This window comes from Methylobacterium sp. Leaf89, assembly GCF_001422215.1.
Lineage (GTDB): Bacteria > Pseudomonadota > Alphaproteobacteria > Rhizobiales > Beijerinckiaceae > Methylobacterium.
Genome location: NZ_LMML01000004.1, coordinates 245,540 through 301,509, shown reverse-complemented (window position 1 = coordinate 301,509; position 55,970 = coordinate 245,540). Strand labels below are relative to the sequence as shown.

Below are 55,970 nucleotides of genomic sequence, written 5' to 3'. Positions count from 1 at the left end.
GAGGTTGGTTCAGAGCACCATCATGCCGCTTCCACCGCGCGACGCACCCCGAATACCCCATCTAGCCCCCGAGCGACGCCGGCAGGCGGTCGACGGCATCCGGGAGAAGTACGGCCTCTCGGAGCGTCACGCCTGCCGGATCGTCGGCCAGCATCGGGGTACGCAGCGCTACGTGCCCACCGTGCCGGCCGACGAGGATGAGCTGACCCGCGCCATCATCGCCCTGGCGTCCGAGTACGGGCGCTACGGCTACCGCCGCGTCACCGCGCTGCTGCAGGCAGCCGGCTGGCAAGTGGGCAAGGACCGGGTTCAGCGCAACTGGCGTCGCGAGGGGCTCAAAGTCCCTAGCCGACAGAGACCCCGCAGCCGCCTATGGCTGAACGACGGCTCATGCGTGCGGCTACGGCCGCTCCACCGCAACCATGTGTGGAGCTTCGACTTCGTGCAGGCTCAGACCCACGACGGCCGAAGCCTACGCATCCTGACGCTGATCGACGAGCATAGCCGGGCGTGCCTGGCGCTGAAGGTGGCACGGCGCATCAACAGCATCGGCGTGATCGAGGCGCTGGCCGATGCCATGTGCCTGCACGGCATCCCCGAGCACATCCGCTGCGATAATGGCCCTGAGATGATCTCGAAGGCACTGCGCAAGTGGGTCGCCAAGACGGGGCCACAGATCCAGTACATCGCGCCAGGATCGCCGTGGGAGAACGGGTACTGTGAGAGCTTCAACGGCAAGCTGCGCGACGAGTTCCTACGCCAGGAGATCTTCTACTCGCTGAAGGAGGCGCAGATCGTCATCGGTCTGTGGCAAACCAAGTACAACTGCGTCCGACCGCATTCGTCGCTGGGCTATCGGCCGCCCGCGCCTGTCAGCTACCCGGGTCTGGCCTTCCGGCTACCCATGGCCGCGACCATGCAGTAGCCTCTCAATCGGCTCGGTCCAAAATACCGGTCAGGTCAATCCCGCTTGAAGTTCACTCCTTCCCGGAGCCGTCACTGACCTCCGCTCGAACGAGCTTGTCTTCTTGTGGATCGCTGCCTTCGCGGCAAAGGTTCGCGGACGCTGACGTTGGCACCTTGAGCGCTCCTTCGATGAACGCACCGTGCTTTCGATCCACCCGATGACTGCCCGGTCCAGGACGGCTTCGGGGCCTCAATCGTCGGTGACCTGAAACAGGACGCGGCGCCGACCGGATAACAGTGTCAGGGCCCTGCCGCGGATCCGCAGCATTCAACTCGCGTCGACCGTAAACCGCGCAACGAAACGTCCCCCCAATCCCCGTTCGAGAGGCCCGCCGCGTGGGTCCGTGACCGCCGATGGCGAGGGGCTCGGAGCCGCCGTTGCCACCGTACCGGTGGCTCCCGCCCGTGGCTGGCGCGACGAAGCCGGTGAGGTTGTGCGACACGGGCAGAGCGGCGACGGCGGGGCCGAGGAGACCATCGGACGATCGCGGCGGCAGGGGGTTGCGAGCGTCCCATGGGAGATGCCCATCTCTGAAGGATGCTCCTCGCTGCCCGGAACGATCCGGCTTCCGAGGGGGAATTCGTCCAGGCCTTCAGGTCTGCGGCGCGGCGTGCAGGGTGGTGCCATAGGTCACGCCCTTCTCCTTGAGCCAGCGCCGGTAGGCCACTGAGGAGGCGTCAGCCCGCGTCGGGATCTCGGCGCGCGGTTCGAGGGGCAGCAGGACCGGGCGCTGGTTCTCCAGGATGATGCGGTCCTGCAGGAAGATGACCTGCTGGAAGGCAACGAGGTCGGTCAGCCGGGACGATTCGTCGATCAGGAACATCACCGGATGCGCCCTGCAGCGGTCCGGGCCGAGGGGCTGGACGAACAGGCAGATCACGTCCCAGCGGTCGGCCGCGCTGGGGCAGGTCTTGTACAGCATCGTCACGTGGGGTGTGGCGACACGGTATTGGTATTGCGTCACGAGCCCTCCCGTTGCCGAGAAGGCAGCCTGGGGCTGGAAGAATCGGCAGTTGGTGGCCCAGACCTCGTCGACGTCGCGCCGGATTTCGGTGGTGTAGTGCATCACCTCGGTGTGCGGTTCGGCCCCGAGGATGTCCGTATGCACGAAGGGGAAATGCGCCATGTCGAGAAAGTTCTCGACGATCCTGAGCCCGGAGGCCCGCAGCCCGACCGCTCCGCAGGGCACGTGGCGCCGATCGGCCTCGTCGGCCTCCGGGATCGCGGGCGGCTCGCCCGCCGGTTCGCCGAGGCTGACCCAGAGGCAGCCATAGCGCGTCCGTGACAGGAGATTCCGCCCGCAGACGGTTCGGACCCGGACTGGGTCGGTGCCCGAAACGATGAGATCGATGCCGAGGAGCCGGGTCCGGGCCGGCCCCGGACGGGGTCTGTGGGCGGGCCCGATCACGTACCAGGCGTCGCGGATCGCCGACTCGAGCTCGGGACCGGGCCGGGGAGTGGATGGGGCGAGAGCGTCCAGAAAGGTTTCCATTGCGAACTCCTGGGCGACCGCAGCCGGTCCGGCTCCTCTCGTCATTGCCAGATTCGCGCCATCGTGGCGGCGTGCTCGGCGAGGAGGGCCGCGAGGTCGAGGTCGCAGAAGGCCCCGTCAGCCATGACCGCGCGCCCGTGGATGACGCTGTGAGAGACCCGGAAGGGGCCGCACATCACCATGGCGGCGAGCGGGTCGCGCTGGGTGCCCGAGAGGCCGAGCTGATCGAGTTTCACGGCGATGAAGTCCGCGCTCATACCGGGGGCCAATGCGCCGATATCGTCCCGGCCGAGAAGTCGGGCGCCGCCGCGGGTGGCCATGCCGAGGGCCTCGCGGGCCGAGAGAGCGCCGGGCGTACCGCCGAAGCCGCCGCGCCCGCCGGGCGCCTCGGATCCGTAGCGGTGGGGAGCGACCCGCTGGAGGAGCTGCGCCAGCCGCGCTTCGAGGAAGAGGTTCGACGTGTCGTTGGAGGCGGAGCCGTCGACGCCGAGCCCGCAGGTCATGCCAGCATCCAGCATCTCGCGGATCTTCGCGATTCCCTGCCCGCAGCGCATGTTGGCGGAGGGACAATGCGCCATGCCGGTGCCCGTCTCGGCGAAGCGCCGGATCTCGTCCGAATCAAGGAAGATCGCGTGGGCGAACCAGACGTCGGGGCCGACCCAGCCCACGGATTCCGCGAAGGCGGCGGGACGCATGCCGTAGGCCCCCTGGCACCAGACCTCCTCGTCGAGGTCCTCGGCAAGGTGCGCGTGCAGGTGGACGCCGTGCGCGCGGGCAAGGGCGGCCGCCTCCCGCATCAGACCGGGCGTCACCGAGAAGGGCGAGCAGGGCGCGATCACGATGCGGATCATCGCGTGGCGGTCCGGATCATGGTGGGCGTGGATCAGCCGCTCAGCGTCCTTCAGGATGTCCGCCTCGCGCTCCACGCAGGCATCCGGCGGCAGGCCGCCCTGGCTCTGCCCACGCGACATGGCACCCCGCGCCGCGTGAAAGCGCAAACCGATGCGCTGCGCGGCCGCGATGGTGGAATCCAGGGTGACGTCGTTGGGACGGATGTAGAGGTGGTCGGAACTCGTGGTGCAGCCCGATGCGATCAGCTCGGCCATTGCCACCTCGGCCGAGACTCGGATGGCGTCGTCGTCGAGACGCGCCCAGATCGGGTAGAGGGTGGTGAGCCAGGTGAAGAGCGGCTCGTCCTGCACCATCACCCGCGTCAGGTTCTGGTACATGTGGTGGTGGGTGTTGATCATGCCCGGCATGACGAGGTGACCGGACAGGTCGAGCACCCGGTCGGCGACGCGCGATCCGAGTTCGGCATCGGTTCCGACCGCCTCGATGACGTGGTCGCGCAGATAGAGGGCGCCATCCCGGATCTCGCGGGCGCCCTCGTCGAAGGTGGCGAGGTGGCTGATGTGACGCACGAGAAGTGTCGGCATCGGGCAACGCTCCTCAGCGAACGTCGCGGTGATAGGGCAGGCCGAGGGCCGCGGGCGCGGCGAACCAGCCCCGCGCCCGACGCCAGGCCACCACCGGCAGGATGATGAACGCGACGGTGCCGAGATAGGGCAGCATCGACAGGATCGCGGGCGCCACCGGCCATCCCCGCGCCTGCCCGACGAAGCCCAGTGCGGTGATCGCGCCGAACAGCAGGGCGGCCGCCACGGCGGCGAGGGGGCGGAACCCGGCGAAGATCACCAGGGCGACGGCGATCCAGCCGCGTCCGGCCACCACGCCCTCCGACCAGGACGACACGAAGGCAAGGGTGAGATAGGCGCCCGCACCGCAGGCGAGGCTCGCGCCGAGGGCGACGTAGAGGAAGCGGATCGCCGCCACCGGGATGCCCGCCGCATCCGCAGCGGCCGGGTTCTCTCCGACGGCGCGCAGGTTCAGGCCGTGGCGCGTCCTGAAGAGCAGCAGGTGCAGCCCGACCGGCAGGACGAGGTAGATTAGGTAGAGCAGCAGGTTCTGCGAGAACAGGGCCGGGCCGAGGACGGGAATTTCGCTGAGCCCCGGAACCGCAACCCGGGGGAAGGCGGCCGCGGCCGGAGCCCCCGCATAGGACCGACCGAGCGTCGCCGCGAGGCCGGAGCCGAGGAGTGTCAGGGCGAGTCCGCACAGAACCTGGTTGGCCCGCAGCAGCACGGTCGCGGCGGCGAACACGCAGCCGAAGCCGAAGCCCACGCCCAGCGCCGCGAGGAAGCCGAGGGTGGGACTCGGGACCGCCGCCACGGTGGCGATCCCCGTGAGGGCCCCCAGGGACATCAGCCCCTCCACCCCGAGATTGACCACGCCGACGCGCTCGGCGAGCACCTCCCCCAGGGCTGCCAGGGCAAGGACGCCGCCAGCCAGCAGCGCCGTCGACAGGATGCCGGTGATCACGTCCAAGCGACGCCTCCCTCAATCCATGGCCCGCGCCCGCCGCGCGGGCCGGTAATGCGCGAGTTCGTCGCCGATCGCCGTGAAGAGCAGAATCAATCCCGTGATGGCGAGCACCGTACTGGTGTTCACCCCCTGGGTCTGCAGGGTGATGCCGGCATTGAGAAGGGCCGCCATCAGCACCGCGCCCACGATCACGCCGAGGCACGAGCCCCGCGCGAGGACCGCCACCATGATGCCGAGATAGCCGTAGTTGTTGGAGATGCCGCCCTGCAGCCGGTGCACCGTGCCGGCGAGCTCGATCATTCCGGCAAGCCCTGCCACAGCGCCGGAGAGCAGCATCACGGCGATGATCCGCGTGCGGACCGGGATGCCGGCGTAGAGGGCTGCGCCCGGATTGGCGCCCGCGATGCGGACCTCGTAGCCGAAGCGCGTGAAGGCGAGGAGGCCGGCCGCCAGCACCGCCACCGCCAGGGCGATCGGCAAGCCCCAGTGCAGCCCCTCGCCCAGCGGCGGAAGCTCGGCGGGAATGCGTGCCGTGGTGGCGAGCGCCAGCCCGGAGGGATCGCGCCAGGGGCCGGTGCAGAGCCATGCCACGAGAAGCGCGGCCACGAAGTTCAGGAGCAGCGTGGTGATGAGTTCGCTGACGCCTGCCAAGGCGCGAGCCAGGGTCGGGACCAGGATCCAGGCTGCGCCGCCGGCCGCTCCGGCCAAAGCCATGAGCGGCAGAACCACGAGGTCGTCGCCCCGGAGCCCGAGACCCACCGCCGTCGCAGCTAGGGCGCCGGCGTTGAACTGGCCCTCGCCGCCGATATTCCAGAGACCGATGCGCTGGGTCAGAGCGACCGCGACGCCGGTCAGGATGAGGGGCGTGACGAGGAGACCGAGATCCTCGAGCCCCTGGACGGACCCGAAGGCGGCGCCGATCACCTCGGCGCCGAGGCGCACGGGCGCCCGGCCAGCGAGAGCCAGGATCAGGGCGACGCAGGCGAGGGCCAGCACGATCGCCGCGAGGCGTCCGAGCAGGGCGATTCCGGCCGGAACGGTCGGCATCCTCTGGAAACGCCAGGTCACGCATGCGCCTCCCGTCCGCCCATCATCAACCCGAGCGTCTCGATGTCCGCTTCGGCTGCGGGCATCACGCCCATGATCCGCCCTGCGAACAGCACAGCGATCCGGTCGGCGAGTTCGAGGATCTCCTCCAGCTCCTCCGAGAAGAGCAGCACCGCCCGGCCCCGGTCGCGCAGCTCCGCGAGGTAGGACAGCAGCGTGTCGATCGCCCCGACATCGAGGCCCCGGCTCGGATAGGCGGCGACCAATACCCGGTCGGCGATGCGGATTTCGCGGCCGGCCACGAGCCGCTGCTGGTTGCCGCCCGAAAGATTTCGCACCGGCATGGCGAAATCCGGCACCATCACCGCTGCGTCGGCGGCGATCGTCCGGGCGAGTTCCGCCGCCGCCCGGGGTCTGAAGAGCCCCCCGGCGCCGATCCGCGCCCCCCCATATTCGCGCAGCACCGCGTTGTCGGACACGCTGAGATCTGGGGCGAGGCCGCTGCGCAGGCGATCCTCCGGGATGTGGCCGATGCCGGCCGCCGCGAAGGCGGCCGCGCCGGACCGTGCCGCCAGGCGCCCGTCGATCCGCACCGTCCCCTGCGCAGGACGGCGCATGCCCGTCACGACCTGGCTCAGTTCGCGCTGACCGTTGCCCGCGACTCCGGCGATGCCCAGGATCTCGCCCACGTGTAGGGAGAGGGAAACGTCCCGCAGCGCGGGCAGACCCCGGTCGTCGTGAACCGAGACGCCTTCGAGTTCGAGGACGGGCGCCCGTGAGACCGACGTCCCGGCTGCGCGGGGACGCTTGCGGCGCAGGGCGATGTCGTGGCCGACCATGAGCGTCGCGAGGCCGCGCTCGTCGGCGCCCGCGGCGGAACGCGTGGCGACCTTGCGGCCGCAGCGCAGCACACTGATCCGGTCAGCGATGGCCACCACCTCGTCGAGCTTGTGGCTGATGAAGATCACGGCATTGCCGCCGGAGCGGAAGCTCCGCAGGGCGGAGAACAGCTCTCGCGCCTCGGCGGGGGTGAGCACGGCGGTGGGCTCGTCGAGGATCAGGATGCGCGCCTCGCGCGCCAGGACCCGCAGGATCTCGACACGCTGCTGCTCGCCGGCCGAGAGGTCGCCGACGATCGCCTCGGGCCGCACCGCGAGGTTGAAGCGTGCGGCGAGGGCCCGGGTGCGTGCCTCCAGCGCCGCAGCGGAGGCGCGCCACGGCGTCCGCGACCAGCCGAGATGGATATTCTCGGCCGCCGTAAAGGCGGGCACGAGCTTGAAGTGCTGATGCACCATGCCGATCCCGGCCGCGATCGCCGTCTGGGGCGAGGGCAGGCCACGGGCGTAGCCGTCCAGGATGATCGTGCCGGCATCGGGCTGGTAAATGCCGGTGAGGATATTCATCAGGGTCGACTTGCCGGCCCCGTTCTCGCCCAGCAGCGCGTGGATCTCGCCCGGCATCACAGTGAGGTCGATGGCGTCGTTCGCGAGCACGCCCGGGAACGCCTTGGTGATACCCTGCAGCTCCACCAGAGCCGGCGTGCCGGGCGGGTAGCCAAGCGCGTCCTCGGCCGGGTCGCGGGACGTCGCGGCCGGCACGCCCATCAGGCGCCGAGGCCAGCCACACCCTCAATCGACCAGTCCCAATTGTAGAGTTCGGCGTCCGTCATGGTCTTGCTGGCGGGGACGCGGACCTGGCCTTTGTTGTCCCGGATCTCGCCCATGAACGGCGACGTGCCGCCGAGGATCCTGTCGCGGGCGGCGTCGGCCTGCCGCGCCACTGTCTCCGGGACGGATTGGCCCCAAACGTCGCGGTCGACGCCGCCGCCCATGGGCAGCAGCGTCGTGCCCGGCGTCCAGGTCCCGGCGATGCGCCGGGCCACCTGGTCGACGTAGTACTTCCGCGAGTCGACCACGATCGAGCTGACATAGGCGTCCGGCCCGAAGCGGCGCATGTCGGTATTCCACATGGCGGCCTTGATGCCGCGCTGCTGGGCCACCTGGAGGTAGCCGGCCTCGTCCATGATGCCGAACAGGAAGTCGCAGCCGTTGTTGGCGAGAGCCACGCCGGCCTGGTTCGCCGCCTGGGGATCGAACCAGGAATTGATGGTGATCACCTGCACGGTCGCTTCGGGTTTCACAGTGCGGGCGCCCATCAGGAAGGCGTTGGTCGAGGAGAAGCAGGAGGGTACGGGGAACGAGGCGATGTAGCCGAGCTTGCCCGACTTGCTCATCAGGCCGGCCGCGACGCCGAGCACGTAGGTCGGGTACCAATGCGCGAAGTAGTACCAGCCGAGATTATCGCCCGTGGTGCGCCCGTCGCATTCGAGGAAGCCGACCTTCCGGGCACGCTTGGCGACGTCGTAGAGGAAATCACCGTAATTCGAGGTGGCGAAGACGAGGTTGGCGCCGTTCGAGACGAATTGCCGGAAGGTCCGCGAGGCGTCGGCCGAGTAGGGGATCGACTCCACGAACAGGGTCTTGGCCTGCGGGAAAGCGGCCTGCACGGCCTTCATCCCCTGGTCGTGGCTCCAGGTCCAACCCTCGTCCGTGACCGGGCCCACATGCCCGAAGGCGATCACCGCGTCCTTCTCGGCCACCGCCGGGAGGGGTGTGGCGGCCCGAGCCGGCAACAGTCCGGCGGGGAGGATCAGGCCTGCGCCGGTGGCGACTCCCAGGCCGAGGAGATGGCGGCGGCTCGGCAGAACGGCATCGGTCATCGCTGGGCTCCAGCTGGAATCACCGCGCCGTGGCCGGGCGGCAGCGCGGGCGAGCCCGATCCCGGGAACTCCCGCTGAGAAAGCGGCGGCGAGATCCGTGCCCCGACGTGGCAGGCCTTCGCTTCGGCAGGCCTTCCCGGTGAGGTCTCCGGGCCGGTCCACCGATCCGCATCCGGTCAGCGTGGCGGCGCCGCGCTGTCCCGCATAGCCGGGAAAAAGCGATCAGGCTGGTGCGCCCAACGCAACACCGCGGAAGGTGCGGCTTGGGGATTTGCGAGGGCTTGCGATCCGATCCGATCACGCTTTAAGCAGGTCATCGGAGTGGCGCCGAAAGAGGCGACGGCCCACCGGAGGGTCCCGGCCCATGCGTAGCGCCACGGTCATGACGTTCTCCGGCCGGTTCCGTCCGGCGAGCTTCCGGGCCTTCGCGGAGTACCGAGCCCGCCTGCTCGACCTGACCTCCGTCTGGGGCGCATCCGGCTCGGAACGCATGGTCGTCACGGTCTCCGGCCAGAGCGACTTCGTCGACGCCTTCGAGATGGCTTGCAGCCTTGGGCCCATGGATTGCCTGATCCACGACGTCGAGCGGTGTGAGGCGGCGCCGGCGGACGGGATGCCGGGCCCGGGACGGGAGCATGACGATGGATGAGCCGACAGGATGGTACGCGGTCGCCCTGAGCGCGGATCTGGAGCCCGGAACCTCGGCGGGCACGCGCCTATTCGGGCACGAACTCGTGGTCTGGCGCGACGCGGCGGGCCTCGCCCATGTCTGGGAGGACCGCTGCCCCCATCGCGGCATGCGCCTCAGCTTCGGCTTCGTGCGGGGCGATCACATCGCCTGCCTGTATCACGGCTGGCAGTACGATACCGCCGGCCAGTGCCGCTACATCCCCGCCCATCCGGACCTCGCGGTCGGCCCAATGATCCGGGCGCGCACCTCTCCCTGCCAGGAACGGGCTGGGATGATCTGGGTAGGATGGGGGACGGAGGCTGGGGACGCGGACGCGACGGAGGAGGGCGCGGCGGTGGCGGCGCCCGTTACGCCCTTGCGCAGCCTCTACCTCGACGTCTCGGCCGAGCGTCTCGCCACTGCCCTGGGATGTCCGCCGGGCACCGGGCTCGTCCACTTCGACCTCGCCGGCTCGCCCGTCCTTGTGGCGGTGCAGCCCCTCGCCGGGGCGGCGAGCGCCGCCCACATCGTCGTCCCGGCCTCGCCCGCCGCCCCGGGGGCCGACCTCGCCGGGCTCGCATCAGCCTGTACGGCCCTGCGCCGCCATGTCGAGGGAACCCTGCCGTGAGCCTGCGCCTCTACGATTTCCAACTCGATGAGAACGGCTACAAGGTCCGGCTCGCCCTCGGCGCCCTGGGCCTAGCCCACGAGACCGTCGCGGTCGACATGGTCCCGGGCGACGAGCAGGCGCGCCCGCCGCTGATCGACCTGAATCCGCTCGGCAGCCTCCCGATCCTCGTCGATGACGGCCTCGTGCTGCGCGAGGCCGAGGCGATCCTCGCCTATCTGGCCCGGCGCTACGATGCGGCCGGCACCTGGCTGCCGCAGGAGCCGGCGGCGTTCGGGCAGACCCTGATGTGGCTCGCCTTCGCGACGCGCGACCTGCATGCCGCGACCCTGGCCCGGCGCGCCGCCCTGTTTGACCATCCCGGCGACGCGCAGGCCTTGGAGGCGCAGGCCCGCGCCGCCTTCCGCGCGATGGAGGATCACATGACCCTGCGGGGCCTGCTCGGCTTCGCGTGGTTCGCGGGACCGGCCGCCACGGTCGCGGATCTCGCCCTGTTCCCCGCCTTTGCCCTCGCGCGCGATTTCGGGATCGATCACGAGGCCTATCCTGCCCTGCGCCGCTGGAGCCGTCGGGTGCGGGGCCTTCCGGGCTTCCGCACCATGCCGGGCATCCCGGACTATCATTGAGGCCGGCCGGACCCGTCAACGTGGACCCCCATCGCCTCGGCCTCGTCTCGACCCGCCTGCACTATTTCCAGCTTGTCGCCCGCGCGGGATCGATCCGGCAGGTGGCGCTGGCCCTCAACCTCGCCCCCTCGTCGGTCAGCAGGGTCATCGCGCAGCTCGAGCAGGATCTCGGCACCCAGCTGTTCGAGCGTGCCAAGCAGCGCCTGCGCCTCACCAGTGCCGGAGAACTCCTGCTGTACCGGGCGCGCCTGAGCCTCGGTGAGTTGAGCCGAGCCTGCACGGAGGTGGGCGAGCTGCAGGGACTGCATCGCGGCACCATCACGGTGGCCCTCGTGGAGAGCGTCGCGCGCGGCCTGTTCCCGGCCGTCATGGGTGCATTCTGGGAGCGTCATCCCGGCATCGCGGTCGACATCAAGGTAGTGCGCTCCGCCGCCGCCGCGGCGGCGATCGCCGACGGGGATTGCGAACTGGCCATCGGCTTCGATCTGCGCCCCCCGCGCGGAACCCAGCGCCTCGCAGCGGCCCTCATCCCCGTGGGGGCGCTGATGCGCCCCGACCACCCCCTCGCGCAACGCGCGGCGCTGCGGATGTTCGACCTGGCAGAGGAGGCCGTCATCCTCTCGGATACCAGCCTCACCCTCGGCACAGCGATCGAGGAGGCCCTGGCGGAGGCCTCTGCCCATGTCGGTCGGCGGGTCATCACCAACTCCATCGGCACCATGGTGGCGCTGGCGAGCGCCGGGGCCGGGATCTCCCTCCAGGCCCGCCTCGGGGTCGAGGCCGAGATTGCCGAGGGACGCCTCGTCTTCGTACCCCTGGTCGACGCCAAGCTGAAGCCGCGCCGCCTCGTTCTCGTGGCGCGCAACCGCGGCCGCCTTTCGGAAGCGGGTGCGGCCCTCGCCGCGATGCTGGCCCGCGCCGTCGAGGTCCTTACCGAGCTCTGAGCCCTCGGGGTGTTGCGCACGGCGCATCATGCCGGCCACAAAACGGCAGCTATCCAGGACAAGCCCGGGCGGCGAACCTGCGCCCAGGGATACAGCCTGCGACGACAGGATCGGACCGCGATGAACGATCTGCCGATGAAGGACCTGACATGACGCCCGCCGCCGCTGACGCCGTGATCCGCGGCCTGAAGCGAGCCGGCGTGTCGATCGTCTGCTACCTTCCCGACTCCCTGTTCAGGGAACTCTATCCCGCCCTCGACGCGGACCCGGACCTGCGCACCATTCCGGTGACGAACGAGGGCGAGGGCGCGGCGATCTGCGGAGGCGTCTTTCTGTCCGGCAAGCGCGCCGTGCTGGTGATGGAGAATTCCGGCCTGCGCGCCTCCGTCGAGCCCCTGGCCCGCATGGGGCTGGGAGCCGGCATCCCGGTGGTGATGCTGATGAGCTACCGGGGCGACCTCGGCGAAAACAACTGGTGGGCGATCCCGCACGGCATCACCATGGAGCCGGTGCTGGAGGCCCTGCGGATCCCCTACCGGGTGGTGCGCGACGAGGCCGAGATCGAGGGGGCGATCGCCGACGCCTACGCCTCGGCCTACGCCTCCTACTACCATGCGGCGATCGCCCTCAGCGGGAGCATCGTACGATGAGCGGAGAGCAAATCGGGTCCGACGCGTCGATGACGCGCTACGCCTGCATGCAGCGCCTCGCGGCACGCCTCCGGGACGAACTGGTGATCCTCTCCCTCGGGGGCAGCGTCGACGAGTGGTACGATGCCGCTCCGCATATGCGGTCGGCCAGTCTGTTCCAGCAGCAGCTCGGCTGCGTGACGCCTCAAGCCTTCGGCCTTGCCGCCGGCCTGCCCCATCGGCGCATCGTCTCCCTCGATACCGACGGGGGCCTGCTGTTCAACCTCGGGATCCTCGCCACCCTAGGCAACGAGCAGCCGCCAAACCTGTTCGTCGTGGTCTGGGACAACCACTGCTACCAGTCGATCGGCGGCCCGCCGACCCACACGGCACGGGGCCGGGTCGATCTCGCGGCGATCGCGCGCGGTACCGGCGTGGAGCATGCCTACACGGTAAGGGACCTCGACACCTTCGAACGGCACTGTGCCGAGGGGCTCGCGGCGCAGGCGCCCTACCTCGTGGTCGCCAAGGTGGCGGGCCGCGTCCAGCCGGGCATCCGGCGCAAGCACAGCGACGGACGCGAGGACAAGTACATCTTCGTGCGCCACGTCGAGGCCTGCGAGGGCATCACCATCATGGGCCCGAGCGAGCACAACTGAGATGCTGCGCGACGCCGAGGCCCTGGATTCCGCCTACGACGTCGTCGTTGCCGGGGCCGGGACCGGAGGCTGCGTGGTGGCTGGTCGCCTCGCGGAAGCGGGCCTCGCCGTACTGCTGGTGGAGGCCGGACCGCCGGACACCGCCGACCCCGCCATCGCGGATGCAGGTGCCTGGGTCGGTCTCCTCGGTGGCCCGAACGACTGGGGTTATGCCTACGCCCCCGCGCCCGCGGTCGGGGGCCGCACCATCGCGATTCCGCGGGGCCGCGTCCTAGGCGGATCGAGCAGCATCAACGCGATGCTGTGGAACCGCGGCCATCCGTCCGACTACGATGGTTGGGCCGCCGCCGGCGCCACGGGCTGGGACTTCGCCGCGGTGCTCCCGTATTTCCGGCGCGCGGAGGACTGGGAACACGGGGAGACGCTCCTGCGCGGCGCGGGGGGGCCACTGCGCATCGAGACCCCGAGCGAACCCCATCCGGTCGCCGTTGCTCTCCTGGCGGCTGCGGCCGAACGCGGTCATCCTGTCCTCGACGACGCCAACGGGCCGGACAACACGGGCGCCGCCCTGGCCAATCTGAACAAGCGCGGCAACCGGCGCTGGAGCGTGGTCGACGGCTATATCCGCCCCCTCTCGGCCAACCCGGACCTGACGGTGCTCACCGGCGCCACGGTCCTCGACCTGCTGGTTTCGGGCGGCGCCTGCACCGGCCTGCGACTCGCCCTCGCGGGGCGAGTCGTGGCGGTGCGTGCCCGCCACGAGGTCGTGCTGGCCTCGGGGGCCATCGGCACGCCCGCGCTGCTGATGCGCTCCGGCATCGGCGACCCGGCCGAACTCGCACGGCTCGGAATCCCCGTCCGCCACGCCCTGCCGGGCATCGGTCGGAATCTCCAGGACCATCCGCTCCTGATGGGGATCAACTTCTCCGCTCGGGCGCCCCTTGGGCCGGTCCGCGACAACGGCGGCGGGGCGCAGCTGAACTGGCGCAGCCGGGCGGATGCGCACGCACCCGACCTGCATGCCTTCGTGGTGCAGGGCTCCCATGCCGGCCCGGAGATCGCGGCGACGGCGGACCTGTCGGGTCCGGTCTTCGGGGTCTCGCCCGGGCTGATGGGCTCCAGAAGCGTCGGGAGCCTGCGCCTCGAGAGCGCGGAGCCGGACGGTGCCGTCACCATCCAGCCGAACTTCCTCGCCGAGTCAGCGGATCGCGCGGCCCTGGCGGGCGCCATCGACACGATCCTCGACCTAGCCAGCACGGCCGCCTTCCGCGACCTCGGCGCGGTTCCGCTCACCCCCGCCCGGCGCCTCGGCCGGGCCGAAGCGAAGACCTTCGTGGCCCGCGCCTGCTCCACGTTCTTCCACACCTGCGGCACATGCGCGATGGGCACCGGACCGGCCGCCGTGGTCGATCCGGTCCTGAATCTGCATGGGCTGCAGGACCTGCGTGTCGCCGACGCCTCGGTGATTCCGGTGATTCCGACCGGCAACACGCAGGCGGCGGTGGTGATGATCGCCGAACGCGCCGCCGATCTGATCCGGGAGGCCGCACGATGAGCCTGCAGCCGCGTCACCGAGGTGAGCCCGACATGAGTGCCGACCGCATCCTCGCCGCCGACCTCGTTCTCACGATGGATCCCCGAAACCGCGTCGTCACGGACGGGGCCGTGCTGATCCAGGGCAACCGGATCGGCGCCGTCGGTCCCCGGGAGGCCCTGGCCGCCGCGCACCCGTACGCGGCCGTGGTACGCCTGCCGGACCGGCTGCTGATGCCGGGGCTCGTCAACGCGCATATGCATTCGGGCTTCCTGCGCGGTACCGCCGAGCACCTGCCGGTCTGGGACTGGCTGCGGCTGCACATCAACCCGATGCACCGGCTGCTGCGCCCCGAGGAGGCCGAGGCGGCCTCCTGGCTCTGCTACGCCGAGGGGCTGCTCTCCGGCAGCACCACGATGCTCGACATGTGGCGCTTCATGGAGGGCAGCGCCCGGGCGGCCGAGACCCTGGGCAACCGCCTCCTCTGCGTGCCCTATGTCGGCGCGCATCCCGACTACGACTACTTCGACCGCCTCGACGACAACGAGGCGCTGATCGAGAGCCGGCACGGCAGCGCGAACGGGCGGATCAGCGTCTGGGTGGGCCTGGAGCACCTGTTCTACGCCGACGAGGCCGGCCAGCGCCGAGCCATCGAGATGGCCAAGCGCCACGGCACCGGCTTCCACACCCATTGCAGCGAGGCCGAGGTCGAGGTCGCGGAATTTACGCAGCGCTACGGCTGCCGGGCGATGTTCGCCCTCGACAGGCTCGGCTTCTTCGAGACGCCCCGCGCCCTCATCGCCCACGCGGTCTGGCTCGACGAGGCCGAGATCGACCTGCTGGCCGGCCGCGGCGTCGCGGTGGCGCACAACCCGGTCAGCAACATGAAGCTCGCCAGCGGCATCGCGCCGGTCGAAGCCATGCTGAAGGCCGGCGTCGCGGTCGGGCTCGGAACCGACGGCGAGAAGGAGAACAACAACCTCGACGTCTTCGAGGAGATAAAAACCGCCTCCCTGCTCGGCAAGCTCAAGACCCTCGACGCAGCCGCCCTCGATTCCTGGGAGGCCCTCCGCATGGGCACGATCCTGGGTGCCCGGGCCCTGGGCCTCGAGCACGAGATCGGCTCCCTGGAGGCCGGCAAGCGCGCGGACCTCATCGCGATCCGCACCGACACGCCGCGGATGACGCCGCTCTTCGGCGACGGGCCCTGGTTCAACCTCCAGCACAACCTCGTCCACGCGGTGCGAGGCTCGGACGTGGACCTGACCATGGTGGACGGCACGGTCGTGGTGGAGGACGGCCGACTCAAGACCGCTGACCTGCGCGTCCTCATCGACCATGTCCGCGGCCTCGCGCCGGGCCTGTTCACCCGCCGGGCCGGGTGGCTGGCCGAGAACGAGGCGGGGACCGTGCAGTGGACGGGGCCGGGTCGGTGAGGGGCCGCCGATGAAGACCGACGACCGGGTCGCCCTGGACGACTGGTATGCGGTGGAGACGGCGGCGGCGGTGAGCGGCGTGCCGCGGGCCACGCGCCTGCTTGGCCAGGACATCGTCTGCGACCGCCTGCCCGACGGAACGCTTCGGGTGCGCGAGCGGCTGGCGGACGGTTACGGGCCGCCCCTGCCGGTCCGCACCCGCTACGGCTGCCTCTGGACCACCCTCGGCCAGCCGAACCGCGACGTGATCGCGATCGTCGAGGCTGACGAGCCGGACCGGCGCTTCGTGCCCTGCGGCTGGGTGAAGATGCGCACGTCCGCCCCCCGCGTGGTCGAGAATTTCCTCGACATGGCCCATTTCCCCTTCGTGCACACGGACATCCTCGGGGCCGAGCCGCACACGCAGGTGCCGGCCTACGCCTCCGAGATCCGCCGGGACGTGGACGAGGTCTGGGCCACGAACTGCACCTTCTTCCAGCCCCGCATCGCCGCCACCGAATCCGCCGGCGATTTCGTGCGTCTGACCTACCGGGTGCCGTCGCCCTTCGTGGTCATGCTGTACCGGGTCTGCCCGAGCGCCCCGGCCCGCCTCGACGCCATCACGCTGTTCATCCAACCCATGGAGGAGGAATTGTGCCGGGCACAGCCCGTCATGTACCTCGTGGATGCGACCTCGACCCACACGGCGCTCCTGAACTTCGAGCAGGTCATCTTCCTGCAGGACCGCATCATCGTGGAGAACCAGCGTCCCCTCCGGTTGCCGCTGGAGCCGCGGCACGAAATCCCGACGCGGGCGGACAAGTCGTCTGTGGTCTACCGGCGCTGGCTCAAGGAAAAGGGCCTGCGCTTCGGCACCCTGTCCCATGCCTGAGGCCGTCCCGAGCCGCTGGGCTCCCATGAGGATCGGACTCCCATGAGAATCTTGCGGCCGCGTGACCCGGCCGACGCCATCGCGTCGCTCTGCGAGCATGGGCCGGCCGCGCGCCTCGCGGCGGGTGCGACCGCGCTCCAGCTCGACTGGGCGAACGGCACCGCCCCCCCGGAGGTGATCGTCGACCTCTCGGGCCTGACCGAACTTCTTGGAATCACGCAGGAGGGCGATTGCCTGCGCATCGGTGCCGCCGTGCCCCTGGCCGAAATCGCCTGCGACACGCGCGTCGTCCGCGACCTGCCGCTTCTGGCGGAGGCGATTGCGGGGGTCGGGGCGCCGGGCGTGCGCGTGCTCGCCACCCTCGGGGGCAACGTCGCGGGGCGCACGGGCTGCTGCCTACCCGCGCTCCTCGCCCTCGACGCCGAACTCGAACTCTGCCCGGACGCGGGCCAGGCGGTTCCGTTGGCCGCATGGCTCGGCAGGGTACTGGATCCCGCGAGCCTCGTCGTCGCAGTGCGGGTGCCGATCCAGCGGCTAAGCGACCGCGCGACCCTGCGCAAAATAGGCCTGCGCGCCGCCTTCAGCCCGAGCGTGATCGGGGTGGCGGGCCGCCTGCGCCTGGAGGGCGGGAGGATCGCTGCCGCGCGCCTGGCCGTGGGTGGCGGTCCGGTGGCGTCGCGCCGGCTCCCCGAAGCGGAGGCCCGGCTCGCAGGGTGCTGCGAGACGCATCTCGACTGGAGCGCCCTGCATGCAGCGCTGCTCGGCGAGATCGAGGCCCCCGACGATGCCGCCCGCAGCGGCGCCTATCGCCGCCTCGCGGCGGCCAACGCTCTGGTGGCGGGCCTCGGCGGCGTGGCGGCCCTACCGCGGCGTGCGCCGAGCCGCGCGTCCCGTCCCCCGGCCGGCCCACCCCCCGTGGGCGAGCGGATCCTGTCGCGCGCCGCCAACCCGGCGGCGTGGCATGTACGCCCGGATATCGCCGACAAGGTGCATGGGCGCCTCGCCTACCTCACGGATGCGAGGGTGCCCGGCATGCTGGTCGGCCGCATCCTGCGGGCCGGAATGCCGCATGCCCGCATCGTGAGCCTCGAGACTGCGGCGGCCGAGGCGCTGCCCGGAGTCTCAGCCGTGGTGACCCACCGCGACGTGCCGGGACTCAACGCCTTCGGGATCATGGTCCAGGACCAGCCGGCGCTCTGCGACACCCTGGTCCGCTACGTGGGCGACGCGGTCGCGGCGGTCGCGGCCGTGGACGACACCACGGCGCGGGCGGCGCTGGCGCTGATCCGGGTCGGCTACGCGCCCCTGCCGGTGGTGGATTCGCCCGAGGCTGCCTTGGCCGAAGGTGCGCCGCGGCTGCATCCGGAGGGCAACCTGCGCCGCGAGGTCGTGGTCACGCGCGGGGATGCCGCCGCGGCCCTCGCGGATTGTGCCCATATCGTATCGGAGACCTACGTCACCCCGCGCCAGATGCACGGATTCCTGGAGACCGAAGGCGGCTGGGCTGCCCTCGAGCCCGATGGCAGCCTGACGATCCGCGCCGGTGGCCAGCACGGGGCCCGCGACCGGCTCCAGCTGGCGCGCATCCTCGGCTGGCCGGAGGCGCGCATCCGGGTGGTGACGAGCCCGACCGGCGGCGCCTTCGGCGGCAAGGACGAGCTGACGGTGCAGCCGGCCCTGGCGCTGCTCGCCCTCAAGGCCGGACGCCCTGTACGCCTGCACCTCGACCGGGCGGAGTCGGTGGCAGCCGGGGTGAAGCGCAACCCGATGCGGATTCGCATGCGCAGCGGCTGCGACGCACAGGGTCGGCTGTGCGCGGTGGTGGTGGATGTGCTCGCCGACGGTGGGGCCTACGCGTCCCTGAGCCCCGCCGTGATCGAGACGGCCCTGGAGCATGCCTGCGGACCCTACCGCGTCCCCAATTTCGACGGCCGCGCCCGGCTGGTGGCCACCAACAACGGCACCTGCGGCGCTTTCCGGGGCTTCGGCGCCAACGAGATGACCTTCGCCATCGAATCCCAGATCGGGCGGCTTGCCGAGTTGGCCGGCCTCGATCCGGTGGCGATGCGCCGCCGCAACCTGCGGGCTCCGGGCAGTCCGGGCGCTCTGGGCCAGCGGGTGGGCCCGAGCGAGCGGCTCGCCGAGATGCTGGATGCCGCCGCCGCGAGCCCGCTCTGGTCCCCCGATGCGGAGGCGGATCGGGCTATGGAAAGCATAGGGACCGGCATGGCTCTGAACTATCAGGGCAACGGCCTCGGCTCGCTGCCCGAGGATCGGGCCGCCGTGACCTTGGCTCTGGCCGCCGACGGCGCCATCGAGGCACGCTACGGGCTCGACGAGATCGGCCAGGGGCTGCAGACGGCGATCCGCAGCGCTGTCGCGGCCCGCCTCGGGGTGGCGCGGGAGGATGTCAGGGCCGTCACCGGCGACACCGCCGCCGCACCAGATTCCGGTTCCACCACCGCCTCGCGCGGCAGCTTCGTCGTCTGGATGGGCGCGCAGCGCGCCGGCGTACCTTTCGCCGGTGCGCTGCTGACCGCGGGCGCCCGGGTCCTGGGCCGCCCGGCGGAGGAGCTCGCCCTCGGCCCCGGTGGGTTGTGCGAAGCCCAGTCGAACAGTCGCCGCTGCCTCCTCACCTTTGCGGAACTCGCCGCCCGCCTGCCCGAGATGAACCGCCCGCGCGCCGACGCGGTCTTCGCCTATCCGAAGACCGACTACGTGGCGGGCAATGCACGCTACTTGTTCGCCTTCGGCGCGACCCTGGCCCGCGTTGCCGTCGACCGGGCGACGGGACAGGTGCGGGTGCTCGACCTGCACCAGCACACCGCAGCGGGTCCCGTCCTCGATGCCGCGGCCTATCTCGGCCAAATCGAGGGCGGCGGCGTGCAGGGCCTCGGCTTCACCCTGTCGGAGGATGCCCTCATGGCCGGAGGCCGCTACCTCACCGGCAACCTCGACCGCTACATGCTGCCGGGCATCGCCGATGCACCCTTGCGCAGCCGGGTGCTCGCGCTGCCAGACCTCGACGCGAGCGACCCCTACGGCCCGCGCGGCATCGGCGAACTCGGCATCGGCGCCGTCACGCCCGCCATCGCTGCCGCCGTGGCGGACGCGACCGGATTTTGGCCGAGCGTGACGCCGATTTCGCCCGAGGCGCTGCTGCAAGCGGTAGGCGGCGGGGCAGGTGCATCGTGAACGAGCGCCGCTACCGCCTCAACGGGCAGACCTGCGCCGATGCTGGGCCGCCGGAGCGGCGGCTCCTCGACATCCTGCGGGAGGACCATGCTCTCACGGCCGCCAAGCCCGGCTGCGGCATCGGCCGCTGCGGCGCCTGTACGGTCCTCGTTGACGGGCTGCCGGTCAATGCCTGCCTCGTCATGGCCTATCGGCTCGACGGCCGCGAGATCGTCACAGCGGAGGTCGCATCAGGCTGGCCGGAGATGGCGATCGTGCGCGCGGCGCTGATCGCCGAGAATGCTTTCCAGTGCGGCTACTGCGCCCCCGGCATCACCTTCGCGCTGGCAGCCCTGCTGCGCCGAGCACCGGAGTCCGATGACGGTGCGATCCGGGCCGCCCTCGTGGGCCATCTCTGTCGCTGTACCGGTTACACCGCGATCCTGCGGGCTGCCGCGCGCGTGTTCGCCGGTCCCTGAGGCCGCACGCTCCGACGCCTCCTCCTGAGCCGGAGGCCGACGGTCCCAGCCCTATCTTCCTCGGCCCCTCCCTCTGCCTTCGCCGCCACCTTCCGCGAGGCGCCCTGGGTGACTCGACCCGAGCGGCCCCGCAGCCTGCGCGGAGGTCGATCGGTGAGACCGCCGTCGAGGCGCGGGACAACTCCCTAGAACACGTGGAAGGCGACGCCGGCCAGGACGCTCTTTTCCTCAGTGCCCTTGAAGTTGGTCCGCTCGCTGTTGCCGAACTTGTTGAGCCAGTACTGGAAGCCGATCAACACATCGACCCGGTTGGGCTGGTTGTAGACCAGCTTGTCCACATCCAGGACCAGGTTGGTGCGCGAGAGAAATTCCAGGCCCGTCTTCGGGTTGAAGGCGAAGGCGGCCGGGTTGGCCCCGCCACTTGGGCAGCACGATGTTGTTGAAGCCCGCGATGCTCAGGGGCAGGCCCGTGAAGGCCAGCGGAAAGTTGTAGACGATCTCGAACTCCGGCACGACGTCGAAGCTGGTGTAGCGGTCCGCCCCAGGTTGAAGCCGTTGCGGTTCCATTTCTTGTAGGCGTGCACCGAGGCGTTGAGGAAGCCCGCCGGCACGTCGAAGGCGAAGTTCAGGCCCCCCACCACGTCGCGTTTCTTGGAGCCGAAGGCGTCGTTCTGCGCATTGGCGTCGAAGCCGAAGGCCAGCGACACGTCCTTGACGAGGCCCGGCACCACGAAGGCTTGGTGCCGGTGAGCGCGTTCAGGCTCAGTGTGCCGCGGTAGAGCCCGTAGGCTTCGGTGTTCCCGTAGTCGTACTGGGCAAAGCCGCCCGGCGCATTGGCGGTGCCGGCGGGGAACTGGGCGCCCGACTTCAGGATGTCGAGGGAGAAGAAGTTCGCCCGTATTCCCAGGCATCGGCGTGGGAGATATTGAGGATGTGCCTGGACGCGTCCTAATTGCGGAAGCTGCCGTCGGCCCGCTGCACCTGGCTGCCCGGGTTGGCCGCCGGGAACTGGTAGCGGTAGCTCATCTGCGTATCCGAGAACAGGAAGAACGAGGATGGAACCTCCGCGGGCGCGACCGGTGCCTTCTCCGACTTCAGGTCGGCGGCCGCAGCAGCCCCTGTCAGGGTCAGCGACACGGCGGCTGCAGCCAAACGTCCCGAAAACATGGTTGGTCCCTTGGGTTGTGGCGGCACGTACGGGCGGCAGCAACCGGTATGCCAGTGGAGGCACGCATCCGCCGCGCATCCGAATTCGTTGCAGGTCTGCCACGCGTTCGGGGGCGCCGACCGATAAGCGCGATCTCCTCGGCGGGCCTGCGCTACGGGCTTATACGTCGAGCACGAGGCTCTCGCCCCTGCTGGCGCGGGAGCAGCATACCGTCAGCCGATTGTGCCTGGCCTTTTCGGCCTCCGAGAGAAACAGGTCGCGATGGTCGACCGTCCCTTCGAGGACGCGGGTGACGCAAGTGCCGCAGACGCCCTGCTCGCAGGAGACCGGGATCTCGATCCCGTGCTTGGCCAAGATCTGGGCGATGCTGCGCTCGGGCGGGATCTCGACGATGATGCCGCTGCGAGCGGCCGTAACAGTGAAGGGATCGCCCTTGCGGTCGACGTCCGCCGTGAACCGCTCGCGGTGCAAGCGCTCCGGCGCCCAGGCGAGATCGCTGCACGCCGAGGCGACCGCATCCTGCAGCCGGGACGGCCCGCAGACATAGACGTGCGTCCCTTCCGACTCGGTCGCCAGCACCGCGTGCGGGTCGAAGCGCGGCGTGTCGCGGTCGGCTCCGAGATGGACTCTGAGGCGGTGAGCGAAGGGGCCGCCTTCGAGCTCGTCCAGGAAGGGGGCCGTGGCGCGATTGTGGGCGCAGTAATGCAGCGTGAAGTCGGCGCCCTGCGCGTAGAGGGTCCGCGCCATCGCCATCAGCGGCGTCACGCCGATGCCGCCGGCGACGAGGACGTGCCGCGTTGCCTTGCCGAGGCCGAACTGGTTGCGCGGCCGGGTAATCCGGACGCGCCGGCCGACATGGAAGGCATCGTGGATGGTCTGCGAGCCGCCACGGGAGGCCGCCTCCAGCAGGACGGCGATACGGTAGCGGCCGGGATCGGCGGGGTCGCTGCAGAGGGAGTACTGGCGCACGATGCCGGTGGCCACGTGCACGTCGATATGGGCGCCGGCCTCGAAGGCGGGCAGTTCGCCAATCTCGGAGACGAGCTCGAGGGCGACGACGCGCTCGGCCTCGCGGGTGACCTTGGCGATCGCCACCGGGATGGTGCCGGTGGCGCCCGGGCCCTTCAGCATCAGGCCGGGCTTGCCCCGTGCCGGCGGGGGCGGGGCTGCCCTGCGCACCTCGTCCTCGCCGTTCTGGTGCAGCAGGTCGAGGAGGCGCTTGCGCATGATGATGCCGGGGCGGTCGGAGGCCATGTGGCTCTCGATCCGGGTCGTCAGGTCGAGGATCGCATCCGGATCGGTGCTCTCCAGCACCGCCTTGTCCTCGTTGGTAATCTTGAGATCCCAGGCGATCAGCTTTTCGGCCGAGCAATCCGCCTCCGTGTCGTTGCGGTAGAGGAGTTGCATCAGCTGGATGCGCTCGTCGTCGATCGGTGTCGCCGAGTTGATGATGATGTGCCGGATGCCGCTCGGGTACTCCATGTCCATCCGCCGGCAGAACGGCAGGTACCAGTGGTTCTCCATCTTGCGCTGGGTCATCGGGTTGGTGTCGCCGGTGATCGCGTGCGCCTCGGGCGGGTTCAGGATGTCCACCGTGGAGCCGGCGTAGAAGCCGTAATCCGTCTCGATGATGTCGTAGATCTTGGGCTTCGGCTGGCTGGCATCGCCGAAGGTACCCTGGTGCACGAAGGCGAAGTGCGCGTTATCGAAGGAGTTCTCCATCATCCGCATCGGCGCGGTCTTCCAGGTCTCGTAGAACTGGAAGATGCGTCGGAAGGCCGGGTCGCGGTCTTCGGGGATGTCGAACAGATCCTCGATCGGCTCCTCGATCGAGACCCAGACGTAGCCGTAGCGGGCCATGCAAAAATAGGCGTCGACCTTGACGTTCGGCAGCGGCTGGTCGGCGGCGTATTGCGGGATGCGGACGAGGTTGCCTGTCCCGTCATAGCTCCAGCCATGATAGCCGCAGACGATGTTGCCCCTTTCGCACCAGCCCTTGGAGAGGCGGGCGGTGCGGTGGCAGCAGCGGTCGTGAAGGGCCCGGGGCTCGCCGTCCGGCCCGAGGAACAGCACCATGTCGATGCCCATGAGGGTGAAGGGCTTCGGGCCGGCCTCGAGCTCGTGCACCGGGATGCAGGCGTGCCAGAACTTGCGAAAGAGGTTCTGCTGGGTGGTGAGCATCGTCGTCATCTCCAACGACTGGTTCGCGCCCGGCCAGGGTGACTGCGCGAAGGGAAAAACGATCGGGAAGGTGGCTCAGGCGGACAGGCGACGGATCACGGCGGCGGCCCGGGCCGACAGGGCGGCTAGGTCGAGCCCCGGGATCGCACCGTCGACGACGACGGGTCGGCCCGCCACGAAGACGTGGCGCGGGTTCGCGGCACCCGCGCAGGCCACCGGCGCCACGAGGGGATCATGCAGCCCGGCGTAGCGGGGATGCGTCAGGTCGAAGACCGCGAGGTCGGCGGCTTGACCGATCGCCAGGGTGCCGATGGCGGGAAGCCCGAGGATGTCGGCGCCGCCCGCCGTCGCCCAGCGCACGACGTCGTCGCTGCGAAGCGAAGCGGCGCCCTTCACCGACCGGTGTACGAGCCAAGCGCAGTGCATCTCGCTGACCATGTCGGCGGCCTCGTTCGAGGCCGCGCCGTCGACCCCGAGGGAGACCCGGCCTCCGGCCCGGTCGAGTTCGACCGCGGGCGCGATGCCGGATCCGAGCCGGCAATTGCTCTGGGGGCAATGCGCCATCCCGGTGCCGGTCTCGGCCAGCAGGGCGACCTCCGCGGGATCGACATGGACGAGATGGGCGAAGAACACGTCCCGTCCCATCCAGCCGTGCTCGGCGACGAAGTGTACCGGCCGCATCCCGTAGGTCGCCAGGGTGTAGTCGACGTAGTGGCCCGTCTCGGACAGGTGGCTATGCAGGCCGATGCCCATCTGGCGGGCCGCCACCGCCATGGCGCGCAGTTCGTCCGGGGTGCAGGCCCAGGTCGGCGTGCTGGGGGCCAGCACCACCCGGCGCAGGGCGTCGGGGGCCGGGTCGTGGTAGCGGTCGCTCAGGTCGCGCACCCGCTCCAGTATCCGGTCCAGGGGCTCGGTCGGCGTCGGCACGATCTCGGGCGTGTCGTAGCTGCGGCTGAGGGTGCCGCCGCCCCGGGCCAGGGTGAAGCGGACGCCGAAGCGGGAGGCGGTCTCGAACAGCAGGGCGGCCGGATCGAAGCGGTAGTGGTCCGAGAAGAGATAATGGTGGTCGCAGACCGTCGTGCAGCCGGAGAGCAGCAGTTCCGCCAGGCCGATCTCGGCGGCCACCGCCATCGCCTCCTGGTCGAGGCGGTTCCAGTAGCTGTAGGGCACGAGGCGAAGCCAGGTCTCGAGACCAACATCGAGGCCGGCGGGCACCGCCTTGAGAACGCTCTGGAATAGGTGATGATGCGTGCTGACGAAGCCCGGCAGGACGACGCAGCCGCGGGCATCCACCACCTGATCGCCGTCCTCCGCGGGTACGCTCCCGATCGCCGCGATGCGGCCGTCGCGGATCCGGACATCTCCGGAGGCCCGGCCCGCCGCGCCGCGCAGGCCCGTCAGCAGACCGACGGCGCCGCGGATCACCACGTCCCGGCTCCTTCCCGCGCTCATCGCCCCTCCTCCATAACGCTCTCATGCCAGGACAGGAGCGACCTGCTCACGAGCGCCATGCAGGCGGAGAGCAGAACTCCCGTCACGGTGATCAGTAGCAGCGCGGCGAACATGCGCGGGATGTCGAGCTGGAAGCTCGATTGCAGAATCTCGTAGGCGAGGCCGGCACTGCGCCCGCCCGTGCCGGCAACGAACTCCGCCACGACGGCGCCGATGAGCGCCAGTCCACTGGAGATGCGAAGGCCCGCGAGGAAGAAGGGCAAGGCGCTCGGAACGCGCAGCCGCGTCAGCACCTGCCAGCGGCTCGCCTTGTTCATCCGGAAGTAGCTGAGCAGGCCCGGATCGACGCTGCGCAGGCCGATCGTGGTGTTCGAAATGACGGGGAAGATCGCGATCACCGTGGCACAGACGGTGAGCGACCAGAAGGTGTCCTTCACCAGTATGATGATCAGGGGCGCAACGGCGACGATCGGCGTCACCTGCATCATGATCGCGTAGGGAAAGAAGCAGACCTCGATCAGGCGGCTCTGCACGAACAGGAAAGCGATCAGAGTGCCGGCGATCGTCGCCGCCAGGAAGGCCATGAGCGTCACCTTCAGGGTGCGGACGAGCGCCCGGAGGAGGGTGCCGAGATTCGCATCCAGGCTCTCGGCGATGTCGGTAGGAGCGGGGAACAGGTAGCTCGGCACGTGCCAGGCTGCGCAGGCCGCCTGCCAGGCGACGAGGATCACCAGGCCGACCGCGACGGGAGCGAGGGCATTGCGGACCGCCGGACGCTGCAGGAGAGGCGTCATGGGGTGTCTCCGCGGCTGGCCAGGGACGCGTCGTGCAGCAGCGCCGAGAGGGCGCGACAATGCACGGCGAAGCCATCGCTCAGCCGGAACGCCTCGTCCCGCGGCTGCGGCTCATCCACACGGTACTCGGCGAAGATCCGGCCCGGCCGTGCGGCCATCACGACGACCCGGGTCGAGAGGAATGCCGCCTCGTAGATCGAGTGCGTGACGAAGATCGTCGTGAGTCGCCGCAGACAGGACAGGGCGAGGAGGTCCTCGTCGAGGCGGTTGCGGGTGAATTCGTCCAGCGCCCCAAAGGGTTCGTCCATCAGGAGGAGGTCCGGCTCGATCACGAGGGCGCGCGCGATCGAAACGCGCATCCGCATCCCGCCTGAGAGCTGGCGCGGCATGGCATCGGCGCACGTCCCCAGATCGACCTGCGCCAGGGCCGCCCGGACCCGGGCATCGGCCTCCATCCGGGGCACGCCGGCGAGGTCGAGGGGCAGCCGCACGTTGGCTGCGACCCGCGCCCACGGCATCAGCGTGGGCTCTTGGAAAACGAAGGCGAGACGCCGACCGGGCTCGCCGACTTGGTCGAACCCATTGCGCCACTATAGGATCCGACCGTCACTCGGCTCGTAGAGGCGCGCTATCAGCTTGAGCAGAGTGCTCTTGCCGCAGCCGGAGGGGCCGAGCAAACTGACGAACGCGCCGGGTTCGATGCTGAGCGTGATCGGATCGAGGCCGCGCACGCCGCTGTCGAACACCTTCTCGGCTGAGAGGAGTTCGACCGCCGGAACGGCCGTCTGGCGCTTAAGCCGAGCCAGATCGAGATGGGCGTTCATCGCGATCAGGCTGGCAGGATGCCGAGGCCGTTGACGAATTGCGTCGTAAACGCCTTCTGCCAATCGGTCCCGTGATGGAGCGTACCTCCGTCCACCATGAAGTCGTAGGTCCGCTTCCAGCGATCGGCCGACATCGTGCCGATGCCCTTCGTTGCCGCTTCGCCCCTGCCGAGGACGTCGTGGGACTTCATCCAGTCGATCGCGTACGCGATCCGCGCATCGTTCATCTTCGGGTTCGCCTGCTGGATGAGAGCATTGGCGGGACCTGGATTGACCATGTAGTCGCGCCAGCCGAGGAGCGAGGCGCGCACGAAGCCACGGACGGCATCAGGGTTGCTCTCCGCCAGCCCGCGCGAGGTGACCATGGTGGTGCCGTAGGGAGGGTAGCCCTCGTCGGCGAAGAGGAAGAACCTGACGTCCTGCCCCTGCGCCTTCGCTTCGAAGGGCTCGGAGGAGGGATAGGCCTGTACCGCTGATTGCGGATCTACGAGGAAGGGCTGCAGATTGAAGGTATAGGGCGCAGCCTGTTCGTCCACGTACCCGAAGCGCTGCTTGAGCCAGGGCCAGAACGTGACGTGCGATGACGAAGCGATGAGAATCTTGTGGCCCTTCAGGTCCGGGAGCCCGCCGACCGACCTATGCGTCATCAGGCCCTGCATGTCGGACTGAAACGAAGCCGCCACGGTGACGACGGGCAGCTTGCGCTCGACTGCCTTCATCACCTGGATATCGTAGCCCATGACGATATCGGCGTTGCCGGCGGTGAGCAGTTGCAGGCCGTTCACCTGCGGACCGCCCATCTCAACCGTTACGTCGAGGCCCTCTCGGGCGTAGAGGCCTGTGGCGAGCGCCTGGTAGAACCCGCCGTGTTCGGCCTGCGCGAACCAGCTCGTCAGGAACCGGATCTTCGTCGGCGCGGCGCGGGCGCGACGGGGTGCCGCCAGCAGGGCGGCAGAGACGCCTCCGATGAGGGCGCCGCGGCGGGTCAGTGCGAAGGCCATCTGAGCTGCGTCTCCATGGAATTCCGCCGTGATCTGGCCGTCTTGCCCGCTCTTTGAGAAGCATTAAAAAGAGCCTCTGGTGATGCCTAGAACGCAACGGAACCCGGATGCTCCACGCGCGCATGCTCGGCTATCTCGACGAGGTGGCCCGCACGGGCTCGATCCGCCGGGCGGCGGATCGGCTCGGCATCGCCGCCTCGTCCATCAACCGGCAGATCCTGGCTCTGGAGGCCGAGTTCGGCGTTCAGCTTTTCGAGCGCTTGCCGCGGCGCATGCGGCCGACCGTTGCGGGCGAGTTGCTGATCGCCCATGTGCGCCAAACCCTGCGGGACCACGCGGAGCTGCGCTCGCGCTTCATCGACCTGCAGGGGCAGCGGCGCGGCCTCGTGCGCATCGCCACCATGAGCGGCCTCTCCAATACGCTGATGCCGCCGCTGCTGCACTGGATGTGGGCCAACCAGCCCTACGTGAAGCTCGTGGTGCGGGCGATGCCGCGCGACGACGTGGTGAGCGCGGTGATCAACGCGGAGGCCGATCTCGGCCTCGGCTACCAGATGCCGTCCGATCCGAAGCTGCGCGTCCTCGCCCGCACCACGTCCCGCATCGGCGTCGTCACAGCTCCCGGTCACGCCCTGGCGCTGCGCTGCGCCGGCGGATCCGTCTCGCTGTCCGACTGCATTGGCTACCCGATGGTGATCCCCGACCGCTCCGTCACCATCGGCGCCTTCCTTGCTGAGGCGTTCGAGCGCTCGATGATCGGGGTTGAGTCCATCGCCGAGACGAACTCGATCGAACTGCTGAAACGCTCGGTGGGCCTGGGCGAAACCGTGGCGTTCCTTAGCGAGATCGAAACCAATGTTGAGGTGGCGCGCGGCGAGATGGTGTTCTCGCATCTGCGCGACAGCGGTCTACAGAGCCAGGAACTGCGTCTCATCGCACGCCGCACGGCGCCGATCGATCCGGTGCAGAGTCGGGTTGCGGAGGAGTTGCGCCAGATGCTGGCGGCCGTTGAGGCGCAGCGCCCGGGCGAAGACGAGAACCGCGGCATCAGGAAGCGATCGGTTAACTGAGGATGCGCCTTCAGGGGCTCGACGGTTGTGATCCCTTCTTTCCGCTCTATACGGTACAGTGCTGTTTTCTTCGCTCAGATCGGCCTGCGCGTCTCGCGTCCCAGGCCTTGTGTTCCTGGCGATCCGTGGTGTCGGCGCCCGAGATCGCACGTCCTCAATCCCATGCACCGTCGTGCACCCGAGCGGCTTCCTCTTCGAGCATGGGTCCGATGACTTTGACCACACGCTGTCCGGCCGCGAACACGGTCCGGCATGGCAGGTCGAGGGTCGGGTTCTCCAGGTGGTTCCCAGTGATCGCCTTCAGGTCAGCCTGGGACATCCCGTAGACAACCTGCTTCAGGCCGGTCCAGTAGCTCGCGCCCGCGCACATCGCACAGGGCTCGGCCGACGTGTAGATTGTGCAGTTGGCCAGGAGTTCCCGCGGCAGGGTCGTCGAGGCCCGAGTCATCAGCACGCGCTCGGCGTGTCCCGTCATGTCGTGATCCGGCTCGTAGGCGTTATGCTGGGTCATCAGCACCTCGCCCTCCGCTCCAACCAGGATCGACGCAAAGGGATGAACGCCGCTCTCGCGAGCTTTGCGTGACTCCGCGATAGCGATGCGAAGCAGTTTCTCGTGGTCGAGCGCGGTGGTCATCGGACACTCCCTCTTCGTCTGAATATCGTTCCCGGATCGACCGAACGCGTGTTCCACTCAAGCAGCGAATTGCGCACGATCCGTGCGTCTCACACGGACGCACGGGGGCCAACCATGTCGCTGATCTCGCACGCGGCCTTTACGATGGGACCGAACGACGGCGCCCGCATCCTCATCACGTTCCTGATCGCTTTCTTCCCGATTGTGGTAGTGACGATCACCGGCCTCCTCGCGACACCGGAGGAACTCGTCGAGTTGTCGCGCTCCCTAAGAGCTGGCCGGTATCGGGAGGTGACGCAGATCCGCCTGCCCTTCGCGATGCCCTATATCTTCTCGGCTCTAAGGGCCTCGATGACGCTGGCGATCGTCGGCGCCGTCGTGGCAGAACTGGTGGCGGCCGACCGGGGCCTCGGCTTCTTCATTGCTTACTCGACGTCCATGTTCCGCATTCCGGCGGCCTTCGCCGGTCTCGGGCTCCTCATTGTCATCAGCCTCAGCCTATTCCAGCTTGTTCCGGAAGTTCAGCCTCTCGCGGCACCTTGGTCACTGCCCAAAAGCTAAACTCCCTTCTTGAACAATCCAACAGGTCGGTTTCGTCACCCATCCTCACCGTTCCCACCGCCGGCGGCGGCTCGCTGCGCCAGCGCCGGATCGACGACAGGTGGGCGCGGTCGGGGTTCGGCCTCACACCACTCTCGCCGCGGGAACCCTGGGCGAGGTGGGCTCCGCAGCACTGACGCGCTCGACGGAGATCGGGTAGCCCTCAGATCCGCGAGCTGGAGCGCCAAGGAGGAATCAGGGGCGCTGAGCGCGACCCCGCTCGACCCCGTTGTCGTCGACAGTCTCGGTCGCAAGCAACCGGTCGCTTTCCGAGGGGGCAAGGAGGCGATGCTCCGAGCTTGCCTGGATGCGTCCGGAGGGGTCCTTAGAGAACCTGGGACAGAAATCGTCGGGTGCGCGGGTCAACCGCGGAGGAGAACAGGGTCTCGGGGGGACCGTGCTCGACGATGACGCCGCGATCGGTGAAGTAGACGTGGTCGGCGACCTCGCGGGCGAAGTTCATCTCGTGGGTGACGAGGAGGCAGGTCATGCCCTCCTCGGACAGTTCGCGGATGGTGACCAGCACCTCCTTGACCGTCTCGGGATCGAGCGCGGCGGTGACCTCGTCGAACAGCATCACGTCTGGCCGCATCGCCAGCGAGCGGGCGATGGCGACCCGCTGCTGCTGCCCGCCCGACATCTCGCCCGGATAGGCCGCCTCCTTGCCGGCGAGCCGCACCTTGGCGAGGAGCGCCTGTGCCCGGGCCTCGACCTCCCGCTTGTCCTGGCCGAGCACGTGGATGGGCGCCATCATGACGTTCTGCAGCGCCGTCTTGTGCGGAAACAGGTTGTACTGCTGGAACACCATGCCGACCTTGCGGCGCAGGGCCAGCTTGTCGAGCTTCGTATCGACCACCTCGATCCCGTCGACCCGGATGGTGCCGGAGGTGACCGGCACGAGAGCGTTGATGCAGCGGATCAGCGTCGACTTGCCCGAGCCCGACGGCCCGATGATGCAGACGACCTCGCCCCGGCGCACGTCGAAGCTGATGCCCTTGAGAACCTCGGCCTCGCCGAAGGCCTTGTGCACGTCGAGCAACTGCACGATCGGGCGATCGGCGGGCGGGACACGCGACATCGGGGACGCACCATCGGACAGGGGAGGCCTCACGCCGTCTCGAACCGCCGCTCCAGGCGAGCGGTCAGCCGGTCGATCGGGTAGCAGTAGAGGAAGAAGCACAGCAGGGCGAAGCCGTAGAGCGGCGCGAACAGCTCGGGCCGGCCCCCTTCCGCCGCGTGCACCTGCGCCGTCAGCGTCAGCATCTCGGTGACGCCCACGATCGAGGCCTGGACGGTGGCCATCGCGATCAGGGCGTAGACGTTCATCCAGGGGGGCAGCATCCGCTTCAGGCACTGGGGCAGGATGATGCGGAACAGCGTCTGGCGCCGGGTGAAGGCCAGGGATTCGGCCGCCTCCCACTGGGTGGCCGGCACGGAGCGCACGGCGCCGCGCACGATCTCGGCGACGTTGGCCATCACCGGCAGCGCGAACCCGACCGTCGCCTTGATCCAGTCGGGCAGCGGCACGCGCAGGCCGAACACTGTGACCTGGAACGGCACCAGGAACATCACGAAGAACAGCAGCACCAGCCAGGGCACGTTGCGGAAGACCTGCGTCAGGCCCCAGGCGACGCGGCGCAGGATCGGCCCCTCGCTGACCAGGGCGAGGCCCAGCCCGATTCCCGCCCCCGTCCCGAGGAGCATCGCCACGAGCGAGATCGCGACGTTGAAGGCAAAGCCCGTGAGCAGCAGCGGTGCCCAGCGCAGGATCACCTGAAGCGGCGACAGCACCGCGTCGGGCCCCTGCGCAAAGGCCGGCATCACGAGGACGAGGCCGGCGAGCCACGCGCCGAGGAGCCAAGCCTGCACCGGGCGGAGGGTGAACCGGGCCTGGGTGCGCAAGACCCGGAATGGCAGCAGCACCGGCAGGTCGCCTGGGGTCCGCGCCAGCGCCTTCACCGGCTGTAGCCCGGAATCCGCAGGGCCCGCTCCCAGCGGTGCATGAGCCAGACCAGGACGCCGACGAGGACGGCGTAGGTCGCCAGCAGGACGACCATCATCTCCAGCACGTTCTGCGATTCCGACCAGATCTGCTTCACCGCGTAGAGCGTCTCCGGCACCGCGATGGCGTAGGCCAGGGTGGTGGTCTTCAGGAGGTTGATCAGGTTGTTGTTCAGGGCCGGCAGGCATACCCGGAGGGCGAGCGGCAGCACGACGTAGAGGTAGGCCTTGAGCCGGGTGTAGCCGAGGGACTCGGCCGCCTCGACGGTGGTGCGCGGTACCGCCTCGATGCCCGAGCGGAAGATCTCGACGTTGAAGGCCCCAGCGAACAGGGCCAGCGAGACGATGGCCCACTGCACGTTGTCGAGGAGCGGCACGCGCAGGCCGTCGGCGGTCTGGGTGGCCGGCAGCAGGGTGCCGAGCCCGAAGTAGAAGAAGAAGATCTGGACCAGCGGCGGCGTATTGCGGAACACGACGACGAAGCCGTTGACGAGGCCGCGCAGGAGCCGGGATGGGCCGCCCTGCAGAAGCGCTCCCACGGCGCCGATGACGAGGCTCGCCAGGATCGTCGTCACCGCGAGCAGCAGGGTGGTCTTCAGGCCGTTGACGTAGCGGTCCCAATCATAGGGGTCGTAGAAGACCGTGAAGTTGTAGCCCGTGGTCTCGTAGAGGCCCCGGAACCAGTTCGGAACGGCGTCCATCGTGCTCCTCGAAACGGCCAGTCGTTCGGCCCGGCGCGGTTCAGTTGGTCGCGTTCTTGTACTTCTCGTGCATCGCCTTCGAGTACTCCGTCGGCTCGATGCCCCACTTCTTCTCCTCCTCGACGATGAAGCCGGACTTCATCCAGTCCTTGGTCGTCGTCTCCAGGAGAGCCTGCAGCGCGCCGTTGCCGAGCGCCACCGCCATCATCCAGGGGGCATCGAGGATGCCCTTTAGCGGCAGCCCGTAATCCGCCTTCCAGTCGGCGTCGAGGAGCTTACCCTGCAGCATGCTCTGGTCGTAGACGTAGCCGAGACAATTGCCCTGCTTGAGCGCGAAGAGCGGCTTCTCGGAGCCGTCGAAGGCGACGATCTCCGCACCGTAGGTCCGGGCCACGTCCTTGTTGTACCAGGCGCCCGAGGTGGCGCAGAGGGGCTTGCCCTTCAGCTGCGCCCAGTCGGTGATGCCGGCTTTCTTGGGCAGCATCACGTTGACGAAGTCGGAATAGTATTGCGGGTCGATGGCCTGCACCACGCGGCGGCGCTCCGGCTTGTCCGAGAGCGTGGCGATGAGGAGGTCGACCTTGCCCTGCTGCAGGAACTCGATCCGGTTGGAGGAGACCACCGGCACGAGCTCGAGCTTCACGCCGAGGCGCTTGGCGACGTCGGCAGCCAGGTCCGGTTCGAGCCCGATGATCGCCCCGCTCGGATCGCGGAAGCCGAAGGGCCGGTAATCCGCCTTCACGCCGACGATGAGGGTCCCGCGCTGCTTGATCGCCTCGATCCCATCCGCCGCCGTCGCCAGGGAAGCGGACAGCACGATGGCCGCCGCGAGCAGACCAGAGCCGAGAAACGTCGAAGTCGGCTTGCGCATGGAAGGATACCTTCTGCTGAGCACATCCGGCTCGACCGGAGACGAGACCGGGGCTCGACGCGCGCTCTTCGGGGAGACTGCCCTCTCGGGTCCGATCGGGTCAAGCAATCGACAGGCCATCGCTGTGGGGATCAGCCAAACCGCGCGAGCGAATAAGGTGCGAGATCGATGCGCCCGCCGCCCTGTAGCATCTCCTCGGCCACGGCCTCGCCGATGCCGGCCGAGTGCTTGAAGCCGTGCCCGGAGCAGGCCGACACGACGAGGACCCGGTCCATCCGCGGGTGGCGGTCGATGATGAAGCCCCGGTCGGGCGTCACGGTGTAGAGGCAGGCGGCGGCCCGGGTGACCCGCGCCGACGCGCCGGCGAGCCGGCCCGCCACGTGGTGTCGGTGCATCGCGGCGGATTCCGCGGGGCTCACGAAGCGGTCGAGGGCCTCGGCCTGCGTCGATGTCTCGTACTGCTCGGTGGCGACCTTCACCGCGATCTCTCCTGGCAGGGGCGGGAAGCCGTAGAGGTAGTCCGTGTCGCCGGAACCGTGCATCCAGATGAAGACCGGCGCATCGGACCCGTAGGCCGAGGCGTCGTCGAGGGCGTACCAGTGCAGCAGCTGGCGGTTGACGGTGAGCAGGTCCGTGAAGGGCGCGCCGAGCAGGGGCGCGGTCCAGGCCCCGGCGGAGACCACCACCTGATCGGCCTGGACGACGCCGCGATCGGTCTCGATCCGGACCCCGCCCGGCTCCTGGAGGATCGATCGCACCGTCGTTCCGGTGCGGATCTCGGCACCGAGCGCGCCGGCCCGGTGGAGCTGCGCGGCGATGCAGCGTTCGGGCCGGACGTAGCCGCCGCCCGGCTCGTAATAGGCCCTCTCCTCGCCGCTGAGGTTGCGGAACTGCGGGAAGCGGCGCGCCACCTCGCGCCCGTCGAGAACCTCGTGCGGAATCGCGAAAGCCCGCGCGGCATCGATGGAGCGCCCGACGAAATCCGGCTTCCCGTGATGCGAGGAAACACCGGTGCCTGGCCCCATCACGAGAGCGCCGCAGGCCGTCAGCAGCGTTTCGCCGGTCTCCGCTTCCAGGCTCCGCCAGATCCGGTGCGAGGCCAGGACGAAGGGGACGTAGTCGCGGCCCTCGCCGACGGCCTGCCGGGTGATGCGGCTCTCGCCGTGGCTCGACCCCGAGCTATGCGGCGGGGCGAAGCGATCGAGGCCGACCGCCTTCGCCCCGCGCAAGCCCAACTGGTAGAGGGCCGCGCTGCCCATGGCGCCGAGGCCGACGACGGCAATCTCAAAACGGTCTTCCATCGGTGGATGCGCTCCGGTTCGCCCTCGAGGAGAATGCCGTTCGCTTGCGGAAAATCGATGGCGAGGCAATGCGCCTGGCGGGATGCCATGCCCGGCCTGCCGATGGGACGGCGCCGACGGCGGCTCGCTCCGTCGCCGGACCCCGCTGCGATCGCGGAGCCGGCGGTCGCCGGCAACCGAAATCGACGCGCAAGATGTCGGTCTCTTCCAATATTGGCCAGATTAAAAACGCGAATGCTCGCATGATACGCGCATCTTAGACCCAGCTGGATTGGTTTTCTCGTGATTGATCTTCCATGGGGCGAGCGGATAGGACGGTGAACGGCCTGCGCAGGCGGCTTGGCGCGTGCCTTGCATGAGTTGGAGCGCAGCGCAGAGCCATCGGCTCTCATGGGTTGGCGTGCCCATCCGACGATGCCCGTCCTGGACGGTGCTGCCCGGTCCGACTGCATCACGCCCTCCTCGATGCAGCCCTGCGTCTGGCAGACCGAACGGTCGCGGTGTCATCGCCCTCTGCGGGATCGGAGAGCATCATGTGCGAACGTGACGGTCTGTTCTTTCAACGCTTCTCCCGGCGTGGCCTTCTGCGCGCAGCGGGATCGGCCGGCGCTGCCATCGCGCTGCCGGCCCATCTCGCGGCCCTGGTCGCACCGGCCGCCGCGGCGGGCGCGATGACCACCGTCAAGGCGACCCACGGGTCCGGCTTCTGCAACCTCGGCATGTTCCTCGCCCATGAGCGCAAACTGACGGAGGGCGACGGGGTCAGCCTGGATTTCGTGGTGACGCCCTCGAACGCCGAGATCACGACCATGTTCGGTGCCGGGCTCGTCGACATGTCGATGATCCCCTACTCGAACTTCATGACCCTGTACGACGCCGGTGCCCCGGTGAAGATCGTCGCCGGCGGGGGTGTCCAGGGCTGCATGATCGTGGCCCGGGAAGGCATCCGGTCCGCGGCCGACCTGAAGGGCAAGACCCTCGGCACCTTCCAGGCGGACACCCTCGAGGTCTTGCCGTTCGACTATCTCAAGAAGGCCGGACTGACCTTCCAAGACCTCGACGTACGCTACCTCGATACCTCACCGGAGCTGGCCCAGGCCTTCATCGCCGGCGCGGTCGATGCGATCTGCCATATCGAGCCCTACGCCACGCAGTGCCTGCAGTCGCGCAAGGGCGCCACGCTCCTCTCGGACGGAACCGACGTCTACGGCGCCGGCTATTCCGATTGCGTCCTGGCGGCCCGGACACCGCTGATCGAGAAGAGCCCCGCCACCGTACGGGCGGTGATCAAGGCTCTGTTCACCGCGCAGTCTCAGATCGAATCCGATCGCACTGCGGCGCTGAAGGACACCGTCGGCAACTACTACAAGACCACCATGGAAGCCGCGGTCGATGCCTCTGCCAAGCAACCCGTCTGCACGGATCAGCGCAACCAGACCGACTTCATCATCGCCCGCGGGCAGTCGATGAAGGAGATGGGCTACGTCAAGAAGGCGCCCGGACCCGATGCCTTCGACTGGAGCCTGATGGAGCAGGTCATCGCCGAGAATCGGCCGCTCTATGACGGGCTGAAGCTGAAATCGGCCTGACGGACCCCGCGTCTCCCGGACCCGATTCCCGATCTTCCGAAAGGCAGCCTCATGGCCGCGACGGACGTTCCACTCGGCGCAGTGGCGCCGGTTTCTGCACAATCCGCGCAGGCGGTTCCGGGACAGGGGCGGCCCTTCGCTCCCCGGCGATACCCGCGCCTGCGCGCGGGTCTGGCGACCCTCGGCTGGAGCCTCGCCTCGCTCGGCCTGTTCGCCGGCCTGTGGGAGGCCCTCTGGGCCCTCGGCTTCCTGAACCCGCTGCTCCTGCCGCCCCCGCACCTGTTCCTCGCCGACCTGCCCGCGACCCTGAAGTATTTCGACCGGTCCAACCGGATCGGCAGCCGCAGCGAGGGCGGGGGCGTGATGCCGCTCCTCGCCACCATCGGGTGGACGACCATGCGGGTCACGGTCGGGCTCGTCCTCGGCTTCGTCGGCGGCGTCCTGGTGGGCGCGCTGCTCCACTATGTCCGGCTGTTCCGCAACCTCGTCCTGCCCACGGTGCTCCTGCTGGCGCCGATCTCGCCGGTGGCCTGGCTGCCGGTGGCGATCTTCGTCTTCGGAATCGGCGACGTGCCGGCGATCTTCCTCGTCTTCATCACCCTGTTCTTCACCATCGCGCTGACGACGAGCACCCAGATCGCAGCGGTGCCGGTCACCTACCTCAACGTCGCCCGCATCATGGGGGCGGATACCCGCCAGACCTTCTTCCGCGTGGTGCTGCCGGCGATCCTGCCGGGGCTGTTCATGACCCTGCGCCTCAACCTGTTCGCCGCCTGGATGGTGGTGCTGATCGCGGAGGCGGTGGGCGTCGGCAGCGGCCTCGGGCAGATCGTCTCGCTCGCCCGCTCGACCTTCAACGCCCGCCTCAGTTTCTTCACCATGGCGATCATCGGCCTGCTCGGCTTCGGCTTCGACTGGGCTTTGCGCCAAGTCCAGGCCCGGATGCTGTGGTGGATCGCCCCCCAGGGAGGCGGTCGATGAACGCTCCGGTCCCAAGCCCTTCGCTCCGCCGCCCCGCCGTGCACCTGTCGGGTGTCGGCAAGACCTGGTCGCCCGCCGGCCGCAGCCCCGTCCAGGCCCTGCGCGACATCGACCTCGACATCGCCCCCGGCGAGTTCGTGGTCTTCCTCGGCCCCTCCGGCTGCGGGAAGTCGACGCTGCTCTACATGATCGCCGGGCTTGAGCCGGCGAGCGCCGGCATGATGGAGGCGGACGGCCTGCCGATCGCGGGGCCGTCGGCCGAGCGCGGCCTCATCTTCCAGGACGCCTCGCTGTTCCCCTGGCTGACGATCCTCGACAACGTCGCCTTCGGCCTCTCCATCGGCGCGGTCCAGAAGCTGAAGCGCCGGGAGATTGCCGCCGAGATGCTGCGGCGGGTTGGCCTCGCCGACATGATGGACAAGAAGCCGGACGAGCTCTCCGGGGGCATGCGCCAGCGCGCCGCCTGCGCCCGGGCGCTCGCCATGCGCCCGAAGGTCCTCATGATGGACGAGCCCTTCGCGGCCCTCGACGTCCAGACCCGCGCCAAGATGCAGGATTTCCTGCTCCAGATCTGGCGCGACAGCGGCGCCTCCATCGTCCTCGTCACGCATTCGATCGACGAGGCGGTGGCGCTGGCCGATCGGGTCGTCGTGTTCACCGCCCGTCCCGGCCGGGTGAAGACCATCGTGCCGGTGGATCTACCCCGCCCGCGCAATCCCCGCGACCCACGGTTCCACGACCTGCGCGACCGCTTCGGCGAACTCCTCGCCGACGAGGTCGACCGGGCCTTCGCGGAGCAGGAGGCGCGCTGAGCGCCGCCCTCGTCCGCCGTCATCGTTCTCAACCGTCTCAAGGATCAGCATGACCGAGATCATCGTCGAGGCCCGCACCATCATCACGGGCGTGCAGGACCGGCATACCCCGATCATCCACGACAACGCCGCCGTGCTGGTGCGGGACGGCATCATCGTCGAGGTGGGCGATCCGGCGGCCTTGCGCGCCAAGGCACCGGACGCGACCGTGCAACGCTACCCGCGCCACGTGATGCTGCCGGGCTTCGTCAACAGCCATCACCATGTCGGGCTCACCCCCCTGCAACTCGGCTCGCCCGACCACGCCCTGGAACTCTGGTTCGCCACGCGCATCGCCGCCAAGCGCGTCGACCACGAACTCGACACCCTCTATTCCGCCTTCGAGATGCTCGCCTCCGGCGTCACCACCGTGCAGCACATCCACGGCTGGATTGCGGGCGGCTACGAGCAGGTCCACGGCGCGGCCTCGCAGGTGCTCGGCGCCTATCGCAAGATCGGGATGCGTGCCTCCTACTGCTACGCCGTGCGCGAGCAGAACCGCCTCGTCTACGAGGCCGACGAAGCCTTCTGCGAGCGCCTGCCCCAGCCCATCGCCGGGCAGTTGATGGCGCATCTCAAGGCGCAGTCGATGCCGTTCGCGGATTTCATGACTCTGTTCGAGACCCTGAAGGCGGAGAACGCGGGCGAGCGGCTCACCCGGATCCAGCTGGCCCCGGCCAACCTGCACTGGTGCAGCGACGAGGCGCTGCAGACCCTCGATGCCACCGCACGCAAGCACGGCGTGCCCATGCACATGCACCTTCTCGAGACCGCCTATCAGAGGGAATATGCCCGGCGCCGGACCGGCAAGACCGCCGTGCGGCACCTGAACGACCTCGGCGTGCTCGGGCCGCACCTGACCCTCGGGCACGGCGTCTGGCTGACGGCGGAGGATGCCGACATCGCCGCCGAGACCGGCACCTGCATCTGCCACAACTGCTCGTCGAACTTCCGCCTGCGCTCCGGCGTGGCGCCCCTCAACCTCTACGAGGCCAAGGGCATGACCGTCGGGATGGGCCTCGACGAGGCGGGCCTCAACGAGGACCGGGATATGCTCCAGGAGCTGCGCCTCGTCCTGCGCGCGCACCGCACCCCCGGCATGGACGACGACGTGCCCACCTGCCCGCAGGTCCTGCGGATGGCGACCGAGCACGGAGCTAAGACCACCGCCTTCGGCCAGAGCATCGGCCGGCTCGATCCGGGCCGATTCTTCGACGCGGTGCTGATCGACTACGACAAGGCGACCTATCCCTACCAGGACACCGACATCCCGATCCTCGACGCGCTGATGCAGCGCGCCAAGACGGGGGCCGTCGATGCGGTCTTCGTCGACGGGCAAATCGTCTACGCCGATGGCCGCTTCACCCAGGTCGACCGGGATGCCGTGCTCGCTGAGATCGCCGAAACCCTCGGCCGGCCGCGGACCCCCGAGGAGGTCGCCCGGCGGGAGCTCGGGCTCGCCGTCACGCCCTACGTCAAGGCCTTCTACGACGGCTATCTGCCTGACACCCCGCGCCAGCCCTTCTACGCGCCGTCCTCGCGCACCTGACGATCAGCCCACGATCCTCCACGGAAACACGAGGTCCGACACGATGACGAGTCGAAAGCGGGCGGCGCTCATCGCCGTGGGGATCGGGGCTTGCACATCGGTCGCGCAGGCCGAGAGCTCATTGCGTATCGCCATGACGGCAACCGACATTCCCACCACCACCGGGATGCCGAACAACGGGTTCGAAGGCCTGCATTTTCTCGGCTATCCGGTCTTCGAGCCGCTGGTGCAGTGGGACCTCACGCGCAGCGACCGGCCCGCGACCCTCAAGCCCGGATTGGCCGAGCGCTGGGAGCAAATGCCCGAGGACAAGCGGACGTGGCTCTTCCATCTGCGCGACGGCGTCGCGTTCCACGACGGCACGCCTTTCAACGCCGATGCGGTGCTGTGGGATCTCGAACGCTACTTCAAGGCCGACAGCCCGCAATACGAGGTGGCCGCCGCCGGCATCACGAGGACGCGGGTGCCGATCATCGCCGGCTATCGCAAGGTCGATGATCGCACGGTTGCGGTCACGACGACCGCCGCGGCCTCGTACTTCCCCCACATGATGGTCGACCTGCTGTTCACCGCGCCGTCCTCGTTCGAGAAGGGCGGGCGCAACTGAGCCGGGACGAGACCGTTCCGGATCACGCGGGTCAGTCCGCGCGAGGCCGTCGATGTGGCGCGATTCGACGGCTACTGGGACGCCGCTCGCAAGGCGAAGGTCGACCGGATCCGGCTGATGCCGATCCCGGAGGCGAATACCCGGTTCGCCGCCCTGCGCTCGGGCCAGGTCGACTGGATTGAGGTTCCGGCCGCCGACGGGATTCCCTCGCTGAAGGCAGCGGGCTTCACCGTCACGACGGGCTCCTACCCGCATGTCTGGCCGTAGTTCTACAACATCGGCGCCAAGGACACCGCCTTCGTCTTGAGCTACCGCCTCCCCCGCGAGGGCTGGCGCGACGGCCCCCGGCACCGCTTCAGGATGCGCAGCGCGCCCTGCGCCTGATCCGGAAGCGGGCGGTCGCGTACGGCATCGATCCGAGCCGGATCGGCGTCCTCGGATTCTCGGCCGGCGGCCATCTTCTCGGCCTGGCCGCGACGCGCTGGGCGTTCGCCTCCTATCGCCCGGTCGACGCGACCGACGATCTGCCGGCCCATCCGGTCGCGGCGGCGCTGATCTACCCGATCATCACCCTCGAGCTGCCCCACGACCAGACCTCCACGCGCCTTCAGATGGTCGGCCGATAGCCGGACCGGGAGATGAGCGCGGTCTGGTCGGTCGAGACCCAAATGCGATCCCACGGCCCGCCGGTCTTCCTGGCGCAGGCGCAGGACGACCCGATCTCGGACATCGCCAACACCCGCATCTTGGCCGAGGCGTGCGCACTGGCCGGCATCCGAGCGGAGCCCCATACGCTCGCGCGCGGCGGCCACGGCTTCGGCATGGGGAGGCCGGGGACCCCGAGCGCGCACTGGCCCGTCCGGTACGCGGCTTGGCTCTCCACGGTCGGCGTCCCGGCCTGACGAACGGGCATGGGCCGCCCCGGTCGGAGAAGGACGATGCGTCGCTCGCTTCCACGAACGATGACCGCATGCGCTTCGGTTCTGGTCGCCGGCCAGGCCCGCGCCGACGCACTTCCGCTGCGCCACGGGGCCTCGGGAGTTCCAAAGCCGGGGAGTGCCGGGCCCGCATCGTCCCGCACGAGGGCACCGTTTTCCCGATCGCGCAGAGCTGCCGGCAGTCCGGCGGACCGGACCCGGCGCGCGCGACCATCCGCATCGACGGCCCTGCAGCCGACACCAACTGACCGGTGGACGCGTCGCGAGCGACCGCCCCTGTCCGGGCCTCACGCCCTGATCGCGCCGCGCCCTGCATCACTCGAACCTCGAGGCACTCCACAGGGCAGGGCACCGGCGACGGACGCCTCGTTGCCCGTGTCCTCGGCCTCGGCCTCGGGGAGGCCGGCGATCCGGAGGTCAGCGGATCGGGGCCGGGCCTGCGCGACTGCGAGCTCCGCCGGCCCGTCGACCGTTCGTCGGCCTGAACGACGATTGTTGTCCGATGAGACTCAAATATCGATCGACATCGAGAAATTGATCAGCTCGGCAAGACTATGGGTTCCCGATTTTCGTCGAATCGTCGAGATGACGTTTACAACGGTCTTGTACTTCATCGACAACTTTTCAGCGATGGCTTGATAGGAGTTTCCGTCCTTGATCAGCGAGAGGACCTGTCGTTCCCGCTCCGAAAAATTCACGGTCGACGACCGTTCGCTGGTTGCGTTGAGCATGGCCACACGCAGGGCGATGTCGTGATCGAGGTAGCTTTTTCCGTGGCGGACCTGGTCGAAAGCCGCGAGGAACGCCGTGGCCGGCGCATCCTTGAGCACATAGCCGGTCGCTCCGTTCGCCAGAGCACGCGCGATGATCGTCGGATCGTCGTGCATGCTGAAGGCGAGAATCCGGGTCTTGCGCTCCAGGGTCCGGATGCGCTGGATCAAGGAGAGCCCGCTCAAGCCCTGATCGCCGAACGTGAGATCGGCAACGACCATGCCCGGGCGTTGCCGGTAGAAGGCCCGATAGGCCTCCACGATGGTCGTCGCCTCGTGGATCGCCGTCATCCCCGCATCCTCCATGAGGGTCCGGAACCCCCTCAGGATCACCGGGTGGTCGTCCGCGATGAGGATGCTCGTCGCGCCGGATGTCATGGGGCGACATCCGGCGCGGCAGGCTGCGCGGCATAGCGTTCGGTGAGGCGGGCAAGGGCCTGCGCGCGGTCCAACCCCTGCTGCCGGCTGTTGTAGTAATGCTGGCACAGCTCACCGTAGAGCTGCTTGCGATGGGTCGGGGAGGCCGCGCCTTCGAGGCCCTCGAGGAGATCGGTGTAGCTCTCGGGCTCGCCGGCCTCGGCCAGCATCTGTCCGAGCTGTACCGTTCGATTGGCGATCATGCGCGGATCTTCGATGAAGATCTCTTTCGCCCGAGAGAGGCTCTGGCGCAGGTGATCGCTGCGCGCGGCGGCGCGCGCCACGGGCTGGCCGGGTTCGCGCCGCGCAAGCCAAACCGCCGGCTCCATCCCGTCCGTCGGCGAGAGCCATGTCGGGACCTCGGCATCGGACTTCGTGACCACGACGGCCGTGTCCTGAGCGGGCTCGCCGCCATCGCAGGCCCCCAGAACCAGAAGGAGAGCGAGCGTCGGCGCGGTGCGGAACCTCATCGGTCTCCCTCGGGAACGACCGCGAGGCTGCGGGGGCCGTCGGGCACGGCGATACGAGCCGTCTCGCGAAGGCTTCGGAGGTCGACGACGGAGACGGTATCCGAGAACCAGTTGGCGACGTAGGCCTGTTGCCCGGTGATCGCGACGCCTTCCGGATAGCGGCCGACCGGCACGGTCGCGCGCAGCGCGCCGTCCTCCGCATCGAGAACGACGAGATTGCCGCCGCGCTGGTCGGTGACGCAGATCCGGCCGCCATCCGGACTCACGGCGACCCCGTAGGGCATGCCACCCACCGTGAAGGTTGCGACGACCCGGCGCGCGACCGTGTCGATGACGCTCACGTCGCCGCTGCGCACGTTGGCAACGTAGAGACGGTCCCGGGCCGGGTTCAGCGCCAGGGCGAAGGGCCCCGTCCCCACCGCGATCGTGGCTTTCCGGGTCATGGTCCGGGTGTCGACGACGCTGACCTGTCGGCTCTCCCGGTCGGCCACGTAGAGCGTTCCGTCCCGGTCGAGGACGAGGCCGGCCGGTTCGCGGCCGACGGCCACCGCCCCCTCGAGGGCGCCGGTCCTGGCGGACAGGCGCATCACCCGGTGGCCCGCCCAGTCTCCGACATAGAGGTGCGCACCGTCGGGAGAGGTCGCGATCCCGAACGGCTGACCGGGTACCGAATAGGTCTGCCGGATCGATCCGTCGGCGCCACCGACGACCGTGATGGTCCCCGTATCGGGATGGGTGAGATAGAGCCGCCCTTCGGGACCAGCCACGACCTGGGCGGGGCTGCGTCCGACCGGGAGGGGCGCGCCGGCCGCCGTCGCATCGGGCGCTAGGGCGACCAGGGTCCCGGCCCCCTGGCTCGCCACGTACACGGTCCGCGCGGCGGCGGCACCGGGGCCGGGTCCGAGGGCTGGTCCGAGTCCGACGAGCAGCGCGGCCAGGACGAAGCGTCCGGTCACCGGGCCGCCCGTCATGGCGCGGCTTTCCCCTCGACCTTCGCCTTCAGGCCTTTGAGACCCTCCGCGAAGTAGCGGTTCATGGCGGTGCGGCCGGCCTCGTCGCTGAGGTCGTCCGGCGGCTCGTTGCCGGTATCCCCCCGATAGAAGCGACCGAGCCACTCGACCCTCGCGCCATCGCCCTCGGGGGAGACCGTGAGGGTCGCCGAGTAGGACGAGACCGGAAGCGCCTTCAGGTCGGGGTCGGACAGGCGGTACGAATAGCTCCGCCCGGCGGCGTTCATCTCGTCGAGTCCCTCGTTCAGGGTACCGCCCGCCTTGAGCGTGACCTTCCGCTGGCCCCCGGACGCGTTGCCGCCGCTGCCCTCGCTTCTGGCGACATCCGGGTGCCAGGTCCCGATACCGGCGAACTCGCCGACCACCTTCCAGACGGCATCGGGCTTGGCCGCGATGACGATGCTCTGGTCGACCTTCTGCGGCGTCGGGCCGTGGGCGAGGGCCGCCCCGGAGAGGAGGATAAGGACGAGGGCGGGAACACCGAGACGCATCGATCAGGCCTTTTTCCAAGTCGGGATTCCGCGGGCGCGGAGCAGGGGTGCAAGGAAGGTCGCGAGCAGGAGCAGCAGCGCAGACGCGCCGAGTATGGGGCGCGGGTCGAAGCGGCCCGGGACCGGGCGTGGCGTCGCGGCGCCCTTTAGCGCCGCGCCGAGCCTGGCCGATCCTTCGAGAGGGGCGTAGGTGAGGCCGGTCTCGCCGGCGAGGGTGCGTAGGTAGGCTTCGCGCACCGAGGACAGGTGCTCGGTGCCACGGGCGGCGGCCGCGCCGAAGGGCGCGTTGCGCGGGTTATAGCCCTCGCGGTGCTCGGCATCGGCCGGGGGCGGTCCGAAGCGGTTCTCCTGCTGGACGTCGCCCGCGGCGTAGAAGCCGGTCTCGCGTCCCCGGTCGTCGTAGCGCGGGATCGGCGACAGGCCGGGTGCCCCGGCCCCCACGATGAGGCCCCGCACGGCACCGGGCCTGCCCTCGAAAGACGGTCCGCCACGGCTCGGCAGGGGCGGGGCCTCCTGCCCGTCGGTGATGAACACGAGGTCAGTGCCCAGTTCCTCCGCCATGGCGAGGCTGCGGAACAGCCCGGCGGAGATCCGGCTGTCGCCTTCCCAGGCCATGCGCCAGTCGAGGGCCGCCAGCGCCCCGTCGATGGGCGCGAAGCCCGCGCAGGTCTCGATGGGGGTGAACAGGAGGAAGGGCCGTCGCTCCGTGAAGAGGCCCAAAGCGACCCGCGATCCGCAGGGCAGGCCGGCGACGAGGTCGCGCAAAGCCGCCTTCGCGGTGTCGAGACGGCTCGCCGGCATCCCGTCGGCGCCGACGTAGTCGCGGACGTTCATGCTGCCGGTGATGTCGAAGATCGCCAGGATGGCGACGCCGTGGCGGGTGAGCGGGAACGGGCGCATCACGAGGGCCAGCGCCACCAGCCCGAGGGCCCCGGCGAGGAGGCGCAGGCGTCCGTCCGTCAGGTTCCGCAGGATCAGGCCGCGGGGCGTCACGGCTCGCCCCGCGGCTGGCCGGGAATGTCGGTCCAGATCGTCTTCGGCTCCGCCGCGAGGGCATCGCCGGATTTGCGATCGAAGTCGGGAAAGTCGCGCAACAGGCGCGAGGCTACGTCGAGGTTGAACTTGGCATCCCAGTAGTCCGGACGGCCCTGGAGCGCGCGCCGGTACTCCTGGCGCGCCAGGGTGATGCGGGGTCCGGCCGGGTCGAGGTCGCCGCGCTCCAGGTGGTCGAAGGCCTGGCGCAGATGGGCGTTGGCCAGGGCGAAGCGGGCGCGGGCGGCCCGGTCGCGCGCGCCCTGCGCTTCGAGTGCCGCGATCAGCGGCTCGATCGCCTCCACGGCGCCGCGCCGGGCGAGGTGCTGGACGCGGGCGAGCAGGAGGGACGGAGCGGCATCGACCGGAACCGCGACGTCCCGGCCCGCGGCGAGAGCCTGGATCGTGGCAGTGTCGCGGGCGATCCGCCAGGCGCCGGAGGCACAGCCCAGGGCGGCGCCGAAGAGCAGGATCGGCAACAGGATGAGGAGGCGCGGCCGGGCCCGCCGCCATCCCACGCGCAGGCCCGTGCCACGCGACCGGGCTCGGTCGGTGGCCGAACGGGGCGCCGTACGCCCGGGCCGGATCACGGTCGTCGTCATGCGGCGCGCCTCGCGGGGTCGGACGCGGTGGCCCGGGACCGGGCGGCCGAGAGGCCGCTCCGGGACAGATCCGCCTCTCCGAGCTTGGCCGCGACGAGGATCACGAGCCCGACAAGGCTGGCGGCATAGGCGAGCCCGGCGAGGTCCCGGCGCGGGCGCTGCTCGGTGTAGGGGATCGGATCGCGCTCCAGCCGCTCGATCTGGGCGATCGCCTCGGCCACCGCCTCCGCTCCCTCGGCCTCGAAGGCGCGGTAGGGTGTCCGCAAGCTCCGGAAGAACAGGTCGAGGTGGCGCTCGGGCGCCGCCTGCGGGGTGTCCTCGCCCGCCGGCCGGTCGGCGATGGAGGGAGAGCCCTTCGTGCGCAGGAAGAGCCAGTACAGGTTCGGCCGCAGGCGGGTGAACGCGGCGCGCAGGGTGTCCTGCACGCGCGGATCGATCACGGCCGCTCCGTCCGAGACGAGGAGGAGCGCTCGGGACGTGGTGGGGCTCGCGGGCCCGAACTGGGCCAGACCCATGGCGAGGCCCCGCGCGATGTTGGTGTAGTCGAGGCCGGGCCGGTCGATCGCCGCGATGGCGGCCCGGACCGCCGCATGCCGGTCGGTCATGGGGACCACCAGCATGGGGGCCGTCGAGAAGGCCGTGACGGCGAACTGATCGTGCGCCCGACTCCCCACGAAGGCGGCGAGCAGCCGCCGGGAGGCGGCGGCCTTCGATTCCTCGAGGCCGGAGGGCTGCCGCCCGGCGAAGGTCTCGTTCATGCTGCCGGAGCGGTCGATCAGGATCGAGACCTGGGCGCCGATCCCGGTGCGCGTCAGGGTCTCGCCCCGACGGTAGGGGCCGGCCAGGGCCAGGATCAGGCCCGCGATGGCGACGATCCCGGCGGTGCGCAGGAGGGCGCCGATCGCCCGCGACGGGCCGTCGGCCGGGGCCGCCGCGATGGCGGCCACGGGAACCCTGCGCTGGGCCGAGGCCAGGAGCGGCAGCAGGGCGAGGGGCAGGAGCAAGAGCAGGGCCGGATGGTCGGCGGAGAGGCGGGCGAGCGCATCGATCATGCGGCGCGCTCCGCGTGGGCGAGGCGCCGCGCGAGGGCGGCGAGGGCGGGAAGGTCGAGCACGGCGAGGCCGTCCTCCGGGCCGGGCCCGAAGAAGGTCCGGCGGGACGCCTCGAAGAACCGGGCGAGGTCCGGCCCCTCGGCCGCGTAGGCCGGGTGGGTCTTCAGGAAATCACCGCGATCGTCGGCGAACAGCCGGCGGCCGGCCACCGTGTCGAGGGCGTCGTGGAGCGCCAGCAGCGCGTCGCGGTGGTGGAGCATCGGGTCCGGTCGGCGCGCGAGGACGCGGATCCGACGGGCCGCGCGGCCGAAGGGACGGCCGCGCCGGGCCCGGAACGGCCACCAGCTCCGGTCCCGGGCGAGGCCCGCCAGCGCCAGGAGGGCGAGGCTGGCCGAGCCGGCGGCACCGAGGAGCAGGGGCCGCGGATCGCCGGGGCCGACCTGCCCGTCGGGGCGCATGTAGTCGCGGGGGTCGTCCCGGGCGGGCGGCTGGACTTCGCGCAGCGGCGAGACGTTGAACGACCAGGCCGGCACCTCGGCCTTCACGGTGGTGGCGCCGTGATCGCTCTCGCTCACGAAGGTGACGGTGAAGCCCGGAATCTCCAGGGCCCGGGCATCGAGGGCGGCGTAGAAGGTCTGGTAGGTGAGGGCGAGGCGCACGCGCCGGGCGTCGCCGTATACCGACGCGGTCGCGTCGAGGTCGCGCAGGTCGAGCCAGTAGGTGAGCGCCCCCGGCTGCGGCAGCGACGTGGCCTGGAGCCGGAAGCCCGGCTCGACCACGAGGTCGACCTCGGCCCGGACGAGGTCCCCGAGGAAGTACCCGAAGGGGCGCGGCGTGCGGATCTCGACGGAGCGGACCTGGGCCCCGGCCGGGCCCGACAGAAGGAGGCCGGCGAGGAGGGGGGCGAGGAAGCGGATGCGCATGAGCCGCCTCAGGCGCCGAGGAGGTGGCGGCTGACCGCGTCGGGATCGAAGCGGCCGGCGAGGCGGAAGGGCGGGCGGCCATGAGCCGTCGCGAGGCGCCGGAGGGTCTCGATCCGGGCGGCCTCGCGGGCGATCCAGCGCCGGCGCAGGGCGGGGCGCATGAAGACCAGCCGGCGCCCGGCGCCTTCGAGATCGTCGAGTTCGAGCAGCCCCCAGTCCGGCAGGCCCTCCGCCTCGGCGGCGTCGCCGAGGAGCACCGGGACGAGGTCGTGCCGGCTCAGGGCCGCGAAGACCTCGACGATCTGCGCCTCCGGCCAGCGGAAGTCGGAGAGCAGGAACACGATCTTCGGGCGGCCGGCGAGGCGGCGGGCCGCCGCCGCCATGCCTCCGGCGCCCCGGCCGGAACAGGCGGCGGCCGCGAGGCGCCGCGCCACCTCGGCGGCCCGGGTGGGCGCGCGGCTGGGCGCCAGGAACACGTCGTCCCGCAGGTCCTCGTCGCAGCCGATGAGGCCGAAGGGATCGCCGATCCGGGTGGCCGAGGCGGCGAGGCCGGTGCAGAAGGCGCAGGCCAGGGCCATGCGGTCGGCCGCGCCGGCAAAGCGCATGGAGGCCGAGAGGTCGAGGAGCGCCCAGACCTCGATCGGGGTCCGCGCCTCGAAGCGGCGCACGACGGTGCCCTCGAAGGGGTCGCGCAGGGTGGCGCGGACGTCGATGCGCCGGGCATCGGGCATCCGCAGGAACGGCACCTGATCGCGGAACGTGCCGAGGCCGCCGGCCTCGCGGCCGCGATGGGCGCCGGGGCGGGTCCCGGGCAGGCGCCCGCGCGGGCGGTAGACGATGTCGGGTTGCGCCGTCTCCGTCATGGCGCCGGCACGGTCTCGAACACGGCCCGGCAGAGGTCGGGCATGATGGCGGCCCGGCGCAGTTCGTAGATCGGCTCCAGGAAGACCCGGTGGGCCATGACTTCGGGGAAGACCGCCCGGACGTCCTCCGGCACCATCCAGTCGCGGCCCTCCAGCCAGGCGCGGACGCGGGCGGCGCGGACCAGGAAGGCGACGCCGCGGGGGGAGGCCCCGCCCTGGACCAGGGCCTCCATGTCGAGGCCGGGCAGGCGGATGCCGGCCTCCCCCGGCCGCACCAGCGCGGCCCAGAGCCCGATCACGTAGGCCTCGATGGCCGGGCTCGCCTGGATGCCGTGCTGGATCGCGGCGGCGATGCCCGGGAGGGCGGCGTGGTCGAGGACGCCGCCGTCGAGGCCGGCGATCAGCGCGTCGGTGTCGTGGAAGCGGGGATCGAAGACCAGGGCGCGCCGGCTCGCGGCGTCCTGGGGCGCCTCCAGCCCGATCTCCATGAGGAAGCGGTCGCGGGCGGCGGCGGGCAGTTCGAAGGTCTCCTCCCGCTCGACCCGGTTGCGGTCGGCGAAGACCTGGAGGTTGGGAAACCGGTACTCGCGGTCGAAGGCCGTGAGCGTGCGCTCGGCCATCAGGCGCAGGAGCAGGGCGTGGACCTGGGGCCGGGCCCGGTTGATCTCGTTGAAGAAGAAGATCGACAGGTCCTCGGATTGCCGCAGCACCGGCCCCGGCTCGACCCGGGGGCGGCCGTCCTCGGCGAGGTAGGTGTGGTAGACGAGGTCGGTGGGCATCATGTCGACGGTGCCCTCGACGCGCGCGTAGGCGCCGCCGACCGCCCGCGCCACGGCGCGCAGCAGGGTCGTCTTGCCGACGCCGACATCGCCCTCCAGCAGCACGTGGCCGCGGGCGAAGAGCGCGATGGTGAGGAGCCGGATCGCCCGGGCCTGTCCGAGCACGGCCGCGCCCACCGTCGCCTCGAAGCGGGTGGCCGCCGCGCGCCAGTCGGTGAGCATCGCATCGCCGGAGCGGACCTGGTTCATCATGCTCAGCCTTGAGGAAACGGAGACCCGTGGGACCGGAAGGCCCGGCGCCACCGACGGCCGCGACCCGGGACGGAGCGTCCGGAGGTCGCCCCGCCGGGTCGCGGCGCCATCGGGGCGCGCCCGCCGCGCGGCGGGCGACCCCGATCCGCCAGGATCAGGACGACGGGATCAGTTCGACGACAGCTTGGTGACGTCGTACTCGAACTTGCCGGTCTTCTTGGCGGCCTCGATGCGCTTCTTGTTGCGCTCTTCCATCGCTCTGATCGACTCGGACTGCTTGTTGAGTTCCTTGGGGTCGTGCTTCGGGTCGTACTTCGTGCCGGCGATCTTCTCGGGGAAGCCGGGCTTCGGCTCCCAGCAATTGCCGGCCGCCTTGCACTTGGTGCCGTCATAGGCCATCGCCGGAACCGCGAGCAGCGCGCCCGCACCGATCGCCAGGGCTGTGATGAAAGTCCGCATGGTCGTCTCCTCTGTTGATCGTTCTTGTCTGTGGATCGGCGTCGCGGCTCGCGCGCGGTGGTGCCTCACGGATGGCGCCGTGACTTCCTCGGGCGTCAGTCTTCCAGCGGCGGGCACTGGCCCTTGACGTCCTTGGGGAAGGTCTCGCCCTGCTTGTAGGGCGTGTAATTCTTCTTCTGCGCGTCGTTGAGCCAGACGGCGTCCTGGACCGGACCGGTATAGAGGTGCCGGATCCAGGCGATGACCTGGAGCATCTCGTCGGGGGTCAGGTTCTCGTTGTGCGGGCCCATCATGCCGTTGGCGCCGCCGAAGATCGTGGCGAACAGGCCGGTGTCCTCGGTGTTCGAGGGATAGGTCCAGTAGTTGTCGTTGAGGCCCGGCCCGAGCTTGCCCTCGGCCAGGTGGCCGTGACAGCCGGAACACGAGGTCGCGAAGAGGGACTCGCCGTTGCGCAGGCAGGACTTGTCGTCGATGTAGCTGTTCTTGCCCGTCTGGAAGAACTGCTTCACCGCCGGGGTGTCGCGGCCGCCCGCTTTGCCTTCGGCGACGTCGAGCTGCTCGCCCGTGACCGTGTTGCGGAAGACGAAGCCGGTCTGGGGGCCGGCGGCGGGCTGCGCCAGGGCGGCGACGCCACCGAGGACGGCGGCGAGGCTGAAACAGATGGCCAGGATGCCATGGGAATCACGCATGAATTCGACCTGATGACGCCGGACGGCTGACCGGCCGGGCGGGGCTGGACCGGGCGCCCATCGGGGCGCCGGCGAGGGGTTTGGGGCGGAGCCCGGCGCGCCCGCGTCGGGCTCCGCCTCGGAAGCGGGGATGTCGGACCGGGGCCGCGCGGGGCGGAACCGGATCAGTTGGTGACGGGGACCAGGGGCACGCCGTCCTGCTTCAGGATCGCCTCGATCTTCGGCTTCGCCTTGACGATGGCCGCATCGAGGGCGGCCTTCAGGGCGGTGTCGTCCCGGCGCACGCCCATGGACTGGTCGAAGCTCTGCGGCATCTTGCGGCCGTCGCTGCGGGTGGTGTCGTCGGGCACCAGGGTCATGCGCAGGGGCTGGGCCGAGTCCTTCACGTAGCGGGCGACGTCCGGGCCGAAGGCGACCGCCACGTCGGCCTTGCCGGTGGCGACCTCGCTGATCATCCGGGCCGGATCGATCTGCGTGTAGGTGTTGCGGGCGGCGCGGAAGTTCACCAGCGAGTAGAGGTAGGCCATGTCCTCCTCGTAGCGGCCGATATCCTTCAGCATGACCTCGCCGGGCGTGCCGAAGCCGACCACCATGTGGTCGACGGTCTTGAGCCGCGGGTCGGCCCAGGACTTCACGTCGAGGTCGCGGTCGGCGCGGGTCACGAACACGTAGCCGCTTCGGTAATAGGGCTTCGTGGTCAGCACGCGCTGGTCGTCGCTGTCGAGGCCCACGACCACGTCGCAGAGCTTCTTGTCGAGGCTGTCGCGCACCAGGTAGATCGCCGCCTTGTCCGACCAGACGAACTCGGCCTTGCGCCCCATGGCGTCGGCGATCGCCGCGGCGATGCGGTTCTCGAGGCCGCTGCCGTCCTTCAGCGAGAGCGGGGGCTGGTTCGCGGCGCAGACCCGCAGGGTCCTGTCGTCGGGGGCGGATTTCGTGTCGCCTTGCGCGAGCGCGGCCCCGCCGAGGGCGAGAAGAACCGCAGCGGACAGGCATCCTGCGGCGAAGGAGCATCCTGTGGCGAAGGACATGGGAGCGTTTCCGTTGTTCTCGTTGGTCGGAGTCTTGTGGGACCGGGACGCGGCTCCCCGGCCCGTTGCGGCAGGGCGATCACAGATGAGGCACACCGTCATTCCGGGTCGCCGACGGCGAGCCCGGAATCCAGAGCCGCCGACAGGCAGATCGCGGATGCGATCACCCAACTCGCGCGGGGAGGCGTTGGCGGTGGGGGTGGCCGGAGGCCCCGCGACGGACGAAGGCCAGCGGAGCCACCCCCAACCCCTGACCCCTCCCCACAGGGGGGGGAGGGGGACACGCGCACGCTGCGGGCGCGGCCTCGTCGTGCCGCCTACTTCGCGGCCGCCGTCTGGTACTCGCCGACGTTCGGGTCGTCGTAGGGGCCCTTGCCGCCCAGCGAGAACACCATCACGCCGCCGCCCATCTGGGTGTAGTTGGCGAGCTTCTTGAAGGCGCCCACCGCGCCGAGGCCGGCGGTCGGGTCCTGCAGGTCGAAGACCAGGCCGACGCCCGGCCAGCCGCCGACGCCGTAGTAGATCGCCACGTACTGCTCACCCTTGTGGGTGTAGGTGATCGGGTAGCCGATGGCGCCGGAGGGCATCTTGAACTTCCAGAGGAGGTCTCCGGTGTCCGAGTTGCGCGCCTTGATGTAGCCGTCGAGGGTTCCGTAGAACACCAGCCCGCCGGCGGTGGCCGTCGTGCCGCCCCAGACCGCGAAGCGCTCCATCTTCTCCCACTGGAACGCGCCCGTGATGGCGTTGTAGCTCTTGATCTGGCCGAGGCCCTCGTAGTTCTGCCGGTCGCCCTTCGGACCCGGATACATGTTCAGCGTCGCGCCGACGAAGAACTGACCCGCGCGGTAGGGCAGCATGAAGGGCTCCCAATCCATGCAGATGTGGTTGATGCCCATGAAGAACGCCTTGCGCTCCGGATCGTAGGAATCGTGGCCCTGGTTGTGGTAGCCCATCGCCGAGGGACAGATGTCCTTGCCGAGATGGTCCATCCGGGTGCCGTATTCCGGGTCGCGCACCGGCTGGCCGGTCTTCAGGTCCACCGACTTGAAGACGTTGACGGTGTCGTCGATCTTGTTGGCCGAGACCAGCGAACCGTCCGTGCGGTCCAGGGTGTAGACGATGCCGTTCCGGTCCGGATGGGTCAGGAGCTTGCGGTCCTTGCCGTCCTTGTCCTTCTGGTTGGAGAGCATCATCACGTTGACGCCCGCGTAGTCCCACTCGTCGTGCGGGGTCTTCTGGTAGCCGAACTTGGCCTCGCCCGTGTCGACGTCGCGGCCGAAGATCGTCATCGTCCACTTGTTGTCGCCCGGACGCATGGTCTCGTTCCACGGCGCCGGGTTGCCGGTGCCGAAGTAGATCAGGTTGGTGCCGGGATCGTAGGCGTACCAGCCCCAGTTCGTGCCGCCGCCGATCTTCCAGGCATCGCCCTCCCAGGTGGAGGTGCCGAGCCCCTTCTGGCCGTAATGGGCGTTGCGGATGTTGAAGTCGTCGGCCAGCAGCAGGTCCTTGTCCGGGCCGGTGGCGTAGGCGCGCCAGACCTGGGCGCCGGTCTTCACGTCGTAGGCGGTGAGGTAGCCGCGCACGCCGAGCTCGGCGCCGGAGGAGCCGATGATGACCTTGTCCTTGACCACGTAGGGCGCGATCGTCAGCGTCGAGCCGACCTTGATGTCGGAGTTCTCGACCTTCCAGACCGTCTCGCCGGTCTCGGCGTTGAGGGCCATGACGTTGCCGTCGAGGAGCGTCTTGAGGATGAGCGCCGGGGTCTTGCCGTCGCCGGGCCAGTAGGCGAGGCCGCGGTTCACGAGATCGCAGCAGGCCACCGCGCGGGCGGCCGGGTTCTGCTTGGGCTTGTCCTGCCAGAGGATCCTGCCCGGATCGTCGAGGCCGAGCGCGAAGGTGTTGTTGGGGAAGGAGGTGTGGACGTACATCTTTCCGTCCACCACCACCGGGGCGCCCTCGTGGCCGTTGAGCAGGCCGGTGGAGAACGTCCAGGACACCTTCAGGTCCTTCACGTTGCTGGTGTTGATCTGCTTGAGCGGGCTGTAATTGTCCGAGTCGTAGTTCTTGCCGGGCATCACCCAGTTGGCGTCGTCCTTCGCCATCTCGACGAGCTTGTCGTTCGCGGCGGCCATGCTCGGCAGACCCATCGGCGCCAGGGCGCCCAGCGCCATCACCGAGACCGAAGCCAGAAACCTGTTCATCCCAACGTCTCCTACCCTGATGGCCGCATCCGTCCACCGTCCGGTCCGGCACAGCCTTTGATTTCGCCGGATCAGGACAAGCTCCTGTATTGATCCCAGGATCCCGTCGCATTCATAAGACTATCTTGAGATATAGAGCTTCTTATGAAAGTTTTATTACTGATCGGCTGGCTATTCATAAAAGCATTTGTCTTTCCCGCTGTCTGCGGCCAGTTGGCACTTTTTTATCGGGATCAATCGGCAATCATTCGGTTGAAATTCGGTATTGAGAAAGCTTTGATCCGGCAATCCGATGAATTTCGGCAAGACAATTGACACGGCCTCCCCAGTGGAATGATGGTGCCGCCCAGCGGTAGGCTTGGGCGCCCGGAGAGAGACTTGCGATGATGATCCGCCGTCTTAGTATATTATTATGTTGTGCTGTCGGCACGGCATCGACCGCCGAGGCCGCGCGCCTGACGCTCGACGATCCGGTGGCGATCTGGTCGCGCACCCCGACCGCCGACCGGGTCGATTTCGCGACACGGATGGGCAAGGCGTTCTCGAGCCTCTCGCCCCAGCTCGACCGGGACTACTTCGTCCGCTGCCTCGAAGAGACGGCCAACATCGGCAATCCGCGCGAGACCAAGCTGGAGCAGGCGGTGAAGATCTGCGTCTCCGTCCACCAGACCGCCGACGAGTAGGCGCTTGGGCCAGGTACCCTTAGGTCAGGGGAGCGGCGGACCGGTGCGGTCGGGTCGGGCCCGACTCACGCGGACCCGGGTCCCAGGGGGCAGGGCGCGTTGGCGCCTCGCGCTCGCCGGTGCCGGGCTCGTAGGCGCCGGGCTCCTGCACCTCGGCGGGAGCGGTGCGGGTCGGGCGGAGGGTCCGCAGCGATGGGCGGCGCTCTATCCGCAGGACGACCGGCGCGAACTGGCGGGGGCGGACTACGCCCGCTATCCCGGCGCCGGCGTGCTCTACTGCCGGTCGGACGGCATTCCGCGGAAGGCGGCCGCCGCCTGGCTGATCGGCAGCCCGCGCCTCGTGGTCCTGAACGCCCACAACTTCCGCAGCCGGCACCTGGAGCCCACGCGCGACGTCGCCGACTGCTTCTTCCAGATCGGGGGCCGGAACTACGCCTTCGCCCCGGGGACCCTGCGCCTCGGCACCGTGCCGGGGGCGATGTCGCTCCACATCACGGACGACTGGGCCCTGGTCGAGCTGGCGGAGCCGGCCGAGGGCGTGCGCCCGCAGCCGGTACCGGCCTTCCCCGACCTGCCGACCGGGTCCGTGCCGGTCCCGGTCGTCATGGTCTCCCCCGGCGGCCACGCGAACTATCCCGGCCAGAGCAGCCTCGAGCCCTGCACGATCCACCGGATCGACCCGCCGAGCGAGGACGCGATCCGGCGCGTCCGGCACGATTGCAACAACGGCTATGGCGGCTCCGGTTCGGGCCTGTTCGACGCCGAGGGCCGCCTCCTCGCCCTGCACAGCGCCTCCCTGTCCATGAACTCGCGCCGGGCCTTCGACATCGAGTACCATTACGGCTCGGCCCTGCTGTTCGAGGGCGGGCTCACGGA

Annotated in this window: 52 protein-coding genes and 3 pseudogenes; 23 read left to right on the top strand and 32 right to left on the bottom strand. The window is 69.6% G+C overall.

The genetic code is table 11. The features are described 5' to 3' along the window. On the top strand, positions 1 to 925 hold a 925-nt coding region (locus tag ASF18_RS02790; protein WP_244472544.1), incomplete at its 5' end, for an IS3 family transposase. A gap of 634 nt (positions 926 to 1,559) precedes the next feature. On the opposite strand, the gene ASF18_RS02785 is transcribed toward ASF18_RS02790, so the two are convergent. From ASF18_RS02785 to ASF18_RS02760, 6 genes are read right to left on the bottom strand one after another with little or no spacing between them, the layout of a single operon-like run. Further along, the gene (locus ASF18_RS02785) at positions 1,560 to 2,459 is read right to left on the bottom strand and encodes an aromatic ring-hydroxylating dioxygenase subunit alpha (protein WP_056349231.1); all 900 of its coding nucleotides are present in this window, start codon (positions 2,457 to 2,459) and stop codon (positions 1,560 to 1,562) included. A 41-nt stretch (positions 2,460 to 2,500) separates the two neighbouring features. Next, the gene (locus ASF18_RS02780; RefSeq protein ID WP_056349229.1) at positions 2,501 to 3,895 is read right to left on the bottom strand and encodes an 8-oxoguanine deaminase; all 1,395 of its coding nucleotides are present in this window, start codon (positions 3,893 to 3,895) and stop codon (positions 2,501 to 2,503) included. 13 nt (positions 3,896 to 3,908) lie between these two features. After that, positions 3,909 to 4,844 (bottom strand): ABC transporter permease, encoded by a 936-nt coding sequence (locus ASF18_RS02775; RefSeq protein WP_056349226.1) that lies wholly within the window; start codon positions 4,842 to 4,844, stop codon positions 3,909 to 3,911. Between the two features lie 12 nt (positions 4,845 to 4,856). Next, entirely contained in the window at positions 4,857 to 5,909 is a 1,053-nt protein-coding gene (locus ASF18_RS02770) for an ABC transporter permease (protein ID WP_056349223.1), read from the bottom strand. Next, the gene (locus ASF18_RS02765; RefSeq protein WP_244472543.1) at positions 5,906 to 7,486 is read right to left on the bottom strand and encodes an ABC transporter ATP-binding protein; all 1,581 of its coding nucleotides are present in this window, start codon (positions 7,484 to 7,486) and stop codon (positions 5,906 to 5,908) included. The genes ASF18_RS02770 and ASF18_RS02765 overlap by 4 nt, the downstream gene beginning before the upstream one ends. Before the next feature lie 5 nt (positions 7,487 to 7,491). Continuing rightward, positions 7,492 to 8,607 carry a BMP family ABC transporter substrate-binding protein gene (locus ASF18_RS02760; RefSeq protein WP_056349216.1) on the bottom strand — a complete coding sequence of 372 codons (1,116 nt, stop codon included), beginning with the start codon at positions 8,605 to 8,607 and terminating at the stop codon, positions 7,492 to 7,494. A 364-nt stretch (positions 8,608 to 8,971) separates the two neighbouring features. On the opposite strand from ASF18_RS02760, the gene ASF18_RS02755 reads away from it, so the two are divergent. The 11 genes from ASF18_RS02755 to ASF18_RS02705 all read left to right on the top strand — a co-directional run bounded on the left by ASF18_RS02755 (position 8,972) and on the right by ASF18_RS02705 (position 20,257). After that, a complete protein-coding gene (locus ASF18_RS02755) occupies positions 8,972 to 9,256 on the top strand; it encodes a hypothetical protein (RefSeq protein ID WP_056349213.1) in 285 nt (94 codons plus the stop codon). Continuing rightward, the gene (locus tag ASF18_RS02750) at positions 9,249 to 9,905 is read left to right on the top strand and encodes a Rieske (2Fe-2S) protein (RefSeq protein ID WP_056349209.1); all 657 of its coding nucleotides are present in this window, start codon (positions 9,249 to 9,251) and stop codon (positions 9,903 to 9,905) included. The genes ASF18_RS02755 and ASF18_RS02750 overlap by 8 nt, the downstream gene beginning before the upstream one ends. Beyond that, positions 9,902 to 10,531, top strand: a complete 630-nt coding sequence (locus ASF18_RS02745) for a glutathione S-transferase family protein (RefSeq protein ID WP_056349206.1) — start codon at positions 9,902 to 9,904, stop codon at positions 10,529 to 10,531. Before ASF18_RS02750 ends, ASF18_RS02745 begins: the two co-directional genes overlap by 4 nt. A 20-nt stretch (positions 10,532 to 10,551) precedes the next feature. After that, positions 10,552 to 11,475 (top strand): LysR family transcriptional regulator, encoded by a 924-nt coding sequence (locus ASF18_RS02740; protein WP_056349205.1) that lies wholly within the window; start codon positions 10,552 to 10,554, stop codon positions 11,473 to 11,475. Between the two features lie 149 nt (positions 11,476 to 11,624). Continuing rightward, positions 11,625 to 12,125 (top strand): thiamine pyrophosphate-binding protein, encoded by a 501-nt coding sequence (locus tag ASF18_RS02735; protein ID WP_056349202.1) that lies wholly within the window; start codon positions 11,625 to 11,627, stop codon positions 12,123 to 12,125. Beyond that, positions 12,122 to 12,763: a thiamine pyrophosphate-dependent enzyme gene (locus ASF18_RS02730; protein ID WP_056349199.1), complete on the top strand. Its 642-nt coding sequence runs from the start codon at positions 12,122 to 12,124 to the stop codon at positions 12,761 to 12,763. Before ASF18_RS02735 ends, ASF18_RS02730 begins: the two co-directional genes overlap by 4 nt. Before the next feature lies 1 nt (position 12,764). Next, on the top strand, positions 12,765 to 14,318 hold the full coding sequence (locus tag ASF18_RS02725; RefSeq protein WP_056349196.1) for a GMC family oxidoreductase N-terminal domain-containing protein: 1,554 nt from the start codon (positions 12,765 to 12,767) through the stop codon (positions 14,316 to 14,318). Positions 14,319 to 14,350: 32 nt separating this feature from the next. Next, a complete protein-coding gene (locus ASF18_RS02720) occupies positions 14,351 to 15,733 on the top strand; it encodes an amidohydrolase (RefSeq protein WP_056349193.1) in 1,383 nt (460 codons plus the stop codon). 10 nt (positions 15,734 to 15,743) lie between these two features. Further along, on the top strand, positions 15,744 to 16,604 hold the full coding sequence (locus tag ASF18_RS02715) for a hypothetical protein (RefSeq protein ID WP_056349188.1): 861 nt from the start codon (positions 15,744 to 15,746) through the stop codon (positions 16,602 to 16,604). Positions 16,605 to 16,646: 42 nt separating this feature from the next. After that, on the top strand, positions 16,647 to 19,799 hold the full coding sequence (locus ASF18_RS02710; RefSeq protein WP_056349186.1) for a molybdopterin cofactor-binding domain-containing protein: 3,153 nt from the start codon (positions 16,647 to 16,649) through the stop codon (positions 19,797 to 19,799). Beyond that, a complete protein-coding gene (locus ASF18_RS02705; RefSeq protein WP_056349183.1) occupies positions 19,796 to 20,257 on the top strand; it encodes a 2Fe-2S iron-sulfur cluster-binding protein in 462 nt (153 codons plus the stop codon). The genes ASF18_RS02710 and ASF18_RS02705 overlap by 4 nt, the downstream gene beginning before the upstream one ends. Before the next feature lie 185 nt (positions 20,258 to 20,442). Here the strand turns inward: ASF18_RS02705 and ASF18_RS02700 are convergent. The 6 genes and pseudogenes from ASF18_RS02700 to ASF18_RS02675 all read right to left on the bottom strand — a co-directional run bounded on the left by ASF18_RS02700 (position 20,443) and on the right by ASF18_RS02675 (position 27,677). Continuing rightward, positions 20,443 to 21,424 (bottom strand): annotated as a pseudogene (locus ASF18_RS02700) (hypothetical protein). A gap of 160 nt (positions 21,425 to 21,584) precedes the next feature. Next, positions 21,585 to 23,606: a Rieske 2Fe-2S domain-containing protein gene (locus ASF18_RS24470; protein WP_244472541.1), complete on the bottom strand. Its 2,022-nt coding sequence runs from the start codon at positions 23,604 to 23,606 to the stop codon at positions 21,585 to 21,587. A gap of 75 nt (positions 23,607 to 23,681) precedes the next feature. Continuing rightward, positions 23,682 to 25,058, bottom strand: a complete 1,377-nt coding sequence (locus ASF18_RS02690; protein ID WP_056349178.1) for an amidohydrolase family protein — start codon at positions 25,056 to 25,058, stop codon at positions 23,682 to 23,684. Beyond that, the gene (locus tag ASF18_RS02685; RefSeq protein ID WP_056349175.1) at positions 25,055 to 25,852 is read right to left on the bottom strand and encodes an ABC transporter permease; all 798 of its coding nucleotides are present in this window, start codon (positions 25,850 to 25,852) and stop codon (positions 25,055 to 25,057) included. The genes ASF18_RS02690 and ASF18_RS02685 overlap by 4 nt, the downstream gene beginning before the upstream one ends. Next, positions 25,849 to 26,676, bottom strand: a pseudogene (locus tag ASF18_RS02680) (ABC transporter ATP-binding protein). The gene ASF18_RS02685 and the pseudogene ASF18_RS02680 overlap by 4 nt, the downstream one beginning before the upstream one ends. A 5-nt stretch (positions 26,677 to 26,681) precedes the next feature. After that, positions 26,682 to 27,677: an ABC transporter substrate-binding protein gene (locus ASF18_RS02675; protein WP_056349172.1), complete on the bottom strand. Its 996-nt coding sequence runs from the start codon at positions 27,675 to 27,677 to the stop codon at positions 26,682 to 26,684. Between the two features lie 122 nt (positions 27,678 to 27,799). On the opposite strand from ASF18_RS02675, the gene ASF18_RS02670 reads away from it, so the two are divergent. Further along, positions 27,800 to 28,747, top strand: coding sequence for a LysR family transcriptional regulator (locus ASF18_RS02670; protein ID WP_162239152.1), 948 nt, complete (start codon positions 27,800 to 27,802; stop codon positions 28,745 to 28,747). Between the two features lie 154 nt (positions 28,748 to 28,901). On the opposite strand, the gene ASF18_RS02665 is transcribed toward ASF18_RS02670, so the two are convergent. After that, the gene (locus ASF18_RS02665) at positions 28,902 to 29,381 is read right to left on the bottom strand and encodes a nucleoside deaminase (protein ID WP_056349167.1); all 480 of its coding nucleotides are present in this window, start codon (positions 29,379 to 29,381) and stop codon (positions 28,902 to 28,904) included. Between the two features lie 114 nt (positions 29,382 to 29,495). Between ASF18_RS02665 and ASF18_RS02660 the strand changes: the two genes are divergently transcribed. After that, positions 29,496 to 29,942: an ABC transporter permease subunit gene (locus ASF18_RS02660; RefSeq protein WP_056349163.1), complete on the top strand. Its 447-nt coding sequence runs from the start codon at positions 29,496 to 29,498 to the stop codon at positions 29,940 to 29,942. A 364-nt stretch (positions 29,943 to 30,306) separates the two neighbouring features. Here the strand turns inward: ASF18_RS02660 and ASF18_RS02655 are convergent, their stop codons facing one another. The 5 genes from ASF18_RS02655 to solA form a co-directional block, all read right to left on the bottom strand. Continuing rightward, on the bottom strand, positions 30,307 to 31,059 hold the full coding sequence (locus ASF18_RS02655; RefSeq protein WP_056349160.1) for an amino acid ABC transporter ATP-binding protein: 753 nt from the start codon (positions 31,057 to 31,059) through the stop codon (positions 30,307 to 30,309). Between the two features lie 29 nt (positions 31,060 to 31,088). Beyond that, a complete protein-coding gene (locus ASF18_RS02650) occupies positions 31,089 to 31,940 on the bottom strand; it encodes an amino acid ABC transporter permease (protein ID WP_056349157.1) in 852 nt (283 codons plus the stop codon). After that, complete coding sequence (locus ASF18_RS02645) at positions 31,937 to 32,683, bottom strand: amino acid ABC transporter permease (RefSeq protein WP_056349154.1); 747 nt, start codon at positions 32,681 to 32,683, stop codon at positions 31,937 to 31,939. Before ASF18_RS02645 ends, ASF18_RS02650 begins: the two co-directional genes overlap by 4 nt. 40 nt (positions 32,684 to 32,723) lie before the next feature. Further along, a complete protein-coding gene (locus ASF18_RS02640; RefSeq protein WP_056349151.1) occupies positions 32,724 to 33,554 on the bottom strand; it encodes a transporter substrate-binding domain-containing protein in 831 nt (276 codons plus the stop codon). Between the two features lie 131 nt (positions 33,555 to 33,685). After that, positions 33,686 to 34,855, bottom strand: coding sequence for an N-methyl-L-tryptophan oxidase (solA, locus tag ASF18_RS02635; protein ID WP_056349148.1), 1,170 nt, complete (start codon positions 34,853 to 34,855; stop codon positions 33,686 to 33,688). Positions 34,856 to 35,388: 533 nt separating this feature from the next. On the opposite strand from solA, the gene ASF18_RS02630 reads away from it, so the two are divergent. The 7 genes and pseudogenes from ASF18_RS02630 (at position 35,389) to ASF18_RS24455 (ending at position 41,334) form a co-directional block, all read left to right on the top strand. Then, positions 35,389 to 36,444 carry an ABC transporter substrate-binding protein gene (locus ASF18_RS02630; RefSeq protein ID WP_056349145.1) on the top strand — a complete coding sequence of 352 codons (1,056 nt, stop codon included), beginning with the start codon at positions 35,389 to 35,391 and terminating at the stop codon, positions 36,442 to 36,444. A 51-nt stretch (positions 36,445 to 36,495) separates the two neighbouring features. After that, positions 36,496 to 37,425, top strand: coding sequence for an ABC transporter permease subunit (locus ASF18_RS02625; RefSeq protein WP_056349142.1), 930 nt, complete (start codon positions 36,496 to 36,498; stop codon positions 37,423 to 37,425). Then, positions 37,422 to 38,237, top strand: a complete 816-nt coding sequence (locus ASF18_RS02620) for an ABC transporter ATP-binding protein (protein ID WP_056349139.1) — start codon at positions 37,422 to 37,424, stop codon at positions 38,235 to 38,237. Before ASF18_RS02625 ends, ASF18_RS02620 begins: the two co-directional genes overlap by 4 nt. A gap of 49 nt (positions 38,238 to 38,286) precedes the next feature. Continuing rightward, on the top strand, positions 38,287 to 39,825 hold the full coding sequence (locus ASF18_RS02615) for an amidohydrolase family protein (protein ID WP_056349137.1): 1,539 nt from the start codon (positions 38,287 to 38,289) through the stop codon (positions 39,823 to 39,825). Positions 39,826 to 39,868: 43 nt separating this feature from the next. Beyond that, positions 39,869 to 40,699 (top strand): annotated as a pseudogene (locus ASF18_RS24465) (ABC transporter substrate-binding protein). Then, positions 40,690 to 41,058, top strand: coding sequence for an alpha/beta hydrolase fold domain-containing protein (locus tag ASF18_RS24460; RefSeq protein WP_348271388.1), 369 nt, complete (start codon positions 40,690 to 40,692; stop codon positions 41,056 to 41,058). Before ASF18_RS24465 ends, ASF18_RS24460 begins: the two are co-directional and overlap by 10 nt. A gap of 12 nt (positions 41,059 to 41,070) precedes the next feature. Next, complete coding sequence (locus ASF18_RS24455; RefSeq protein WP_056349125.1) at positions 41,071 to 41,334, top strand: hypothetical protein; 264 nt, start codon at positions 41,071 to 41,073, stop codon at positions 41,332 to 41,334. A gap of 545 nt (positions 41,335 to 41,879) precedes the next feature. On the opposite strand, the gene ASF18_RS02590 is transcribed toward ASF18_RS24455, so the two are convergent. The 14 genes from ASF18_RS02590 to ASF18_RS02525 all read right to left on the bottom strand — a co-directional run bounded on the left by ASF18_RS02590 (position 41,880) and on the right by ASF18_RS02525 (position 54,411). Continuing rightward, complete coding sequence (locus ASF18_RS02590) at positions 41,880 to 42,518, bottom strand: response regulator transcription factor (protein ID WP_056349124.1); 639 nt, start codon at positions 42,516 to 42,518, stop codon at positions 41,880 to 41,882. Next, the gene (locus ASF18_RS02585; protein WP_056349121.1) at positions 42,515 to 43,027 is read right to left on the bottom strand and encodes a hypothetical protein; all 513 of its coding nucleotides are present in this window, start codon (positions 43,025 to 43,027) and stop codon (positions 42,515 to 42,517) included. Before ASF18_RS02585 ends, ASF18_RS02590 begins: the two co-directional genes overlap by 4 nt. Next, positions 43,024 to 43,998 (bottom strand): cytochrome D1 domain-containing protein, encoded by a 975-nt coding sequence (locus tag ASF18_RS02580; RefSeq protein ID WP_056349118.1) that lies wholly within the window; start codon positions 43,996 to 43,998, stop codon positions 43,024 to 43,026. Before ASF18_RS02580 ends, ASF18_RS02585 begins: the two co-directional genes overlap by 4 nt. Further along, entirely contained in the window at positions 43,995 to 44,528 is a 534-nt protein-coding gene (locus ASF18_RS02575; protein WP_056349115.1) for an SRPBCC family protein, read from the bottom strand. The genes ASF18_RS02580 and ASF18_RS02575 overlap by 4 nt, the downstream gene beginning before the upstream one ends. Before the next feature lie 3 nt (positions 44,529 to 44,531). Next, positions 44,532 to 45,521, bottom strand: a complete 990-nt coding sequence (locus ASF18_RS02570) for a VWA domain-containing protein (protein ID WP_056349112.1) — start codon at positions 45,519 to 45,521, stop codon at positions 44,532 to 44,534. Beyond that, a complete protein-coding gene (locus ASF18_RS02565; RefSeq protein ID WP_244472540.1) occupies positions 45,518 to 46,162 on the bottom strand; it encodes an MxaK protein in 645 nt (214 codons plus the stop codon). Before ASF18_RS02565 ends, ASF18_RS02570 begins: the two co-directional genes overlap by 4 nt. Then, on the bottom strand, positions 46,159 to 47,214 hold the full coding sequence (locus tag ASF18_RS02560) for a vWA domain-containing protein (RefSeq protein WP_056349110.1): 1,056 nt from the start codon (positions 47,212 to 47,214) through the stop codon (positions 46,159 to 46,161). The genes ASF18_RS02565 and ASF18_RS02560 overlap by 4 nt, the downstream gene beginning before the upstream one ends. After that, positions 47,211 to 48,137 (bottom strand): hypothetical protein, encoded by a 927-nt coding sequence (locus tag ASF18_RS02555; RefSeq protein WP_056349106.1) that lies wholly within the window; start codon positions 48,135 to 48,137, stop codon positions 47,211 to 47,213. The genes ASF18_RS02560 and ASF18_RS02555 overlap by 4 nt, the downstream gene beginning before the upstream one ends. Positions 48,138 to 48,145: 8 nt before the next feature. Further along, entirely contained in the window at positions 48,146 to 49,000 is an 855-nt protein-coding gene (locus ASF18_RS02550; protein ID WP_056349103.1) for a DUF58 domain-containing protein, read from the bottom strand. After that, complete coding sequence (locus ASF18_RS02545) at positions 48,997 to 50,028, bottom strand: MoxR family ATPase (RefSeq protein WP_056270259.1); 1,032 nt, start codon at positions 50,026 to 50,028, stop codon at positions 48,997 to 48,999. Before ASF18_RS02545 ends, ASF18_RS02550 begins: the two co-directional genes overlap by 4 nt. Before the next feature lie 171 nt (positions 50,029 to 50,199). Continuing rightward, entirely contained in the window at positions 50,200 to 50,490 is a 291-nt protein-coding gene (locus tag ASF18_RS02540) for a methanol dehydrogenase [cytochrome c] subunit (RefSeq protein WP_056349100.1), read from the bottom strand. 95 nt (positions 50,491 to 50,585) lie between these two features. Next, positions 50,586 to 51,179 carry a cytochrome c(L), periplasmic gene (gene moxG, locus ASF18_RS02535; RefSeq protein WP_056217638.1) on the bottom strand — a complete coding sequence of 198 codons (594 nt, stop codon included), beginning with the start codon at positions 51,177 to 51,179 and terminating at the stop codon, positions 50,586 to 50,588. A 164-nt stretch (positions 51,180 to 51,343) separates the two neighbouring features. Further along, a complete protein-coding gene (gene moxJ, locus ASF18_RS02530; protein ID WP_056270035.1) occupies positions 51,344 to 52,210 on the bottom strand; it encodes a methanol oxidation system protein MoxJ in 867 nt (288 codons plus the stop codon). Between the two features lie 317 nt (positions 52,211 to 52,527). After that, entirely contained in the window at positions 52,528 to 54,411 is a 1,884-nt protein-coding gene (locus ASF18_RS02525) for a methanol/ethanol family PQQ-dependent dehydrogenase (protein ID WP_056215682.1), read from the bottom strand. A gap of 383 nt (positions 54,412 to 54,794) precedes the next feature. Here ASF18_RS02525 and ASF18_RS02520 point away from each other — a divergent pair, with 383 nt between their 5' ends. Together ASF18_RS02520 and ASF18_RS02515 are read left to right on the top strand one after the other, a co-directional pair. After that, positions 54,795 to 55,094 (top strand): hypothetical protein, encoded by a 300-nt coding sequence (locus ASF18_RS02520; RefSeq protein WP_244472539.1) that lies wholly within the window; start codon positions 54,795 to 54,797, stop codon positions 55,092 to 55,094. Positions 55,095 to 55,239: 145 nt separating this feature from the next. Continuing rightward, positions 55,240 to 55,970, top strand: a 731-nt coding sequence (locus tag ASF18_RS02515; RefSeq protein WP_244472549.1) for a trypsin-like peptidase domain-containing protein, incomplete at its 3' end; no start/stop codon positions are given.

Excerpts from the sequence above, each read along its gene's own strand:
- ASF18_RS02785 (WP_056349231.1), bottom strand. The coding sequence starts at position 2,459 with ATGGAAACCTTTCTGGACGCTCTCGCCCCATCCACTCCCCGGCCCGGT.
- ASF18_RS02780 (WP_056349229.1), bottom strand. The coding sequence starts at position 3,895 with ATGCCGACACTTCTCGTGCGTCACATCAGCCACCTCGCCACCTTCGAC.
- ASF18_RS02760 (WP_056349216.1), bottom strand. The coding sequence starts at position 8,607 with ATGACCGATGCCGTTCTGCCGAGCCGCCGCCATCTCCTCGGCCTGGGA.
- ASF18_RS02755 (WP_056349213.1), top strand. The coding sequence starts at position 8,972 with ATGCGTAGCGCCACGGTCATGACGTTCTCCGGCCGGTTCCGTCCGGCG.
- ASF18_RS02750 (WP_056349209.1), top strand. The coding sequence starts at position 9,249 with ATGGATGAGCCGACAGGATGGTACGCGGTCGCCCTGAGCGCGGATCTG.
- ASF18_RS02735 (WP_056349202.1), top strand. The coding sequence starts at position 11,625 with ATGACGCCCGCCGCCGCTGACGCCGTGATCCGCGGCCTGAAGCGAGCC.
- ASF18_RS02730 (WP_056349199.1), top strand. The coding sequence starts at position 12,122 with ATGAGCGGAGAGCAAATCGGGTCCGACGCGTCGATGACGCGCTACGCC.
- ASF18_RS02725 (WP_056349196.1), top strand. The coding sequence starts at position 12,765 with ATGCTGCGCGACGCCGAGGCCCTGGATTCCGCCTACGACGTCGTCGTT.
- ASF18_RS02720 (WP_056349193.1), top strand. The coding sequence starts at position 14,351 with ATGAGTGCCGACCGCATCCTCGCCGCCGACCTCGTTCTCACGATGGAT.
- ASF18_RS02715 (WP_056349188.1), top strand. The coding sequence starts at position 15,744 with ATGAAGACCGACGACCGGGTCGCCCTGGACGACTGGTATGCGGTGGAG.
- ASF18_RS02710 (WP_056349186.1), top strand. The coding sequence starts at position 16,647 with ATGAGAATCTTGCGGCCGCGTGACCCGGCCGACGCCATCGCGTCGCTC.
- ASF18_RS24470 (WP_244472541.1), bottom strand. The coding sequence starts at position 23,606 with ATGCTCACCACCCAGCAGAACCTCTTTCGCAAGTTCTGGCACGCCTGC.
- ASF18_RS02690 (WP_056349178.1), bottom strand. The coding sequence starts at position 25,058 with ATGAGCGCGGGAAGGAGCCGGGACGTGGTGATCCGCGGCGCCGTCGGT.
- ASF18_RS02685 (WP_056349175.1), bottom strand. The coding sequence starts at position 25,852 with ATGACGCCTCTCCTGCAGCGTCCGGCGGTCCGCAATGCCCTCGCTCCC.
- ASF18_RS02675 (WP_056349172.1), bottom strand. The coding sequence starts at position 27,677 with ATGGCCTTCGCACTGACCCGCCGCGGCGCCCTCATCGGAGGCGTCTCT.
- ASF18_RS02670 (WP_162239152.1), top strand. The coding sequence starts at position 27,800 with ATGCTCGGCTATCTCGACGAGGTGGCCCGCACGGGCTCGATCCGCCGG.
- ASF18_RS02665 (WP_056349167.1), bottom strand. The coding sequence starts at position 29,381 with ATGACCACCGCGCTCGACCACGAGAAACTGCTTCGCATCGCTATCGCG.
- ASF18_RS02660 (WP_056349163.1), top strand. The coding sequence starts at position 29,496 with ATGTCGCTGATCTCGCACGCGGCCTTTACGATGGGACCGAACGACGGC.
- ASF18_RS02655 (WP_056349160.1), bottom strand. The coding sequence starts at position 31,059 with ATGTCGCGTGTCCCGCCCGCCGATCGCCCGATCGTGCAGTTGCTCGAC.
- ASF18_RS02645 (WP_056349154.1), bottom strand. The coding sequence starts at position 32,683 with ATGGACGCCGTTCCGAACTGGTTCCGGGGCCTCTACGAGACCACGGGC.
- ASF18_RS02640 (WP_056349151.1), bottom strand. The coding sequence starts at position 33,554 with ATGCGCAAGCCGACTTCGACGTTTCTCGGCTCTGGTCTGCTCGCGGCG.
- solA (WP_056349148.1), bottom strand. The coding sequence starts at position 34,855 with ATGGAAGACCGTTTTGAGATTGCCGTCGTCGGCCTCGGCGCCATGGGC.
- ASF18_RS02630 (WP_056349145.1), top strand. The coding sequence starts at position 35,389 with ATGTGCGAACGTGACGGTCTGTTCTTTCAACGCTTCTCCCGGCGTGGC.
- ASF18_RS02625 (WP_056349142.1), top strand. The coding sequence starts at position 36,496 with ATGGCCGCGACGGACGTTCCACTCGGCGCAGTGGCGCCGGTTTCTGCA.
- ASF18_RS02620 (WP_056349139.1), top strand. The coding sequence starts at position 37,422 with ATGAACGCTCCGGTCCCAAGCCCTTCGCTCCGCCGCCCCGCCGTGCAC.
- ASF18_RS02615 (WP_056349137.1), top strand. The coding sequence starts at position 38,287 with ATGACCGAGATCATCGTCGAGGCCCGCACCATCATCACGGGCGTGCAG.
- ASF18_RS24455 (WP_056349125.1), top strand. The coding sequence starts at position 41,071 with ATGAGCGCGGTCTGGTCGGTCGAGACCCAAATGCGATCCCACGGCCCG.
- ASF18_RS02590 (WP_056349124.1), bottom strand. The coding sequence starts at position 42,518 with ATGACATCCGGCGCGACGAGCATCCTCATCGCGGACGACCACCCGGTG.
- ASF18_RS02585 (WP_056349121.1), bottom strand. The coding sequence starts at position 43,027 with ATGAGGTTCCGCACCGCGCCGACGCTCGCTCTCCTTCTGGTTCTGGGG.
- ASF18_RS02580 (WP_056349118.1), bottom strand. The coding sequence starts at position 43,998 with ATGACGGGCGGCCCGGTGACCGGACGCTTCGTCCTGGCCGCGCTGCTC.
- ASF18_RS02575 (WP_056349115.1), bottom strand. The coding sequence starts at position 44,528 with ATGCGTCTCGGTGTTCCCGCCCTCGTCCTTATCCTCCTCTCCGGGGCG.
- ASF18_RS02565 (WP_244472540.1), bottom strand. The coding sequence starts at position 46,162 with ATGACGACGACCGTGATCCGGCCCGGGCGTACGGCGCCCCGTTCGGCC.
- ASF18_RS02560 (WP_056349110.1), bottom strand. The coding sequence starts at position 47,214 with ATGATCGATGCGCTCGCCCGCCTCTCCGCCGACCATCCGGCCCTGCTC.
- ASF18_RS02555 (WP_056349106.1), bottom strand. The coding sequence starts at position 48,137 with ATGCGCATCCGCTTCCTCGCCCCCCTCCTCGCCGGCCTCCTTCTGTCG.
- ASF18_RS02550 (WP_056349103.1), bottom strand. The coding sequence starts at position 49,000 with ATGACGGAGACGGCGCAACCCGACATCGTCTACCGCCCGCGCGGGCGC.
- ASF18_RS02545 (WP_056270259.1), bottom strand. The coding sequence starts at position 50,028 with ATGAACCAGGTCCGCTCCGGCGATGCGATGCTCACCGACTGGCGCGCG.
- ASF18_RS02540 (WP_056349100.1), bottom strand. The coding sequence starts at position 50,490 with ATGCGGACTTTCATCACAGCCCTGGCGATCGGTGCGGGCGCGCTGCTC.
- moxG (WP_056217638.1), bottom strand. The coding sequence starts at position 51,179 with ATGCGTGATTCCCATGGCATCCTGGCCATCTGTTTCAGCCTCGCCGCC.
- moxJ (WP_056270035.1), bottom strand. The coding sequence starts at position 52,210 with ATGTCCTTCGCCACAGGATGCTCCTTCGCCGCAGGATGCCTGTCCGCT.
- ASF18_RS02525 (WP_056215682.1), bottom strand. The coding sequence starts at position 54,411 with ATGAACAGGTTTCTGGCTTCGGTCTCGGTGATGGCGCTGGGCGCCCTG.
- ASF18_RS02520 (WP_244472539.1), top strand. The coding sequence starts at position 54,795 with ATGATGATCCGCCGTCTTAGTATATTATTATGTTGTGCTGTCGGCACG.